The sequence below is a fragment of the Nocardioides faecalis genome, assembly GCF_018388425.1.
GTDB classification, from domain to species: domain Bacteria; phylum Actinomycetota; class Actinomycetes; order Propionibacteriales; family Nocardioidaceae; genus Nocardioides; species Nocardioides faecalis.
In genome coordinates this window covers 681757-739038 of the sequence record NZ_CP074406.1, presented here as the reverse complement: position 1 = coordinate 739038, position 57282 = coordinate 681757, and the positions used below count along the sequence as shown (strand labels likewise).

53 protein-coding genes (2 of these 53 cut by a window edge) are annotated in these 57282 nt (G+C 72.2%); 16 read left to right on the top strand and 37 right to left on the bottom strand.

Translation table 11 applies throughout. The features are described 5' to 3' along the window. Together KG111_RS03430 and KG111_RS03425 are read left to right on the top strand one after the other, a co-directional pair. Positions 1-423 carry the 3' portion of an ATP-dependent DNA ligase gene (locus tag KG111_RS03430; protein ID WP_205290750.1) on the top strand. 708 nt of this gene lie to the left of the window's left edge, so 423 of the gene's 1131 nt are visible here — the last part of the coding sequence; its start codon lies off the left edge, out of view; its stop codon occupies positions 421-423. 40 nt (positions 424-463) lie between these two features. After that, on the top strand, positions 464-1003 hold the full coding sequence (locus KG111_RS03425) for a hypothetical protein (protein WP_205290751.1): 540 nt from the start codon (positions 464-466) through the stop codon (positions 1001-1003). A 25-nt stretch (positions 1004-1028) separates the two neighbouring features. Here KG111_RS03425 and KG111_RS03420 read toward each other — a convergent pair whose 3' ends face one another. The 6 genes from KG111_RS03420 to KG111_RS03395 all read right to left on the bottom strand — a co-directional run bounded on the left by KG111_RS03420 (position 1029) and on the right by KG111_RS03395 (position 5815). Further along, entirely contained in the window at positions 1029-2120 is a 1092-nt protein-coding gene (locus tag KG111_RS03420) for a DNA polymerase domain-containing protein (RefSeq protein ID WP_205290752.1), read from the bottom strand. A 71-nt stretch (positions 2121-2191) separates the two neighbouring features. Further along, entirely contained in the window at positions 2192-2596 is a 405-nt protein-coding gene (gene msrB, locus KG111_RS03415; protein WP_205290753.1) for a peptide-methionine (R)-S-oxide reductase MsrB, read from the bottom strand. Positions 2597-2645: 49 nt separating this feature from the next. Beyond that, entirely contained in the window at positions 2646-3068 is a 423-nt protein-coding gene (locus KG111_RS03410; RefSeq protein ID WP_249666277.1) for a rhodanese-like domain-containing protein, read from the bottom strand. Then, positions 3065-3514, bottom strand: coding sequence for a cysteine dioxygenase (locus tag KG111_RS03405; protein ID WP_205290754.1), 450 nt, complete (start codon positions 3512-3514; stop codon positions 3065-3067). Before KG111_RS03405 ends, KG111_RS03410 begins: the two co-directional genes overlap by 4 nt. A gap of 178 nt (positions 3515-3692) precedes the next feature. Beyond that, a complete protein-coding gene (gene hemQ, locus KG111_RS03400; protein WP_205290755.1) occupies positions 3693-4418 on the bottom strand; it encodes a hydrogen peroxide-dependent heme synthase in 726 nt (241 codons plus the stop codon). A 59-nt stretch (positions 4419-4477) separates the two neighbouring features. Beyond that, entirely contained in the window at positions 4478-5815 is a 1338-nt protein-coding gene (locus KG111_RS03395; protein WP_205290756.1) for a protoporphyrinogen/coproporphyrinogen oxidase, read from the bottom strand. A 220-nt stretch (positions 5816-6035) separates the two neighbouring features. On the opposite strand from KG111_RS03395, the gene KG111_RS03390 reads away from it, so the two are divergent. The 3 genes from KG111_RS03390 (at position 6036) to KG111_RS03380 (ending at position 9249) form a co-directional block, all read left to right on the top strand. Further along, positions 6036-7016 carry a DUF4349 domain-containing protein gene (locus KG111_RS03390; RefSeq protein ID WP_205290757.1) on the top strand — a complete coding sequence of 327 codons (981 nt, stop codon included), beginning with the start codon at positions 6036-6038 and terminating at the stop codon, positions 7014-7016. A gap of 108 nt (positions 7017-7124) precedes the next feature. After that, positions 7125-8054, top strand: coding sequence for a LysR family transcriptional regulator (locus tag KG111_RS03385; RefSeq protein WP_205290758.1), 930 nt, complete (start codon positions 7125-7127; stop codon positions 8052-8054). Between the two features lie 46 nt (positions 8055-8100). Next, the gene (locus KG111_RS03380) at positions 8101-9249 is read left to right on the top strand and encodes an NYN domain-containing protein (RefSeq protein WP_205290759.1); all 1149 of its coding nucleotides are present in this window, start codon (positions 8101-8103) and stop codon (positions 9247-9249) included. Positions 9250-9306: 57 nt separating this feature from the next. Here KG111_RS03380 and hemE read toward each other — a convergent pair whose 3' ends face one another. After that, entirely contained in the window at positions 9307-10353 is a 1047-nt protein-coding gene (gene hemE / locus KG111_RS03375) for a uroporphyrinogen decarboxylase (protein WP_205290760.1), read from the bottom strand. A 69-nt stretch (positions 10354-10422) separates the two neighbouring features. Here hemE and KG111_RS03370 point away from each other — a divergent pair, with 69 nt between their 5' ends. Both KG111_RS03370 and KG111_RS03365 read left to right on the top strand, forming a co-directional pair. Continuing rightward, the gene (locus KG111_RS03370) at positions 10423-11037 is read left to right on the top strand and encodes a DUF3000 domain-containing protein (protein WP_205290761.1); all 615 of its coding nucleotides are present in this window, start codon (positions 10423-10425) and stop codon (positions 11035-11037) included. Next, a complete protein-coding gene (locus KG111_RS03365; RefSeq protein ID WP_205290762.1) occupies positions 11037-12332 on the top strand; it encodes a ribonuclease D in 1296 nt (431 codons plus the stop codon). Before KG111_RS03370 ends, KG111_RS03365 begins: the two co-directional genes overlap by 1 nt. Here the strand turns inward: KG111_RS03365 and KG111_RS03360 are convergent. From KG111_RS03360 to KG111_RS03335, 6 genes are all read right to left on the bottom strand, one after another. Further along, complete coding sequence (locus KG111_RS03360; protein ID WP_205290763.1) at positions 12317-13735, bottom strand: ABC transporter substrate-binding protein; 1419 nt, start codon at positions 13733-13735, stop codon at positions 12317-12319. The genes KG111_RS03365 and KG111_RS03360 overlap by 16 nt on opposite strands. 243 nt (positions 13736-13978) lie before the next feature. Next, positions 13979-14578, bottom strand: coding sequence for a hypothetical protein (locus KG111_RS03355; RefSeq protein ID WP_249666276.1), 600 nt, complete (start codon positions 14576-14578; stop codon positions 13979-13981). A gap of 9 nt (positions 14579-14587) precedes the next feature. After that, a complete protein-coding gene (gene hrpA / locus KG111_RS03350) occupies positions 14588-18451 on the bottom strand; it encodes an ATP-dependent RNA helicase HrpA (protein ID WP_205290764.1) in 3864 nt (1287 codons plus the stop codon). Positions 18452-18563: 112 nt separating this feature from the next. Continuing rightward, positions 18564-19010, bottom strand: a complete 447-nt coding sequence (locus KG111_RS03345) for an SRPBCC family protein (RefSeq protein WP_205290765.1) — start codon at positions 19008-19010, stop codon at positions 18564-18566. A 22-nt stretch (positions 19011-19032) separates the two neighbouring features. Next, positions 19033-19881, bottom strand: coding sequence for an SDR family NAD(P)-dependent oxidoreductase (locus KG111_RS03340; RefSeq protein WP_205290766.1), 849 nt, complete (start codon positions 19879-19881; stop codon positions 19033-19035). Further along, a complete protein-coding gene (locus KG111_RS03335; RefSeq protein WP_205290767.1) occupies positions 19878-21449 on the bottom strand; it encodes a flavin-containing monooxygenase in 1572 nt (523 codons plus the stop codon). The genes KG111_RS03340 and KG111_RS03335 overlap by 4 nt, the downstream gene beginning before the upstream one ends. 57 nt (positions 21450-21506) lie before the next feature. Between KG111_RS03335 and KG111_RS03330 the strand changes: the two genes are divergently transcribed. Then, positions 21507-22187 (top strand): TetR/AcrR family transcriptional regulator, encoded by a 681-nt coding sequence (locus tag KG111_RS03330; RefSeq protein ID WP_205290768.1) that lies wholly within the window; start codon positions 21507-21509, stop codon positions 22185-22187. Here the strand turns inward: KG111_RS03330 and KG111_RS03325 are convergent. Continuing rightward, positions 22096-23487: a threonine/serine exporter family protein gene (locus KG111_RS03325; protein WP_240195444.1), complete on the bottom strand. Its 1392-nt coding sequence runs from the start codon at positions 23485-23487 to the stop codon at positions 22096-22098. The two genes, KG111_RS03330 and KG111_RS03325, sit on opposite strands and share 92 nt — an antisense overlap. 87 nt (positions 23488-23574) lie before the next feature. Here KG111_RS03325 and KG111_RS03320 point away from each other — a divergent pair, with 87 nt between their 5' ends. Next, positions 23575-24714, top strand: coding sequence for a glutamate--cysteine ligase (locus KG111_RS03320; protein ID WP_205290770.1), 1140 nt, complete (start codon positions 23575-23577; stop codon positions 24712-24714). A gap of 54 nt (positions 24715-24768) precedes the next feature. Here KG111_RS03320 and KG111_RS03315 read toward each other — a convergent pair whose 3' ends face one another. After that, positions 24769-26385 (bottom strand): DUF2510 domain-containing protein, encoded by a 1617-nt coding sequence (locus tag KG111_RS03315; RefSeq protein WP_205290771.1) that lies wholly within the window; start codon positions 26383-26385, stop codon positions 24769-24771. Between the two features lie 124 nt (positions 26386-26509). On the opposite strand from KG111_RS03315, the gene KG111_RS03310 reads away from it, so the two are divergent. Beyond that, entirely contained in the window at positions 26510-27928 is a 1419-nt protein-coding gene (locus KG111_RS03310) for a WS/DGAT/MGAT family O-acyltransferase (protein WP_249666275.1), read from the top strand. A 15-nt stretch (positions 27929-27943) separates the two neighbouring features. Here the strand turns inward: KG111_RS03310 and KG111_RS03305 are convergent, their stop codons facing one another. Further along, positions 27944-29134, bottom strand: coding sequence for a site-specific DNA-methyltransferase (locus KG111_RS03305; protein WP_205290772.1), 1191 nt, complete (start codon positions 29132-29134; stop codon positions 27944-27946). Between the two features lie 95 nt (positions 29135-29229). On the opposite strand from KG111_RS03305, the gene KG111_RS03300 reads away from it, so the two are divergent. Then, positions 29230-29814, top strand: a complete 585-nt coding sequence (locus KG111_RS03300; protein WP_205290773.1) for a mismatch-specific DNA-glycosylase — start codon at positions 29230-29232, stop codon at positions 29812-29814. Between the two features lie 48 nt (positions 29815-29862). Here KG111_RS03300 and KG111_RS03295 read toward each other — a convergent pair whose 3' ends face one another. Next, on the bottom strand, positions 29863-30651 hold the full coding sequence (locus KG111_RS03295; RefSeq protein WP_205290774.1) for a hypothetical protein: 789 nt from the start codon (positions 30649-30651) through the stop codon (positions 29863-29865). Positions 30652-30822: 171 nt separating this feature from the next. On the opposite strand from KG111_RS03295, the gene KG111_RS03290 reads away from it, so the two are divergent. Further along, the gene (locus KG111_RS03290) at positions 30823-31497 is read left to right on the top strand and encodes a hypothetical protein (RefSeq protein WP_205290775.1); all 675 of its coding nucleotides are present in this window, start codon (positions 30823-30825) and stop codon (positions 31495-31497) included. 50 nt (positions 31498-31547) lie between these two features. Here the strand turns inward: KG111_RS03290 and ppnP are convergent, their stop codons facing one another. The 8 genes from ppnP to KG111_RS03250 all read right to left on the bottom strand — a co-directional run bounded on the left by ppnP (position 31548) and on the right by KG111_RS03250 (position 38152). Next, positions 31548-31868, bottom strand: coding sequence for a pyrimidine/purine nucleoside phosphorylase (gene ppnP, locus KG111_RS03285; protein WP_205290776.1), 321 nt, complete (start codon positions 31866-31868; stop codon positions 31548-31550). Positions 31869-31886: 18 nt separating this feature from the next. Further along, positions 31887-32507: a DNA-3-methyladenine glycosylase gene (locus KG111_RS03280; protein WP_205290777.1), complete on the bottom strand. Its 621-nt coding sequence runs from the start codon at positions 32505-32507 to the stop codon at positions 31887-31889. Positions 32508-32530: 23 nt separating this feature from the next. Next, complete coding sequence (locus KG111_RS03275; protein WP_205290778.1) at positions 32531-33490, bottom strand: alpha/beta fold hydrolase; 960 nt, start codon at positions 33488-33490, stop codon at positions 32531-32533. Between the two features lie 204 nt (positions 33491-33694). Continuing rightward, complete coding sequence (locus KG111_RS03270; RefSeq protein ID WP_205290779.1) at positions 33695-34048, bottom strand: hypothetical protein; 354 nt, start codon at positions 34046-34048, stop codon at positions 33695-33697. Positions 34049-34111: 63 nt separating this feature from the next. Further along, complete coding sequence (locus KG111_RS03265; protein WP_205290780.1) at positions 34112-34576, bottom strand: hypothetical protein; 465 nt, start codon at positions 34574-34576, stop codon at positions 34112-34114. A gap of 109 nt (positions 34577-34685) precedes the next feature. Beyond that, positions 34686-36347 carry a nuclease-related domain-containing DEAD/DEAH box helicase gene (locus tag KG111_RS03260; RefSeq protein ID WP_205290781.1) on the bottom strand — a complete coding sequence of 554 codons (1662 nt, stop codon included), beginning with the start codon at positions 36345-36347 and terminating at the stop codon, positions 34686-34688. 348 nt (positions 36348-36695) lie between these two features. Continuing rightward, complete coding sequence (locus KG111_RS03255; RefSeq protein ID WP_205290782.1) at positions 36696-37166, bottom strand: hypothetical protein; 471 nt, start codon at positions 37164-37166, stop codon at positions 36696-36698. Further along, positions 37163-38152 (bottom strand): caspase family protein, encoded by a 990-nt coding sequence (locus tag KG111_RS03250; protein ID WP_205290783.1) that lies wholly within the window; start codon positions 38150-38152, stop codon positions 37163-37165. The genes KG111_RS03255 and KG111_RS03250 overlap by 4 nt, the downstream gene beginning before the upstream one ends. Before the next feature lie 113 nt (positions 38153-38265). Between KG111_RS03250 and KG111_RS03245 the strand changes: the two genes are divergently transcribed. Further along, positions 38266-39597: an ISL3 family transposase gene (locus tag KG111_RS03245; RefSeq protein ID WP_205293123.1), complete on the top strand. Its 1332-nt coding sequence runs from the start codon at positions 38266-38268 to the stop codon at positions 39595-39597. Positions 39598-39607: 10 nt separating this feature from the next. Here the strand turns inward: KG111_RS03245 and KG111_RS03240 are convergent, their stop codons facing one another. The 4 genes from KG111_RS03240 to nrdR form a co-directional block, all read right to left on the bottom strand. Beyond that, positions 39608-40039, bottom strand: coding sequence for a TIR domain-containing protein (locus tag KG111_RS03240; RefSeq protein WP_205292732.1), 432 nt, complete (start codon positions 40037-40039; stop codon positions 39608-39610). A gap of 303 nt (positions 40040-40342) precedes the next feature. Further along, a complete protein-coding gene (locus tag KG111_RS03235; RefSeq protein ID WP_205292733.1) occupies positions 40343-40531 on the bottom strand; it encodes a hypothetical protein in 189 nt (62 codons plus the stop codon). Between the two features lie 698 nt (positions 40532-41229). After that, positions 41230-44136, bottom strand: coding sequence for a vitamin B12-dependent ribonucleotide reductase (locus tag KG111_RS03230; RefSeq protein ID WP_205292734.1), 2907 nt, complete (start codon positions 44134-44136; stop codon positions 41230-41232). A 139-nt stretch (positions 44137-44275) separates the two neighbouring features. Then, positions 44276-44761 carry a transcriptional regulator NrdR gene (nrdR, locus tag KG111_RS03225; RefSeq protein WP_205292735.1) on the bottom strand — a complete coding sequence of 162 codons (486 nt, stop codon included), beginning with the start codon at positions 44759-44761 and terminating at the stop codon, positions 44276-44278. Between the two features lie 351 nt (positions 44762-45112). Between nrdR and KG111_RS03220 the strand changes: the two genes are divergently transcribed. Further along, on the top strand, positions 45113-45454 hold the full coding sequence (locus tag KG111_RS03220) for a hypothetical protein (RefSeq protein WP_205292736.1): 342 nt from the start codon (positions 45113-45115) through the stop codon (positions 45452-45454). Positions 45455-45544: 90 nt separating this feature from the next. Here the strand turns inward: KG111_RS03220 and KG111_RS03215 are convergent, their stop codons facing one another. Next, on the bottom strand, positions 45545-45934 hold the full coding sequence (locus KG111_RS03215; RefSeq protein WP_205292737.1) for a LysM peptidoglycan-binding domain-containing protein: 390 nt from the start codon (positions 45932-45934) through the stop codon (positions 45545-45547). Positions 45935-46213: 279 nt separating this feature from the next. On the opposite strand from KG111_RS03215, the gene lexA reads away from it, so the two are divergent. Further along, positions 46214-46936 carry a transcriptional repressor LexA gene (gene lexA, locus KG111_RS03210; protein ID WP_205292738.1) on the top strand — a complete coding sequence of 241 codons (723 nt, stop codon included), beginning with the start codon at positions 46214-46216 and terminating at the stop codon, positions 46934-46936. Positions 46937-46998: 62 nt separating this feature from the next. Continuing rightward, entirely contained in the window at positions 46999-48609 is a 1611-nt protein-coding gene (locus tag KG111_RS03205) for an MXAN_6640 family putative metalloprotease (RefSeq protein WP_205292739.1), read from the top strand. Here the strand turns inward: KG111_RS03205 and KG111_RS03200 are convergent. The 7 genes from KG111_RS03200 to ggt form a co-directional block, all read right to left on the bottom strand. Next, entirely contained in the window at positions 48590-50608 is a 2019-nt protein-coding gene (locus KG111_RS03200; RefSeq protein WP_205292740.1) for an ATP-dependent DNA helicase, read from the bottom strand. The genes KG111_RS03205 and KG111_RS03200 overlap by 20 nt on opposite strands. Positions 50609-50714: 106 nt before the next feature. Then, entirely contained in the window at positions 50715-51416 is a 702-nt protein-coding gene (locus KG111_RS03195) for an SGNH/GDSL hydrolase family protein (RefSeq protein WP_205292741.1), read from the bottom strand. A gap of 107 nt (positions 51417-51523) precedes the next feature. Next, complete coding sequence (hflX, locus tag KG111_RS03190) at positions 51524-53056, bottom strand: GTPase HflX (RefSeq protein WP_372440179.1); 1533 nt, start codon at positions 53054-53056, stop codon at positions 51524-51526. Between the two features lie 172 nt (positions 53057-53228). Beyond that, entirely contained in the window at positions 53229-54005 is a 777-nt protein-coding gene (locus KG111_RS03185; protein ID WP_205292742.1) for an SDR family NAD(P)-dependent oxidoreductase, read from the bottom strand. Between the two features lie 51 nt (positions 54006-54056). Continuing rightward, positions 54057-54908 carry a diaminopimelate epimerase gene (dapF, locus tag KG111_RS03180; protein ID WP_205292743.1) on the bottom strand — a complete coding sequence of 284 codons (852 nt, stop codon included), beginning with the start codon at positions 54906-54908 and terminating at the stop codon, positions 54057-54059. After that, entirely contained in the window at positions 54895-55536 is a 642-nt protein-coding gene (locus tag KG111_RS03175; RefSeq protein ID WP_205292744.1) for a pyridoxamine 5'-phosphate oxidase family protein, read from the bottom strand. The genes dapF and KG111_RS03175 overlap by 14 nt, the downstream gene beginning before the upstream one ends. 3 nt (positions 55537-55539) lie before the next feature. Further along, positions 55540-57282, bottom strand: partial view of a gamma-glutamyltransferase gene (ggt, locus tag KG111_RS03170; protein ID WP_249666274.1) — the 3' portion only. The gene runs 180 nt beyond the window's last position; the window shows 1743 of its 1923 coding nt (coding positions 181-1923); its start codon lies off the right edge, out of view; its stop codon occupies positions 55540-55542.

Genomic DNA, 57282 nt, shown 5'->3' with positions numbered 1-57282 from the left:
GAGAACCCGTTGCTGGGCAGCCTGCTGCTGGGCCTGTACGACGACGCCGGCGAGCTGCAGCACATCGGCGTCTCCGCCAGCTTCACCGCCAAGCGCCGCGCCGAGCTGTGGCAGGAGCTGCAGCCGCTGGTGTGCCCGATCGCCGAGCACCCGTGGGGCAGGTGGCAGGAGCTCCTGGTCGCCAACCCCTCCCGGGTGCCGGGCACGCAGAGCCGGTGGAGCCAGGGCAAGGACCTCACCTTGACCCCGCTGCGTCCCGAGCGCGTCCTCGAGGTCAAGTACGACGCCATGGAGGGCACCCGGCTGCGCCACACCGCGCACTTCAAGCGCTGGCGGCCGGACCGGGAGCCGGCCTCGTGCGGCTACGACCAGCTCGAGGTGCCGGTGCGCTACGACCTCGCGGACGTGCTCGCCGACGTCTGATCCCTCGACCCGCGTGGGCACTGCCTGCAGGATGGGGGCCATGAGCACCGAAGCCAGGCCCCTGCCGGACCGCTACGCCGTCGTGCTGCTCGTGGAGCAGGCACTCTCCCCCGCGGACGCCGCACAGGTCCGCGCGCTGCACGAGGAGCTGGACTCCGAGCCCACCACGGACGTCACCTACCACGTCCTGCTGCCGATGGCCGACGCCGCCGCGGCGGTCGAGGCCTCACTCGGCGTCATGGGTGGCGCGGACCTGGTGACCCCGCCGATCACCCCGTCGAGCGAGGAGATCGAGACCCTGCGCGAGGAGTACCGCGAGCAGGCCGACCGCGACCTCGAGAAGTCCGTGCAGGCGCTCAGCGCGGCCGGCGGCACCGTCGTGGACCGCGACGTCGTCACCGACTCCCCGGTCGACGCGCTCATCGACAAGGTGCGCGAGGTCAACGGCCAGGAGGCGATCATCCTGACCCAGCCGCACCTGGTCGCGGAGTTCTTCCACGTCGACTGGACCTCGCGGGCCCGGCGCAAGCTGGGCGTGCCCGTGCTGCACCTGCTCGAGCACGAGCCCAGCCGGGACTGAGCCGGAGCCCCAGGGCCCGGCACCGTCAGTCCCGGCGGTTGCCGTCGTCGTCCCAGTGCTCGGCCACCTTCTTCGACGGCTGCACCCGCGGCGGCTCGCCCGGCATCTTCGGGTAGTCGGGCGGGAAGCTGAGCTCGCCCTCACCGGCGTCGACCTGGGCCTGCCACAGCTCCAGCAGCGGCTCCAGGGAGAACGCCTCCTCGTCCATCCCGGCCCACGCATGCGAGCCGTCGGCGACCCGCTCCGGCACGGTGAACAGGTTCAGCCCGCGCGGGTCGCTCAGGTCGGCCAGCTCCTGCCACGTCACCGGGGTGGAGACGGGCGCACCCGGCAGCGGGCGCAGCGAGTAGGCGGAGGCGATGGTGCGGTCGCGGTTGTTCTGGTTGTAGTCGACGAAGATCCGCTCACCGCGCTCCTCCTTCCACCACGCGGTGGTGACCTGGTCGTCGCGGCGAGCGAGCTCGCGGCCGAGACCGATGGCGGCGTGCCGCACGTCGGTGAACTCCCAGCGCGGCTCGATCCGCACGTAGACGTGCACCCCGCGGTTGCCCGACGTCTTGACGTAGCCGGTCATCCCGAGCTCGGCGAGCAGCTCGCGTACGACGCCCGCGACGCGGACGACGTCGGTGAAGGTGGTGCCGGGCTGTGGGTCGAGGTCGATGCGCAGCTCGTCGGGGTGGTCGACGGCCGCGCGTCGTACGGGCCAGGGGTGGAAGGTGAGCGTGCCCATCTGGGCGCACCACACGGGGACCGCGATCTCGGTCGGGCAGACCTCCTCGGCGGTGCGGCCCGAGGGGAAGGTGATCTCCACCGACTCCAGGTAGTCGGGCGCGCCCTTGGGCACGCGCTTCTGGTAGAACGCCTCGGCGTCGTTGTCACGCGGCCCCGTCGCGAGCCGGTAGCCCTCGCGGACCCCGGACGGCCACCGCTCCAGTGCGGTGGGCCGCTCGCCCAGGGCGCGCATCAACGGCTCGCCGACGGCGACGAAGTACTCGGCCACCATCAGCTTGGTGACCTCGGGCGTGGAGTCGGTCGCCTCGTAGATCACCCGGTCCGGGCTGGACACCCGGACCTCGCGGTCGCCGGCCGTCACCACGGCGGCGGGGGTCTTGGCCATGGCGGGAGCCTACGGCCTGCCCCGCCGCCCCCGCGGCGATCGCCACCGGCGACGGCGAGGTTCGTGCCGGCTCAGGCCTCCTCGACGGGCTCCAGCGTCAGGCTGATCGAGTTGATGCAGTACCGGTCGCCGGTCGGGGTGCCGTACCCGTCGGGGAAGACGTGGCCGAGGTGGGAGCCGCAGCTGGCGCAGCGCACCTCGGTGCGCACCATCCCGTGCGACTTGTCCTCGATGTACTCGATGGTGTCGCTGACCGGCTGGTAGAAGCTGGGCCAGCCGCAGCCGGAGTGGAACTTCGTGTCGGACTCGAAGAGGGTGGCCTGGCAGGCCTTGCACTTGTAGACACCCTTGGTCTCGGTGTCGGTGTACTCACCGGTGAAGGCGCGCTCGGTGCCCGCCTGGCGGAGCACCTGGTACTCCTCGGGAGTGAGCTCTGCGCGCCACTCCTCGTCCGTCTTGTCGACCTGGTAACCCATCTCTCCAGCGTACTCAGCGACCCCACGGGCCCACGTGGTCCCCACGCGGTCAGGCCACGGGCATCCCGGCGGCGCGCCAGGCCGCGAAGCCGCCGACGACGTCGGTGGCCCGACCGATGCCGAGCCGCTGCAGGGACTCCGCGGCCAGCGAGGAGGTGTAGCCCTCCTGGCACAGCACGATCACCCGGGTCCCGAAGCCGGCCTGCGGCAGCGCCGCGTCGCTGCGCGGGTCGAAGCGCCACTCCAGCACGTTGCGCTCCACCACCAGCACCGGCAGAGCGGGGTCCACCTCGCCGTCGGCGGCGCGCTGGGCGGCGGGACGGATGTCGACGAGGAGGCCGTCGGCGGCGATCAGCTCCTGGAAGGCGGCGCGGGCGCTGATCCGGTCCAGCCGGGCCCGGGCGTCGGCGAGCATCGCGTCGATGCCGTCGTACGACGCCGCCGGGCTCACGTCGACGGGCAGGGCGCTCACCACTCCTCCCCGGCCCGCTCGACGCCGAGCGGCTCGAGCCGGTCGCCGCGGAAGCGGAACCGGGTCATGGTGCTCAGCCGCGGCGAGTAGGCGTGCAGCGACAGCGCGGGCGCCTGGGTGGGGTTGCGCACGTCGTGGGCGTAGCCGGCGCTGAAGGCCTTGCCGTCGCCGGCGTGCACGTCGAACAGCCGCAGGCCGCCGTCGAAGGTGTGCTCGACCAGCGAGCCGGCGAGGACGGTGAACGCGCCGGCGGCGGATCCGTGGTCGTGCCAGTCGGTGCCGGAGCCGGGCGGCCAGGAGATCAGCCAGAGCTCGTAGGCCTCGGTGGTGAGCAGGCGCACCCAGGAGCGTTCGGGGGCGGTCGGGTCGAGCAGGTGGTGCAGGTCGGGGTCGGCGGCGTGCTCACGCACGACCTCGAGCAGCGGCAGCACGGCGAGCTGCGTCATGAGGGACGTCCTTGAGGTGTCGTTGTCGGTGCTGGATCAGAGGTCGATCAGCGACGACGACAGCGCAGCCGCGCACCACGCGAAGTGGCGTGGCGGGCGGCTGACGAGTCGGACATGCCTCGATTGTCGACTAAGTCGATGAACTTTGCAACCCGAACCTGCGGGCCAGGCGCGCGCCTCAGGGCAGCAGGTCCACCAGATCGCCGACGTCGATGCGGCGCCCGGTGTAGAAGGGCACCTCCTCGCGCACGTGGCGCCGCGTCTCCGAGCCGCGCAGGTGCCGCATCAGGTCGACGATGCGGGACAGGTCGTCGGCCTCGAAGGCCAGGATCCACTCGTAGTCGCCGAGCGCGAAGCTGGGCACCGTGTTGGCCCGCACGTCGGGGAAGCCGCGCGCCATCTGACCGTGCTCGGCGAGCAGGCGGCGCCGCTCGGCGTCCTCCAGCAGGTACCACTCGTACGAGCGGACGAACGGGTAGACGGCCACGTAGTCGTGGGTGCGCTCATCGGCGAGGAACGCCGGCAGGTGGCTGCGGTTGAACTCCGCGGGGCGGTGCAGCGCCATCTGCGACCACACCGGGGCGAGCCGGGAGCCGAACGCCGTGCGGCGCAGCCGGTGGTAGGCGCTCTGCAGCGCGTCGCTGGACTCGGCGTGCCACCAGACCATCAGGTCCGCGTCGGCACGCAGGCCGGCGACGTCATACACGCCGCGGACGACGACGTCGGCCTCGGCGAGCTCGGCGAACAGCGCGGCCACCTCGTCGGCCTCGGCCTTGCGCGCCACGTCGTCGGCCCCGAGCGGTCGCTCGAGCCTGAAGACCGACCACATCGTGTAGCGGATCTTCTCGTTCAGCTCGTTGATCTTCGCCGCGTTGGACTTGATGTGCGCCTGGGGATCCGACATGCCTCCATTGTGCCCACCGCGATCACCCCCGGCCGAACCCGGCCCCGTGGACCGGCCGCTCAGCCGAGGGCGGCGACCGCCCGGTGCGCGGAGGCGATGGTGGCGGGGATGCCGACCCCGTCGTACGCCGCGCCGCAGACGGCCAGGCCGCCCACGCCGGCCACGGCCGCCCGGATCCGCGCGACCCGCTCGAGGTGGCCGACCCACAGCTGCGGCAGGCCGGCGCCCCAGCGCTGCACGTGGGCGTCGAGGGGCGCCGCGCGCAGCCCGGTGGCCTCGGTCAGGTCGGTCAGGGAGGCCGCGACGAGCTCCGCGTCGGGCACCTGCAGGGTGGCCTCCTCGCCGAACCGGCCGATCGAGGTGCGCAGCACGAGCAGGTCGTCGGCCGCGCCGGCGGCGCGGACCCAGTCCCACTTGGCGAAGGAGAACGTCGCCGCCTTGATCCGCCGCCCGTCCACCGGCGGCACCAGCAGGCCCGAGGCGCCGATGTCCACGGCGGCGGCCTCGCCGGCCCGGAAGGCCAGCGTCACCACCGCGACGGAGGCGTAGCGGATCTCCGACAGCTCCGCGGCCGCGTCGGGGGCGACCTCGGCGAGCAGCCGGGCCGCAGGCGCGGCCGGTACGGCGAGCACCAGCTGCTCGGCGCGCTCGGCGCCGGCGGCGGTGTCGACGACGAACCCGGTGCCGTCGCGGCGCACGGCGGTGACCGGGGCGCCGTAGCGGACCTCGCTGCCTGCGCGGCCGGCGAGGTCGTCGGCGAGCGCGGCCGGCAGCTGCCACATGCCCCCGTCGACGGCCGCGAAGACGGGGGCGGCGGGCTCGGGGGCCGGTGGCAGCGTGAAGTCCGGGCGGGCGGCGAGGTCGAGCAGCTGCGGCGCGGCGCACAGCGTGGAGATCCGGCGCGCCTGGCCGGCGTACACCCCGCCGAGCAGCGGCTCCACCATCCGGTCGACGACCTCGTCGCCGAAGCGGGCGGCCACCAGGTCACCGACCGAGGCGTCGCCGTCGACGCTCACCGGCCGCTGGGCCCGGGCGCGGGCGAGCCCGGCGTCGGAGAGGATGCCGGTCTCGGCCAGGTCGTCGAGGTCGAGCGGGGCGCCCATCAGGGTGCGCGGCAGCCGGCGCAGCGCGCCCCGGGTCCAGATCCGGGTGGCCGCCTGCGTGGGGTGCACCAGCTGCAGGCCGGCGGCGTCGGCCAGCGCGGCGCCCTCCGGCCGGCGGTGCAGCATGGCCTCGGCGCCGACGTCGGCCACGACCCCGGCCACCCGCTCCCCGCGCAGCTTGCCCCCCGGACGGTCGGCGGCCTCCAGCACGAGGACCTCGTGGCCGTCCTCGGCCAGGCGCCGGGCAGCAGCGAGGCCGGCCACCCCGGCACCGACGACGATCGTGCGACTCATCCCCCCAGGTTGCCAGAGGGAACCGCAGCGGCTCCGGCCCCGTCACAGCCGCATGACCTCCTTCACCGACCGCTCCCCCGCCCCGTTCCCGCCGCCGGCCCCGGGCGTGCCCCCCGTGTCATCGGTGCCGCCACCCTCGGCCGCGCCCTCTCCACCATCGGCGCCGCGGCCGCCCCGGCCCGCCTCGGCTCGCCGGCGCCTGCTCGCCCTGGCGGGGGTCATGGCCGTCCTCCTCACCGCCGGGGTCGCCGCCTGCTCCGGCGGCTCCTCGGACTCCGCCGCGACCGAGGACGTCTCGATGACGCAGCGGGCCCCGGCCGACGACTCCGGGGCAGAGAGTGACGGTGGTGCGGCCGGCACCACCGAGGGGGAGGCCGGCGCGGCCGACGACAAGCCGGCGGGGCCGGCGAGCCCCGGACGGCAGGCCGACGAGCTGGACCTGGATGCTCCGGCGATCATCGCCACCGGCACCGTCAGCCTGCGCGCCGACGACGTGGCGGCGGCGAGGCTCGCGGTCCGCAAGGTGGTCGACGGCGTCGGCGGCCGGGTCGCCGAGCAGGAGGCGGCCACCGACGACGACGGCGACGTCAGCGACGCCCGGCTGGTGCTGCGGGTGCCGAGCAGGTCGTTCTCCGGGGTGATCGACGCACTGGAGGACGTCGCCGAGCTCACCGACTCCACGACCTCCGAGCGGGACGTGAGCGCCGAGGTCGTCGACGTGGAGGCCCGGTTGCGGGCGCAGCGCAAGAGCGTGGCGCGCATCGAGGCGCTGCTCGCCCGCGCCCAGAGCCTGGAGCAGATCGTGACCATCGAGAGCCAGCTGGCCACCCGGCAGGCCGACCTGGACGCCCTGCTCGCCCGCCAGGCGCAGCTGGCGGACCAGACCGGCGAGTCCACGATCAACGTCTACCTCTCCCGTGCCGGTGAGCGCGAGGAGCCCGAGCGCGAGGACGCCGACGGGTTCCTCGGCGGGCTCAAGCAGGGCTGGGACAGCTTCGTGGACGGCACCACCGCCGTGCTCACCGTGGTCGGGTTCGCCGTGCCGTGGCTGCTGTTGCTCGCCGTCCTCGCCGTGCCCGGCCGGATGCTGGTGCACCGAGTGCGCCGCCGGCTGCGCGCCCAGAGCGCGGTCGATGCAACGGGCGGCGGAGCGGGCGGCGCGGGTGGCGGGGCCGGCTCTCCCGGCCCGGCAGCCTCCTGACCGCCGGGAGGCCTGCTCGGCAGGGGGACCGTTGTCTTTCTATACAAACTTACTCTAGTTTGTGGTCGACGGTCCCCCGGGCAGCCCGCCCGCACCAGCAGGAGAACCATGCGCATCGAACAGCTCGAGTACCTGGCCGCCGTGACCGAGCACGGGTCGCTGCGGCGCGCCAGCGAGAAGCTGCACCTCTCCCAGCCGGCGCTGAGCGAGGCGCTGACGAAGCTGGAGCGCGAGCTCCGGGTGACGCTGCTGGACCGCCGGCGCTCGGGCGCACAGATCAGCCGGGAGGGACGTGAGCTGCTGCCCTACATGTCCGAGGTGCTGGCCGCGGTGGACCGGCTCCGTGTCGCCGCCGGCGACCGGCGGGACGAGACCCGCCCCGTCCGGGTGGGCACGGTGCACGCCGCCACCTCGACGCTGCTGGTGCCCGCGCTGGCGGCGTTCGCCCGGCACCACGACGGCAGCAGGGTCGAGGTGCTCACGCTGCCGCAGCCCCAGATCGACGAGGGCCTCGCGGCCGGCACCCTCGACCTCGGTCTGGTCGACGCGCTGGAGGGTGACGACGCACCCGCGGGCGTGGAGGCGACCGTCCTGCTGCACGGACGTCCGGTCGTGGTGCTGCCTGCCGCACACCCGCTCGGCACCCGGGCCCAGGTGGGCGTCGAGGAGCTGCGCCGTGAGCGCTTCGTGACGATGCGGACCGGGTCGGTGATGCACCGCTTCGTGCACCGCCTCTTCGGCGCCGACGTACCGGTCGCCGCGCACACCACCGACACCGCCGAGGTGGCCAAGGCACTCGTGGCGGAGGGCGTGGGCGTCACGGTGCTGCCCGACTACTCGGTGCACGGCGACCCGTTGCACCGGGCGGGCGTGGTCGAGGTGCGTCCGATCGCCGGCGACGACACGGTGCTCGCCCTCCAGGTCCGCGAACGCAGGACGGCCCAGCAGCGCCTGTCCGTGCACGAGCTCCGGGCCGCGCTGGTGGCCCGCGCCGCCGAGCACCGCGCTGCGGTGACCGCCGCCCGACCGGCCAGCTGAGGTGGTCCCTCCGCTCGCCCATCCGTGTCTCGGTCATGATGGCGCGGTGACCGACTACCGCATCGCCGTGCTCATCGACGCCGACAACGTCTCCCACACCTACGCCTCAGCGATCCTCGCCGAGCTCGCCAAGTTCGGGCGCACCACCGTCAAGCGCGCGTACGGCGACTGGACCGCCGACGCGTTGAAGGGCTGGAAGACCCGGCTGAACCGGCACGCGATCACCCCGGAGCAGACGTTCGCCTACACGACGGGCAAGAACTCCACCGACTCCGCGCTGATCATCGACGCGATGGACCTGCTCTACTCCGGCAACGTCGACGCCTTCGCCATCGTCTCCAGCGACAGCGACTTCACCCGGCTCGCCACCCGGCTCCGGGAGTCGGGCAAGACCGTGTACGCCGTGGGCCGCAGCCGGACCCCGATCGCGCTGCAGGAGGCCTGCGACCGGTTCATCCGGCTCGAGCTCCTCGACGACGCCCCCGATGAGCACGCCGCCAACACCGATGCCGCCGGGACGGAGCAGGAGGCCGACGCCGCACCTGTGCTGCCGAACCTGCAGAGCCTGCTCACCCGCGGCATCAACAACGCCTCGGACGAGGAGGGCTGGGTGTCGGTCAGCGCGCTGGGCAACTACCTGCGCACCGCGAACCCGTCCTTCGACCCGCGGCTCTACGGTCACCCGAAGCTGCTCGCCCTCGTCGAGGCCCAGCCGTACCTGGTCACCTCCGGCACCGGCAGCTCCGCGATGCTCGGGTTGAAGGGCAAGGTCCCCGCGAAGCGGACGACCGCGAGGAAGACGGCCGCGAAGAAGACGGCCGCGGAGAAGGCCGAGCCCAAGACGAGCGAGCCCAGGAAGGCCGTCGCGAGGAAGACCGCCGCGAAGAAGGCCGAGCCCACGACCAGCGAGCCCAAGGTGAACGAGCCTGAGAAGGTCGCGCCTGAGAAGGTCGAGGCCGAGAAGGTCGAGCCGAAGCGGGCGACCAAGCGGACCACGGCGCGGAAGAAGGCGGCGACGAAGCCGGCTGCCCAGTCGACACAGCCGGCACCGCAGGCACGGGTGGAGCAGCCCGGCACGAGTGCCCCGGAGCCGGCGGCGCCCGCCGAGCCGGCCGCACCGCCGCGCCCGGTGGTCACGACGACCGTCCGCAAGCGGACCACGCGCAAGAGCGCCGCGCCGCCGGCCGAGAGCTGAGCCCCTGAGCCCCGGGGCTCAGTCCCGGGGCTCAGTCCCAGGGCTCGGTCCCAGGGCTCAGTCCAGCGGGTAGCCCTGGACGAACGCGGTCAGCCGAGCGAGCTGGTCGGGGTCGGTGCTGGGGATGACTCCGTGGCCGAGGTTGAAGATGTGGCCCTTGGCGGCGCGGCCGGCCTCGATCACCTCGGCGGCGCGGGCGGTCATCACGTCGGTGGGCGCGAAGACGAGCGTCGGGTCCAGGTTGCCCTGCACCGCCCGGTCCCCCACGAGCGGGATCGCCCGCTCCAGCGGGGTGCGCCAGTCGACGCCGACCACGTCGGCGCCGGCCTCACCCATCTCGGCGAGCAGGTTCGCCGTACCGACGCCGAAGTGGATCCGCGGCACCCCGAGCTCGCCGATCCGGGCGAGCACGGCGGCCGAGTGCGGCTGCACGTGACGGACGTAGTCGGCGGGCGTGAGCGCACCGGCCCAGGAGTCGAAGAGCTGCACCGCGGAGGCGCCGGCGGCCACCTGCGTCTCCAGGAAGGCCGTGGCGATGCCGCCGATCTTGCGCATCAGCGCGTCCCACACCTCGGGGGCGGAGAACATCATCGCCTTGGTCTTGGCGTGCTCCTTCGAGGGCCCGCCCTCCACCAGGTACGACGCCACGGTGAACGGCGCCCCGGCGAACCCGATGAGCGGGGTGCCGCCGTTGATGCCGGCCAGCTCGGCGACCAGGCCCTGCACGGCGGCGGTGATGAACGGGATCTGCTCCGGGGTGAGGTCGGGGATCGCGGCGACGTCCTCGAGCGTGCGCACCGGGTTCGCCACGACGGGTCCGACGCCGGGGACGATGTCGAGGTCGACGCCGATCGCCTTCAGCGGCAGCACGATGTCGGAGAAGAAGATCGCGGCGTCCACGCCGTAGCGGCGCACCGGCTGCAGGGTGATCTCGACGATCATCTCGGGGTCCATGCAGGAGTCGAGCATCGTCACGCCCTCGCGCACCGCGAGGTACTCCGGGAGCGAGCGGCCGGCCTGCCGCATGAACCACACCGGGGTGTGGTCGGGCTGCTCGCCCCGGGCCGCGGTGAGGAACGCGCTGTCGTGGAGTGCGGTGGTCACCCGACCAGCGTCTCAGGTCGACGGCGTGGGACGCACATCGTTCGGCCCTCGTCGGCCTACCCTGGACCCATGGTGGCGCGTCAGGAGTCGAGCCAGGGGTCCGGCCCTGCCGGCACCCCTCGGGAGTTCACCGCTGCCGTCGACAGCCTGCGCGCTGCGGTGTTCCGGCCCGAGGTGCTGTGCGAGGAGATGCCGGCGCCGCAGCGGATCGCGCCGTACGCCACCGCGCTGTCGGCCGACGTGACCGTCGACGACGAGGAGGTCGCCACCGGCCGGCTCGTGGTGCTCCACGACCCCGCCGGGCACGACGCCTGGGAGGGCACCTTCCGCTGCGTGGCCTACTGCCGCGCCGAGATCGACGACGAGCTGGCCGCCGACCCGGTGCTGGCCGAGGTCGGGTGGACGTGGTTGGTCGAGGCGCTCGCGGCGCACGGCGCCGAGCACGTCGCCGCCTCCGGCACCGTCACCCGCGTCACCACCGAGAGCTTCGGTGCGATGGCCGACGAGACGGGCAGCGCTCAGCTGGAGATCCGTGCCTCGTGGACGCCGACCGATCCCGCCGACCTCGCCGCGCACGCCGAGGCGTGGGGCGAGCTGATGTGCACCGCGGGCGGGTTGCAGCCGGTCCCCGAGGGCGTCTCCGTCATGCCGTCGCGACGTGGCCAGCGGGGTGGCTCCGCCTGATGGCAACCGAGTCGACCCCGTCGACCGGGCCGGAGCAGACCCCGGACCAGGCCGACCAGGAGGCACCGCGCGTCGAGCTGCTCAGGCTGAGCGGCGGGCTGCCCCCGGTCATCGACACCCCTGCTGCGCTGGCCGAGTACTGCGCGGCCCTGGCCGCCGGCAGCGGACCGGTCGCGATCGACGCCGAGCGCGCGTCGGGCTACCGCTACTCCAACCGCGCCTACCTGATCCAGGTCAAGCGGGAGGGTGCAGGCATCGGCCTGATCGACCCCATCCCGTTCGGCACCCTCGAGCCGCTGGCCGAGGCGATCGGCGACGCCGAGTGGATCCTGCACGCCGCCACCCAGGACCTGCCGTGCCTGGCCGAGGTGGGCCTGCGCCCGGCCGCGCTCTTCGACACCGAGCTCGCCGGCCGGCTCCTCGACTACCCCCGCGTGGGTCTGGCCACCCTGGTGGAGTCGCTGCTCGGGCGGCAGCTGCTCAAGGAGCACTCGGCGGTGGACTGGTCGACCCGGCCGCTGCCCGAGGCCTGGCTGGAGTACGCCGCGCTGGACGTCGAGGTGCTCGTCGAGCTGCGTGACCTGCTGGCCGCTGAGCTCGAGGAGACCGGCAAGGCCGACTGGGCGCGTCAGGAGTTCGACCACCTGCTGTCCTTCCAGCCCGCCGTGCGGGTCGACGCCTGGCGTCGTACCTCGGGGCTGCACAAGGTGCGCGGACGCCGCACCCTGGCCGCCGTCCGTGCCCTGTGGGAGACCCGGGACCGGATCGCCACCGAGCGCGACGTCACCCCCGGGCGGCTGATCCCGGACAGCGCGATCGTGGCCGCGGCCACCGCGATGCCGACCAGCCGGGGCGCCCTGATGTCGACCCCCGGCTTCCATGGCCGCGGCGCCTCCCGGCACGCAGGCGACTGGCTGGCCGCGATCCGTTCCGCGGCCGAGCTGAGCGAGGACGAGCTGCCGACCCGCACGGCCGTGGGCGACGGCCCGCCGGCGCCTCGTGCCTGGGCGGACAAGGACCCGGTCGCGGCCCGGCGCCTGGAGCTGGCGCGCGCCGCGGTGGGCGCGCTGGCGTCCGAGCACCGGTTGCCGACCGAGAACCTGCTCACTCCCGACCACCTGCGCCGGGTGATGTGGTCGCCGCCGGCGACCCGGGAGCCCGCCGAGCTGCTGGAGGCGATCGTCGACCAGCTGCGCGAGCTCGGCGCCCGCAGCTGGCAGATCGGGCTCACCGCCTCCGCGCTGACCAGCGCGGTCCTGCAGGCCGACGCGCCGCAGCCTCAGTCCGCGGGCTGAGGCTCGCTGCTGCTCCCGCCCGGGGAGGCCGACGGGTCGTCGGCGGGCTCGTAGTCCGGGTCGAGCAGCGAGCGGGACTTCTCGTCGATCGAACGCAGCACCGCGTCCAGGTCGTCGGGAAGCACCGGGTCGATGAGCAGCGCGACGATGTCCGAGGCCACCAGGGCCCGCAGCTGGGCGCCGTCGGTGATCAGCGGGTCGAGCACGATGTTGCGCACCGAGTTGTTGAACACGATGGCGTGCTCCGGGGCGCGGCCGGGCTGCAGGAACGCCGGGGAGAAGGCGACCGTGAGCTTGGTCGGCTGGATGTAGCCCGTCTCGGTCACCCGCGCGATCGCCTCGTCGCTGACCAGGTAGGTGAGGAAGTTCGCCGCGGCGCTGACCCGGCCCGGCTTGCCCGGGGACAGGCAGATCCCGGAGAGCTCGCCGACGGTCAGGTTGCGGCCCAGCGACGGCATCGGCATCACGTCGAAGGAGAGGCCCTCGACGGCGCGCAGCTGCGGGGTGAGGTCGCGGTAGCCGGCGATCATGCCGAGCTTGCCGCGCTTGAACCACTCCAGCGCGGGCTGCCGGGCCAGCTGCTTGCTGCTCAGCGTCAGCCGAGGGTCGCGGAGCAGCTCGAGGGTCTGGCGCAGCGCACCGACGGCGTCGCCGTCACCGAGCGCGAGCCGGGTCGGGGCCACCTGGTTGTCGTACACCTGGCCGCCGCCGCTGTAGACGAACGGCGCCAGGCCGTCCAGCGACGGCTCGATGTAGACGCCGCGGGTGCGCTCGCGGGGACGGCTGGCGAACTCGGCGGCCGCCCGGAACTGGGTGAAGTTCCAGCTGACGCGCTCCTCGTTCGGCGTCGGCAGGCCGGCCTGCGCCATCGCGTCGAAGTCGACGAGCTCGGTGTTGTAGTACATGACCATCGGCGAGGTCGTGTACGGCATGCACTGCAGGTCGTCGGCCATCGAGAACGCGGAGACGGCGTCGCGGGAGAAGTCGTCGCCGATGGCGATCTCCCGCTCGTTGAGCAGGTCGAGCAGCGGCTGGTTGCGCTTCTGTGCGACGGTCTCGGCCAGGTCGCTGCGGGGCAGCAGGTACAGGTCGGGGTCGGCCTTGCCGGCGCGCACGTCGGTGAGCATCGCCTCCGCGCTCGGCCACGACCGGAGCGCGACCTCGGTGCCCTCGCTGCTGGCGTTGTAGTCGGCGACGACGCCGGCGTAGGCGTCGATCTCGGCCTTGCTCCCCCACACCGCGAACTCCAGCCGCAGGGGCTTGGCCGAGGTGCTGGCTGCCGGCGCGGCCGGCTGCTTGTCGTGGTCGCGCGCCGAGAGCACCAGCATCCCGACCAGGACCGTGATCGCGACGACGAGCACGGTCGCGCCCGTGCGCCACCCGAGCCGACCTGACTGCGTCATTGATGCCCCATCCCTGCTCGTGTCCCCAGATCGGGGACACCCTATCCAGGCTGGAGAGCACGCCGGGCCGGGAGCGCCTCACGGCGCGTGGCCGCTCGTAGCGGCTTATTTTTGGGACCCGGGGCTGCCGCGACCCGACGTGCTCGCCGCCGAGTCTACGGGCCGAGACTGCCTCGCCCCAGCCGACGGCGGACCGCACACCCCCGGTGTGACCAGGTCGTCAGCCGGAGCCCGGCTGGGGGCTCAGCCCAGGCGGCCGGCGAGCTCGAGGTGGCCGGCGGCCTCCAGCTGCTCGGCGGTGGCGAGCATCCGGCGGACCTCGCCGTCGGGCACGTCGGCAAGCGTCGCGCGGCCCGCGGCGACCACCCGGGAGAACGCCGCCGCGCGGAACAGCACGTCGGCGAAGTCGCCCTCGGCGATGCCGCGCAGCACCTGGTCGATCATCGCCCGCAGCGCATCGGGTCCGGGCGGGTCGGCCACGCCGGCGACGACGCGGGCGAGCTCGGCGCGGGAGCGTCCAGCCTCGAACTGGCGGGCGGCGGCGGCGGGGTCGGCGTAGACCCACGACCGCAGCAGGTAGAGGCGCCACAGGCAGCCCGAGAGCGTGTCCGCGGCCGCGTGCGCCCACAGTGCGGCGATCGTCTCGATGCCCTCGTCGTCGGCCAGGTGCACCAGCCGCTCCGTCACGGCGGCGTCCTCGCTGCCGCGGGCACCGCGCACCAGCAGGGCCGCGGCCCGCTCGGCCGCCTCCGTCACCAGGCTCGGGTCGGGTCCGTCCGACTGCTCGTCGAAGAACGCCGCCTGCTTGGGCACGGGGCGGTGGTGGGGACGCTGCTCAGGCACCACGCAAGCCTAGGTCGTACGACGTGACGGCGGCCGGTCCAGTGCGTCGAGGGCCTTGCGGATCCGCACGTCCGAGACCGGCCCGTCGGTGCCCAGCTTCTGGGCCCACAGCGAGACCCGGTACTCCTCGAGCATCCAGCCCACGGCGCGCAGCTCACGCCCCGGCGGACGCCCGGCCGGCAACGCCTGCATGCGGTCCAGCCATGCCTGCTGCAGCGGGCCGACCAGCTCCATCCGCTGCCGGTCCTTGACCAGGGCGGCCGGGCCGCCGGTCTCCAGCGCGGTGCGCCGTTCCTTCATCGCACCCAGCCAGGTCCGGTAGCGGCGCAGCCGGGCGGCGCCGGCCTCGCCGACGAAGCCGTCGTGGACGAGGCGGGCGAGCTGGGCCTTCAGGTCGGTGAGGGCGGGCAGCATGGACATCTCGGCGCGGCCGCTGAGCATCCGCTCGACCTCCCGCCAGGTCGCCAGCACCCGCTGCAGCTCGGCGAGCACGCCCCTCACGTCGGCGGCAGCGCTGGCGCGCAGCGTGGCGAGCAGGGCGTCGTGCTCCTCGCGGGTGCGGACGTCGCCGCGGGCGTCGACGGTGTCCAGCACCACCGCGCGCAGGCAGTCGGCCAGCAGCGCCGGCACCCCCGGGTACGGCGTCCCGGCGAGCCCGAGCTTCTCGGCGTTGGACAGGCCCTCGACGATCCCGGCGAGCGGTGCGATGCCGAGCTGGAGCAGCAGCAGCCGCACGACACCCTCGCGGTGCCGGGCGTCGCGCTCGGCGACGGAGCCGAAGACGCCGAGGCCGACGGTGTCGCCCTCGTCGACCAGCCCCGGGTAGGCCTCGACCTGGTGCCCGGCGCGGGTCCAGGTGGCAGCGGCGGGGATCTCGTCGAACACCCAGGTGCGTTCACCGGTGCGTGCCATCCCGGAGTCGCTGGCGACCTCCGACATCGCGCGCTCGAAGGTGGGCCGCAGCGGCGCCTTCAGCTCGGCGAGCGACTTGCCGCGGGCCTGCACCCGGCCGCGCTCGTCGAGGACCCGGAAGCCGGGGCGCAGGTGCGCGGGCAGCGCGTCGAGGTCCCAGGCCTCGTGCGGCACGTGCACGCCGGTCTTGGCCCGCAGGTAGCGCTCCAGGGCGTCCAGCAGCGGCTCGGTGCCCGGCGGCACGGCCGCCAGGAACTCCCGCGCGGTGTTGGGCGCCGGCACGAAGCTCACCCGCAGCGCCTTGGGCAGGCCGCGGATCAGCTCGGTCACCAGCTCGGTGCGCAGGCCGGGCACGAGCCAGGAGAAGTCCTCGTCGTCGACCTGGTTCAGCGTGGCCACCGGTACGTCGATGGTGAGGCCGTCGTCGGCGGCGCCGGGCTCGAAGTGGTAGCCGATCGGCAGGCTCAGCCCGCCCGGCAGCGACCACTCCTCGGGGTAGTCGACGGCGCTGACCTCCTCGGCGGCGTCGTGGGTGAGCATCGCCGGGTCGAAGGTGAGCAGCTCGGGCTGTGCGCGGCGGGCATCGCGCCACCAGCGGTCGAAGTGGGCGCCGCTGACGACGTCCTTGCCGACCCGGGCGTCGTAGAAGTCGAAGAGGGTGTGCTCGTCGACGACCAGGTCGCGGCGCCGGGCGCGGTGCTCGAGCTCCTCGGCCTGGGCCAGCAGCGTGCGGTTGTGGTGGAAGAACCGGTGCCGGGTGTCCCACTCCCCGTAGACCAGGGCGTGGCGGATGAACAGCTCGCGGGAGAGCTCGGGGTCGATCCTCCCGTAGGCCACGGTGCGGTCGGCGGCCAGCGGGACGCCGTACAGGGTGACCCGCTCCTTGGCCACCACCGAGGCCCGCTTGCGCGACCAGTGCGGCTCGGAGTAGCTGCGCTTGACCAGGTGCGCGCCGAGGCTCTCGGCCCACTCGGGCTTGATCTCGGCGTTCTGCCGGGCCCAGAGCCGGCCGGTCTCCACCAGCTCGCCGGCCATCACGAACTGCGGGTTCTTCCGGGCCAGGCCGGAGCCGGGGAAGATCGCGAACCGCGCGCCGCGGGCGCCCAGGTACTCCCGCGGGCCGGGCCGGCGACGCTCCTTGCGCCCGCCTGCCCGCGGGTCGGCCTTCTCCCGCTCCTCGAGCAGGCCGACGTGGGACAGCAGGCCGGACAGCAGCGCCTGATGGATGCCGTCGGCGTCGACGGTCTCACCCGGCGCCTCCAGCCGGATGCCCATCTCCTTGGTGACCTGGCGCAGCTGGGAGACGAGCTCCTGCCACTCCCGCACCCGCAGGTAGTTGAGGAACTCGCGCTTGCACATCCGCCGGAAGGCGCTCCCGGAGAGCTCCTTCTGCTGGGTGCGCAGGTGGTTCCACAGGTTGAGCAGGGTGAGGAAGTCGGAGCCCTCGGCCTTGAACCGGGCGTGCAGCTGGTCGGCCTGGGCGCGCTCCTTGGGCTCGTCGGCGCTGGGCCGCTCCCGGGGGTCCTGCAAGGAGAGGGCGGCGACGATGACCAGGACGTCGCGCACGCAGCCGAGCCGTTCGGCCTCGAGCAGCATCCGGCCCAGGCGGGGGTCGATCGGGAGCCGGGCCAGGCGCTTCCCGACCTTGGTCAGGTCGCCGCGGCCGGAGACCGCGCCGAGCTCGGTGAGCAGCTGCACGCCGGCCTGCACGTTGCGCCGATCCGGCGGCTCGACGAACGGGAAGCGGCTGATGTCGCCGCCGCGGCCGGCCAGCCCCAGCGACGACATCTGCAGGATGACCGAGGCGAGGTTGGTGCGCAGGATCTCGGGGTCGGTGAACGCCGGGCGGGCCTCGAAGTCCTCTTCGGAGTAGAGCCGGATGGCGATGCCGGCCGCGACCCGGCCACAACGGCCCGAGCGCTGGTTGGCCGAGGCCTGGCTGATCGGCTCGATCGGCAGCCGCTGGACCTTGGTGCGCGCGGAGTAGCGGGAGATGCGGGCGACGCCGGTGTCGACGACGTAGCGGATGCCGGGCACCGTCAGCGAGGTCTCCGCGACGTTGGTGGCCAGCACCACCCGGCGCCGCGACCCGGCCGCGGGCGCGAAGACCCGGTGCTGCTCGGCGGCCGAGAGCCGGGAGTACAGCGGCAGCACGTCGACGCCGCCGTACGCCGAGCGCCCGGAGCCGGCCAGGTCGGCCAGTGCCTCGGCGGTGTCACGGATCTCCCGCTCGCCGGGCAGGAAGACCAGCACGTCGCCGGGCCCCTCGGCGGAGAGCTCCTTGACGGCGTCCACGATCGCCTCGGTCTGGTCGCGGACGATCGGCTCGCCGTCCTCGTCGTCCTCGGGCAGGTCCAGCAGCGGGCGGTAGCGGATCTCGACGGGGTAGGTGCGCCCGGAGACCTCGATCACCGGCGCGTCGTCGAAGTGCTCGGCGAACCGCTGGGTGTCGATCGTCGCGGAGGTGATGACGAGCTTGAGGTCCGGGCGCTTGGGCAGCAGCTGCTTGAGGTAGCCGAGCAGGAAGTCGATGTTGAGGCTGCGCTCGTGGGCCTCGTCGATGATGATCGTGTCGTAGCGGCGCAGCATCCGGTCGCGCTGCAGCTCGGCGAGCAGGATGCCGTCGGTCATCAGCTTGACCCGGCTCTCCTTCGACGTCCGGTCGGTGAACCGGACCTGGTAGCCGACCAGCTCGCCCAGCTCGACGCCGAGCTCGGCGCTGATCCGCTCCGCCACCGCGCGCGCGGCGATCCGCCGGGGCTGGGTGTGCCCGATCATCCGGGGCCGGCCGTCCTCGCCGGGGGTGCCGCGGCCCAGCTCGAGGCAGATCTTGGGCAGCTGGGTGGTCTTCCCGGACCCGGTCTCCCCCGCGACGATCACGACCTGGTGGTCGCGGATGGCCTCGGCGATGTCGTCGCGGCGTGCGCTGACCGGCAGGTCGGGCGGGTAGGTGATGTCCACAGCACGGCGATTCTCCCCTGCGCGTCACAACCGGCCCAAACCCCGCGTCCCGGCGGCAGCGGACAGGGCGGGAACGAGCAGGGTGCTGGCGGACCGGCTGGGCGGACGGGCGCTAGCGGATGCGCTCCTCCACGTTGCGCACCAGCGCCTCGGCGGTGGAGCGCACGGCCACGCCGACCATCGGCTGGACGGCCCGGGCGATCACCCGGCCGGCGGGACCGCCGGGCAGCGTGTAGCGCAGCTCGGCGTGCACCCGGGTGCGGCCCGCGTCGATCGGGGTGAAGCGCCAGGTCTGCACGTTGGTGATGCCGCCGATCGAGGTCAGCTGCAGCAGCTCGTCCGGCACCCGCTCGGTGCACCGGATCCGGGCCTTGAGCGTGACGCCGATCCGCATCACGCCGTCGTACTCGGCGCCGACGCCGTCGCGCTGCTCGGTGACCGGCTCGATGCGCTTGAGGCCGTAGACCCAGTCCTTGGACGCCGAGAAGTCGTCGACGTAGTCGAAGACGGCGCTGACCGGGGCGTCGACCTCGACGGTGTGCTCCACCACGTTGACCATGCCCTGATCCTGCCGGGGCAGGTCAAGCCCCGGCCCGGCTCCGCTTCGCCGGCAGCACCCGCTTGGCGATGCGCGCCACGACGTCCTCATAGCGCGAGCCGAGCAGCTTCTGGAAGTGGTGCAGTGCGTGGGCGTCGAGCCCGACCAGCACCCGCGCCCGGTCGCGCTCGATGCCGCGCACGATGATCTGCGCGGCGCGCTCGGGCGTCATCGAGGCGAGCTTCTCGTCGAAGAACTTCGCCGTGGCGGCCTGGTCCTCCCTCGCCGAGACCCGCGCGTTGCGGGCGATCGCGGTCTTGATGCCGCCGGGGTGCACCACGGTGACGCCGACCGGGTGGCCGGCGACGAGCAGCTCCTCGCGCACGGCCTCGCTGAAGCCGCGCACCGCGAACTTGGTGGCGTTGTAGGCGCTCTGGCCCGGCATCGCGAGCAGCCCGAACAGCGACGAGAGGTTGACCAGGTGGCCGTCCCCGGAGGCGATCAGGTGCGGCAGGAACTCCTTCGTGCCGTGCACGACACCCCAGAAGTTGATCCCGACGATCCACTCCATGTCCTCGTACGTCAGGTCGAGGGCGTCACCGGCGAGCGCGACGCCGGCGTTGTTGACCACGACGTTGACCACGCCGAAGTGGGCGACGACCTCGGTGGCGTAGGAGCTGAACGCCTGGCGGTCGGCGACGTCGAGCCGTGCGGTGTGCACGTCGGGGGCGCCGGCGGCCAGCGCCGCGTCGAGGGTCGCGGTGAGCCCGTCCTCGTCGATGTCGGACAGCGCCAGCCGGGCGCCGCGCCTGGCGAGCTCCACGGCGAGCGCCCGGCCGATGCCGGACCCGGCGCCGGTGATCACCACGACCTTGTCGCGCAGCTGCTTCATGCGGTTGCCTCCTGGCGGGTGCTGGGCCTCGTGCGGCGGGGAGCGACGTCGTACGCCGCGGGGTCGAAGGCGGACAGGTGGCGGCGGAAGGTGAAGGTCTGCCCGGGCCACAGGGTGGTGTTGTTGCCGAACCGGTCGAGGTACCAGCTGGCGCAACCGCCGGTCTGCCACACGGTGGGACGCATCCGGCGCCGCACCGCGGCGGTCCACGACTCCTGCGCGGCCCGGGTCGGCTCGACGACCGCCAGCGCGTCGCGGCGCATCGCCGTCAGCGCGGAGACGATGTAGCGCACCTGCGACTCGATCACGTAGATCATGCTGGAGTGCCCGAGCGCGGTGTTGGGGCCGACGACCTGGAACAGGTTCGGGAACCCGTGGATGGTCGTGCCCTTGTAGGCCGCCATCCCGGCGCCGTCCCAGACCTGCGCGAGGGTGCGGCCCTCGCGGCCGGTGATGCGGGTGGCGATCGGCGGCTCGGTGACGTGGAAGCCGGTGGCCACCACCAGCACGTCGGCAGGCCGCTCGGTGCCGTCGGCGGTGACGACGCCGCTCGGGGTGAGCTTGGTGATCGCGTCGGTGACCAGCTCCACGTTGTCGGCGGCGAGCGCCGGATACCACCGGTTGGAGATCAGGATCCGCTTGCAGCCCGCGCGGTACGACGGCGTGACGGCCGCACGCAGGTCGGGGTCCTCGATCGCTGCGGCGATGCGGCGCTTGACCTGCGCCTCCACCACCCGCATCAGGGCGGGGAACCGGGTGAAGACCGGCACCCGCGCCTCGAGCTGGGCGTAGACCGCGCCGCGCACGGCGCGCTGCAGGCCGGGCACCGTGCGGAACAGCCGCTTCTCCAGCGCGGTGTAGGCGCGCTCGTTGCGCGGGATCACCCAGTTGGGGGTGCGCTGGTAGACGTCGAGGTGGCCGCCGCTCTCGGCCAGCAGCCGCTGCAGCTCGGGCACCAGCTGGATCGCGGAGGCGCCGGTGCCGATCACCGCGACCCGCTTGCCGGCCAGGTCGGCGTCGTGGTTCCAGCGCGCGGAGTGGAAGGTCTCGCCGGCGAAGTCGTCGATGCCGTCGATGTCGGGCAGCCGCGGCTCGGAGAGGCCGCCGGCACCGACGACGAGCGTGCGGGCGGCGTAGCACCCCGGGCCGTCGGGCCCCTCGGTCGTCACGATCCAGCGCTGCCGGTCCTCGTCCCAGGTGGCGTCGGTGACCTCGGTGCCGAACACGAAGCGGTCCAGGGTCCCCGACCGGGCGGCGACGTCGCGGATGTAGGCCTGGATCTCTGCCTGCGGCGAGTAGACCTTCGACCAGTCGGGGTTGAGCGCGAACGAGTACGAGTAGAGCTGGCTCGGCACGTCGCACTCGGCGCCGGGATAGGTGTTGACGTGCCAGGTGCCGCCGACGTCGCTGTCCTTGTCGAGGACGACGAAGTCGCGCTCGCCGGCCTCGTCGAGCTTGATCGCGGCGGCCAGGCCGGCGAAGCCGGCGCCCACGATCAGGTGGTCGACGACCCGGACGCCGCCCGTGGCACCTTCGGAAGCACCGTCGGGAACAGGGGTGGGGAGCATGCCTGGACGCTAGGCGCGCTATTGAACAGTTGTCAATAGTGGTCCTAGGGTGGTGGCGTGACCTCGTCCGCACCGGCGCCCGGCGACTCCCCCGCGCCCGAGGCGGGCCGTACCCGGCTGAGCCCGGAGCAGCGCCGCGCCCAGCTGCTCGACCTCGGCGTCGAGCTGCTCGCCACCCGCTCGTTGGAGGAGCTCTCCATCGACGTGCTCGCCGAGACCGCCGGCGTCTCCCGCGGCCTGCTCTACCACTACTTCGGCGGCAAGCAGGGCTTCTACGCCGCCGTCGTGCAACACGCCGCCGACGACCTCTACGCCCGCACCGCGCCGCCGGAGACCGGTCAGCCGGTGGAGCGGCTGCGGGCCTCGGTGCGCGCCTACGTCGACTACGTCGCGGACAGCCACACCGGCTACCGCTCCCTGGTGCGGGCCGCGGCCGGCGGCAACGAGGAGCTGCGCGCGATCTACGACGCGACCTTCGCCGCGCTCGCCGAGCGGTTCTTCACCGCCGATCCCCACGGCATCGCGTTCCCCGACACGCCGCCGGTGCGGCTGCTGGTCCGCGCCTGGCAGGCCATGGTCGAGGACCTGGTGCTGACCTGGTCCCAGGAGCCGGCCGGGATCAGCCGGGACGCGCTGCTCGACCTGGTCAGTGCTTCTCTGCCGGCGCTCCTGGACCTGCTTCCCCACGATCTTGGTGGTGGTGCTCCGGGTGCCTCCTCCGGCGCCGGACCCGGGTGACGCCGACCAGCCGCGGGCCGGCGAGCCGGGCCTCGACGCGACGCGCCTCGCGCATGACCGGCTGGGCGACGTACTCCCCCAGGATCACGCCGGCAGCCAGGGCCAGCGCGACCGAGGCGGCGGTGACCATCGCGAACAGCCCTTGCGCGACGTCCCCGCCGCCGTCCTCGGTGAGCAGGAACAGGCCGCGGTAGATGGTCAGGCCGGGCAGCAGGGGCACGATCGCCGAGACGACCACGACCAGCGGCGGCACCCGGAACCGGCGGCCGAGGGTGTAGGCGAACAGGCCGATCAGGAAGGCCGCGAGGCCGACCGCCCAGGGCCGGCCGAAGCCGGCCTCCTCCATGCCGACGGTGGCGAGCACCGCGGTCGCGGAGAGCGCCCAGATCGGCACCAGGATCCGCATCGGCGCGTAGCAGGCGAACGCGAACGCCGCCCCCGCGATCCCGCCGCCGACCACCGCTGCCGAGACCCCGACCAGGTCGAAGCGCGGCAGGGTCAGGTGCGGGATCTGCAGGCCGACCACCTGGCACAGGGTGAACCCGCCGGACACGCCGGCGATGATGCCCGCGGTGGCGAGCATCGCCTCCGCCACCCGGGCGCTGCCGGTGACGTAGAAGCCCGAGAGCCCGTCCTGCAGTGCCCCCATGAAGCCGATCCCGGCCAGCAGCATCACGATGTTGGCGGTGACGATCAGCGAGGTGTTCACCTCCTGCCAGGGCTCGGCCAGCCGGGCGCAGACCCCGGCCAGCACCGTGGCCACCACCCCGCCGGCGATCTGCTGGTAGAAGACCGGCAACCGGCGGCGCGTCATCCGCAGCTGCAACCGGTCGATGCAGACCGCCGCCAGGATCGCGACCGCCACCACCTCGATGCCGGCACCCAGCTGCAGCGCCACGCCGCCGCACATCAGCCCCCAGCCGGCGGTGGCCGCCCAGCGCGGCCGGGCGTGACCGGAGGAGACGATCCGGGCCAACGCGCTGCGCGCCTCTTCCAGGTCGACCCGGCCGGCCACGATGTCGCGCACCAGCTGGTCGGTGCGGGTCAGGTCCTCGTAGTCGATGTCGCGCTGGGTGACCGAGCGCAGCTGCACGACCGGCGGCTCGTCCGGACCGTGCTGCACGCTCATCGCCAGCGCGGTGAAGGTGATGTCGACCTGCACCTGGCGCACCCCGAGTGCCCGCGAGACCGCCCGCATGGTGGCGGTGACGTCCGCCGCGCCTGCTCCCGAGGACAGCAGGACCTCCCCCAGCCGCAGGCACAGGTCGAGGGTGCGATGGAGCGTCCGAGATCCGTCCATGATCGTCATCGTCGCACCGCTGCGCCGAACCCGGGGAGCCCGGGGAGCCCGGGTAGCCCGCCGCCGGGCGCACCCTAGGCTGAGCGCGTGCGCATCGACTTCCACGGTTCCCCCGAGCCCACATTGGGGGTGGAGTGGGAGTTCGGGCTGGTGGACCGACGCACCCGCGACCTCCGCAACGACGCCGCACACCTCTTCGCCCGGGCCAAGGCCCGGATGCCGGAGCCGGAGAAGCTGCACAAGGAGCTGCTGAAGAACACCGTCGAGGTGGTCACCGGCATCTGCCCGACCGTCGGCGACGCGCTCACCGACCTGCGCACCACCCTGCACCACGTCACCGCGGCCGCCGACGACCTCGGCCTCGACCTGTACGGCGCGGGCACCCACCCGTTCGCGTCATGGACCTCCCAGGAGCTCAGCGAGGGCCACCGCTACGAGGAGCTGATCAACCGCACCCAGTGGTGGGGACGCCAGATGCTCATCTGGGGCGTGCACGTGCACGTCGGGATGGCGGAGAAGAGCCGGGTGCTGCCGGTGCTCTCCGCCCTGCTCACCTACTACCCGCACCTGCAGGCGCTGTCTGCCTCGTCGCCGATCTGGGCCGGCGTGGACACCGGCTACGCCTCGAACCGGGCGCTGATGTTCCAGCAGCTGCCCACCGCCGGCCTGCCGTTCCAGTTCGAGACCTGGGCCGAGTTCGAGCACTTCGCGCACGACCAGGTGACCACCGGGGTGATCGACGACCTCAGCGAGATCCGCTGGGACGTACGGCCCGCAACTCGCCACGGCACGCTGGAGAACCGGATCTGCGACGGCGTCTCCACGCTGAGCGACATGGGCGCCCTCGTCGCGCTGATGCACTGCCTGGTGGTCTGGCTCGACGACCGCCTCGCCGCCGGCGAGAAGCTGCCCACCCTGCCGCCGTGGCACGTGCAGGAGAACAAGTGGCGCGCCGCCCGGTACGGCGTGGACGCCATCGTGATCCTCGACGCCGACTCCAACGAGCGGCTGGTCACCGACGACCTCGCGGACCTGCTGGTGCAGCTGGAGCCGACGGCGGAGCGGCTGGGCTGCGCCGCCGAGCTCGCCGCCGTACCGGACCTGCTGACCCGCGGGCCCTCCTACGTGCGTCAGCGCGAGGTCGCCGCGCGCACCGGCGGCGACCTCGTCGCGGTGGTCGACTCCGTGGCCACCGAGCTGCGCGACGAGCTCGACTCCGCGCCCTGACCCGAGCCGAGCCGGCGCCCCCGGGCCGGGGCTTGCGCCCCGACCCGGCAGGGATCAGTAGCGGCGGCTGCCCACGAACCTCACCCGGCAGGAGTCGTCCTTGCACGGCTCCAGGTCGGCCCACACCAGCGCGGGGTCGAAGACCGCCCCGGTGGAGCGCATCACCTGCAGCCCGGTGAACTTCGCCTCCTTGTACGCCTTGACGACGAACACCACGTCGGCCTTGCCGTCGCCGTCGACGTCGCTGAGGGTGGCGCCCTGCAGCGAGCGCTGGCCGATCTTGGAGGTTCCGGTGAAACCGGTGACCGGCTTGAGGGTGCCCGCGGAGACGTCGTACACGGTGACGGTGATCTGCTCGCGGTAGGAGTTGGTCTCGACGGCGACGATGTTCACGGTGCCGTCGCCGGTGACGTCGCCGGCCAGGAACTCCTCGGCGTAGATGGTCGACTTGTTCACCGCCCCCTGGGTGAACGCGTTGCCGCTGGAGGTGAGCAGGGCGAAGCCCCGGTCCCCGGAGTAGTACTCGGTGTAGCTCTCGTTCGTGAGCCGTTCCGCGGGCAGCTCGGCCCACAGGTCGGCGTCGCCGTCGCCGTCGAAGTCGCCGGCGGTGATCTGCACGACGTCGATCACGGCGTTCGGCAGGGACAGCCACAGCACCGGCTCGGCGAAGGTGCCCTTGCCGTCGTTGAGCAGCACAGAGACGTCGACCACCCGGTCGTTGGGGCCGGCGATGGCGAGGTCGAGGTCGCCGTCTCCGTCGAAGTCGCCGTGCACGAGCCGGATCTCGATGTCGCCGTACTTCTTCAGCGACGAGAGCGGCAGCGTGAAGGTCTGGTCACCGGGGAAGTCGGAGTCGTTGGAGGACAGGGTGATCTGCTTGCCCGAAGCGACGAAGCGCCACACGAGCTTCTCGTTGACTCCGTCGCCGTCCCAGTCCAGGTAGAGCTCTTGGGGCTCGGTGTAGGGGTCGGCGGCGACATGGGCGAGCTCGAAGCCGTTGCCGGTGCTCTTCGCGGTGACCTTCTTGATGTCGTCGTAGTTCTGGTACAGGTAGAACAGCGCGTCGCCCTTGTTGTCGCCGTCGATGTCGCCCTGGACGGCCGCCTTCTTGTCGCCGCCCTTGCCCCCCGGGCCCTTGTCGGGGCCGGCGGTCGAGTCGTCCTCGCCCTGCCAGGGCTTGAGCACCGCGACGGTGACCGCGATGCCCACGATCAGCAGCAGCGCCGCGGCGATCCCGAGCCAGACGCCGAGCCGGCTCTTCTTCGGTCCGCTCGACCCGCCCGGTCGGCCCGGTCCGGCGGGTCCGCCGGGTCCGTTCGTGCCCCGGCCGGGGTGCGGCGGGAAGCCGGCGGCCACGTTGCCGTAGCCCGGAGGCGGCGGAGGCGGCGCGTACGGCGACGGGCCCGCCGGCGGGAAGGGCGGCTGGGCCCCGAACGTGGGCCCGGCCGGGCTCTTCGGCGGGCCACCCGCCGGGTTGCCCGGCTGGTTGCCCGGCTGCTGCGGCAGCTGGGTGGGGGGCGGCCCCGGGGGCGTCGGGCCAGGGGGCGTCGGGCGCACCTGCGTGGGCTCGGCCATCCGGCGCCGGTCCTCGGTCCACCCCGTGCCGTCCCAGCGGCGCTCCCATCCGTCGCCGTCGGGGTACCAGCCTGCGGGGGTGGAGAACTCGTTCACGCCGCATTGTCTGCCCCGCGACCCGGTAAGTCGAAACCCCGACGGACGACGAACCTGGCGACCTGCCTTGTGACGGGCGTCACAACCCGTCAGGATTCGTGCACCTGCCATCGAAAGGGGCCCCGTGGCTTCTCTTGCCGGTCTGCGGCCGATCGACCCGACGGCCACCGCCTTCCTGCTCGCGGAGAGCCGGAAGATGCCCATCCACGTCGGCGCGCTGCACCTCTACGAACCGCCTCCGGACGCGGGCCCCGACTTCACCCGTGCCATGTACGAACACATGCGCGACAGCACGCACCCCTCGCCGCTGTTCCGCAAGCACCCGCACCGCTCGTGGCGCACCGCCGGCATCCCGATGTGGCGCACCGACGAGGAGTTCGACATCGAGCACCACCTGCGCCACAGCGCCCTGCCGGCGCCGGGGCGGGTGCGCGAGCTGTTCGAGCTGTGCGGCCGGCTGCACTCCAGCCGGCTGGGCTGGGACCGGCCGATGTGGGAGATGCACGTCATCGAGGGCCTGGCCGACGGTCGCGTGGCCACCTACACCAAGCTGCACCACGCGCTGCTCGACGGCGTGGCAGCGATGCGGCTGCTGGCCAGCGTGCTGTCCACCGATCCCGAGCGCCGCGGGATGCCGGCGCCGTTCGCCGACGGCGCCGCGCCGCCGCGGGACAAGCGACTCGCACCCGCCGGGGCGTCAGCCTTCCCCGGGGCGGACGTGCTGCGCTCCGCGCTCTCGCTCAGCGCGGAGGCCGCCGGGATGCCCTCCGCGCTGCTGCGCACCCTGGCCCGCGGGGTGCGCAACGAGACCTCCGCGGTCTCGCTGTCCGCGCCCCGCACCCTGCTCAACCGTCCCATCACGGGCTCGCGCCGGGTCGCCGCCCAGGACTGGCCGGTGCCCCGGCTGCGGGCGGTGGCCCGGGCCGGGGACGCCACCCTCAACGACGTGGTGCTGGCGATGTGCAGCGGCGCGATGCGGCGCTACCTGAACGAGCTGGACGCACTGCCCGAGGAGTCGATGGTGGCGATGGTGCCCATCGGCCTGAACGCCCGCCAGGTCGCGGTCGCCTCCGCCGAGGGCGGCAACGCGGTCGGGTCCGTGATGGTGCGTCTCGCCACCCACCGCCCCGACCCCGCCGACCGGCTGGCGACGATCAGCGCCTCGATGCGCGACGGCAAGCAGGCGCTGGCCACGATGACGCCCGCACAGATCGTGGCCATGAGCGCCCTCGGCATGGCCCCGGCGGTCGCGCTGCCGATGCTGGGGCTGCACCGGCTGGCGCCACCGCCGTTCAACCTGATCATCAGCAACGTGCCCGGCCCGAAGGTGCCGCACTACTGGAACGGCGCCCGGTTGGTCGGCAGCTACCCGCTGTCGATCCCGATCGACAACATGGCCCTGAACATCACCTGCACCTCCTACGACGACAAGATGGGGTTCGGGCTGACCGGGTGCCGTCGTACGGTGCCGCACCTGCAGCGGCTGCTGACCCACCTCGACGAGGAGCTGGTGGCGCTGGAGCGGGCGGTCGGCGCAAGCTGAGCCGTCTGAGCCGGCTCAGCTCTCGCGCTCCTCCAGCCCGCCGCCGAGCTGCTCGGCCACCGCCCGGAGCCGGGCGCGGGTGATGTCGGCGACGCAGGCGTAGCCCGCCCGGGCGGCGTTCGAGCCGGGGCGGGTGGGCTCGGCGGAGTTCACCGACAGGCAGGTACGACGCCCCCCGTCGGCCAGGTTCGCCAGCGCCACCGCGTGCCCCGTGGTGCCGCTGCCGGCGAAGCAGTCCAGCACCCGGGCGTCGTCCGGCATCGTGTCGAGCAGCCGGCGCAGCAGGCCGGTGGGCTTGGGCGACTCGAAGACGTGGCCGAGGATCTCCTTGAGCTCGGCCACCGCGGTGTCGGTCGAGCCGATCTCCTCGGCGAGCCAGATCGTGCGCAGCTTCTTGCGCCGCCCGCCGACGGGGTGGCGCCAGTCGCGCTGATAGACGTCGACGCGCTCGCCCCGGGCCCCGCGCACCAGCCGGCACTCCAGGTCGTCGGCCCGCTCGGCGACGCGTGGGCGCGACCACCGCCACACCGCCGGCGTGCCGTCCCCGAAGACCGGGACGACCGCCACGGCGCCGGGGAACGGCTCCAGCGCGACCCGGCCGCTCACCGGGTCGCCCCACAGCTCGAAGTGCAGCGTCGGCGCGGTCATCGGGTTGAACCGCTTGTTGGTGTTGCGCAGCGGCAGCCGGCGGTACCGCCGACCGTCCTCGGCGAGGAGCGGGAAGTCCGACTCCACGACCGTGCTGGCCGAGGAGGCGTCCAGGACACAGCGCTCGGCGTCACGCGCGTAGACGAGCAGGTACTCGTGCGACGTGGCGAACCCGCGACCGAGCTGGCGTCCCTTGGGGTTGAGATTCACCACCACCTGGGCGAGGAGGTTCTGCTCGCCGAAGACCCGGTCCATCGCCAGGCGCAGGTGCGCGACCTCGTGGTCGTCGATGCTGACCGCCACCGCACCGGTCGGCGCCAGGACACGTCGTACCGCCTCCAGCCGGGGCTCGATGAACGCGACCCAGGCGGCGTGGCGACCCTCGGCGCCGGCGCCGCGGGCACCGCGGAAGTCGTCGCGGTAGGCGAAGTCGTTGCCGGTGTTGTACGGCGGGTCCAGGTAGGCCAGGTCGAACGACTCCGGCGCGAGCGTGGCGAGGACGTCGAGATTGTCTCCCTCGACGAAGGCGTTCCACGCGGGGCGGGGCTCACCGGGCACGGCCCGATCCTGGCAGTGATCGTGCGCCCGTGCCGAGCGGGGCCGCCACCCGGTCCGGCCTGCGGCGAGGACCGGTGTGCTGGGAGGATCGGGGCGTGGCGCGCCGTACCTTCACCCGGGCCGAGCTGGAGTCCTTCCGCGACGCCCGCGTCCCCGACCTGCTGCCGACCTCGCCGGACCAGGTGCTCCGGCTGCTGTTCGTGGGGATCAACCCCGGGTTGTGGACGGCGGCGACCAGCACCCACTTCGCACACCCGGGCAACCGGTTCTACCCCGCGCTGCTCGCCGGCGGGGTGATCGAGCGGCCGATCGACCCGGCCGACGGGATGAGCGAGGACGACCGACAGATGATGCGCGAGCGCGGCATCGGGATCACCAACCTGGCGCCGCGGGCGACCGCGAAGGCCTCCGAGCTCAGCGCCGAGGAGCTGCGGGCCGGTGGCGCGGCGCTGCGCGAGCTGGTGGCGCGGCTGCGGCCGGCGGTGGTCGCGGTCGCCGGGATCACCGCCTACCGCACCGCCTTCGGGCTGCCGAAGGCCGTCGCCGGGCGCCAACCCGAGGACCTGGCCGGGGCCCAGCTGTGGGTGGTGCCCAACCCCAGCGGGCTGAACGCGCACGAGACCGTGGCCTCGCTGGCACGCGCCTACCGCGAGGTCGCCGAGGCGGCCGGGATCGTCTGACTCCCGCCTCCCGCCTCCCGCCGGCCGCCGGCCGGGTAGAGGTGCCGGTCAGGAGGTGCCGGGCACGAGGACCTTCGTCTGCTCGACGGCCTCGTCCGCGGACACGTCGGTCGTCATCGTGACCTCGCCACTCGTGCGGTCGGCCTCGATCCGCAGATCGAAGCTGTAGGGGTCCTCGGCCTTCTCGACCGCTCCCTCCACCGCCTCGATCATGGTCTCGGCCTCGACGACGGAGAGCTTGAACGGCCGGGGCATGTAGTCCTCGTAGTAGCTCTCGGAGACCTCGAGCCGGTAACCCTCGGAGTAGTCGTTGAACTCGACCGTGCTGATCTCGTCCTCGTTCGGGTCGAAGTACTCGATCCGCAGCGCGTACTCGGAGAGCCGCACCGAGATCACGTCCTCGCCCACGCGCCGCGCGGCGGTCTCCAGGCCACGGGTGAGCAGCGCGGCGTCGAGCATCTCGGTGTCGAGATCGGTGCGGTAGGGCTCATCGTCGCCGTTCGAGGCGATCGCGATGAGCGCGATGACGATCGTGATGGGCGCGATGACCCCCCAGAACACGGCCTTGCCCGACAGGACCTTGCCCGCGGCGCCGCTCTTCCCCGCGCCGTTCCCGCTCGTCCCGGTGGACTTCGACCTGCTCGAGCCGCTCGGCTTGCGCGAGGTTCCCGGCTTGCGCGAGGTGCGTGCCTTCGGCCCCTTCCCCGGCCCGGTGCGGCGGGAGGAGGCGGCGCCGCCGGTCGTGCTCGTCGTCGTACCGGAGCCGACGGGCCGACCGTGCTCGTCGCGGACCTCGGACGGAGCCTCGTAGCGGCGCCAGTCTCGCTTCTTCGCCATGGCGTGAGTGTAGGGAAGCAGAGCCCTCCCCAAACCTGCTGGTTCACCCTGTGTCCACCCGTGCCATCAAGGCGTCCCGGCATTGCGGCGGGACGTCCGTCACTGCCCGCGAGCCCTGCGCCGCCCCCGCCCGGCACCGACAGCCACGTCCCGACTACCGTCGGGGGTGCGATGGAGAGCAACGACCCGCAGGTGCCGCAGACCGACCAGGACCACGCCGAGCGGCCCGAGCGCCCGGATCCCCTGGCCCGGGTGATCGAGGCACTGACTGACCAGGAGTACGTCGTCGAGCAGCCGCTGCCCGGCGTGCTGCAGGTGACCGGCCGCTTCTCCAACCCGGAGCGGATCGCGCTGCGCGCCGCGGCCGACGCCGGGGACCGTGCGATCGCGGTGTGGGCGACCAGCCACCGCGACGACTGGGTGCTGGTCTGCTGGGACCGCCCCGACCTCGTGACGATCACACAGCGCGGCGGCGCGCCGCAGCGGTGGCGGCACCGCCGGCTGCCCGCCACGCTGACCCCGGCCGCGCAGACGTTCCTGGAGGGCGCGGCGTCGTCCTTCGACATCGTGACCCGGCCCAAGCACCAGCCCACCGAGGCCGCGCGCGAGGTGCTCGCCCGGTTCGGCATCACCGAGCCGGCGCCGCCCGGCTGGGTCGCGCCCGTCGTCGAGGTCCCCGAGCCCGTGCAGGAGGCGCTGCCCACCGCACGGCCCAAGACGGTCCGGGCCCCGCGCGCGAGCACGAAGGCCCCCGCCAAGCCGGTCGCCCCGGAGCCCGTGGTGAAGGTGTGCCCGAACTGCTTCATGGCGATCCCCGCCACGGGGGTCTGCGACAACTGCGGCTGAGGCCGCGAGCGGGCGGTGCCCACCGGACCTCGACGGCCCGGCGGGTCAGGTCAGCCGTAGTGGCAGACGTAGCCCAGGGTCTCGACGACCTCGATGTCGAACGAGGAGTCGCCGGGCACGCTGAAGGACTCCCCCGCGCCGTGCTCGGTCCACTCCTCGGCGCCGGCGAGCCGCACCCGGCAGCGCCCGGCGTTGAGCTCCATGACCTCGGGCGCGGCGGTGCCGAAGGTGAGGGTGGCCGGGAAGATCACGCCGGCGGACTTGCGGGTGCCGTCGGCGAGGTGGAACGTGTGGCTGACGCAGGCGCCGTCGAAGTACACGTTGGGCGTGGGGTCGAGGGTGACGTTCTCGTAGACGTTGGCTGCGCTCACGACCGGCAAGGCTAGTGCTCACCCACGCGGGCGCAGCACAGCGGTCCCGGGCAGGGCGCGGGGACTGCGCCGGTAGGCCGACACGCTCGGCTCGCCCGCCAGCCAGAACCGCCAGGGCACGTCGGCGGCCTTCGAGACCCCGACCCGGGGCCCGGCCTGGACCGGTCGGTCGTGCGACACCTCGGGCCCCAGCCTGATCGCACCGCCGGCGAGGACGTCGGTGCCGAGGTCGGCCAGCGTGATGCCGAGCGCCTGCGCCAGGTTGCCGGGACCGCGGGCCAGGCGCTCGTCGGGCACCGCGCCCGCTCCCCTGCCGGCGCCGCGGCGCTCGCGGGCCAGGTCGAGGCCGTCGACGACCTCGCCGGCGCGCAGCAGCACCGCGGCACCGATGTCGGTCGGGCCGGTGACGATGTTGGCGCAGTAGTGGATGCCGTAGGAGCGGTAGACGTAGAGCCGCCAGGGCGGGCCGTACATCACCTCCGAGCGGGGCGTGCGGGTGTAGGCGTGCGAGGCCGGGTCCTCGATGCCGCCGTACGCCTCGACCTCGGTGATCCGCACCGTCACCCCGTGCGCGGTGAGGTGGCGCCCGAGCAGGGAGCGGGCACGCCGTACGACGTCGGCGACGGGCTCAGTGGGCACGCCGCGACGCTAGCAACGCCGCCTCAGCGGATCGGGGCCGCCAGCGGGAGGCTGCGGTCCGCGAGGTCGCGGACCTTGCTGCCGCAGCTGGCGAGCACCTGGTCGTCGACGCAGTGGTAGGCCGCCGTCGTGGTGCCGGTGGCGAGGTCGCGGGCCCAGGTGGAGCCGAAGTCGCGCAGCCGCTGGGTCTGGGTGCTGCTGGGCGAGCACAGCGCGCCGGCGGTGCCGACGAGGTCGGTGTCCTCGCCCTCGACGTCGGTGTGGCAGCTGCCGCCGATCGGCGCGCCCAGGAAGTACGACGACCAGACCAGCTGGATGCCGACGAAGCCGCTGTCGAGGTCGTTGAGGGCGCCGAAGGAGTTGTTGGCCAGGTTCGTCACGCTCGGGCGCGCGGCGACCTGGAGCACGCGCCGGGCGCCGCCCGCGGAGATCGCCTGCAGGTTGGCGCTGAAGCCCTCGGCCGCGACGGCGTCGAAGAGCACGGCGCCCTTCAGCTGCGGGTAGCCGTTGGCGGCGAGCCGGGCGCCGACCGCGGAGGCGAAGTGGCCGCCGGCGGAGTGACCGCCCACGACGTAGGCGGTGGGCAGCGGCTTGCCGTTCGGCGGGGTGATCGCGCGGGCGGTCAGCCAGTCACCGACGGTGGCGGCGAGGGCGGGGTTGCCGGCGGTCATGTCGGCGTTGATGCACAGGACGGTGAGCCCCTTCTCCGCGATCGCCTTGCTGGTGCCGCGCAGGTGGCCACAGTTCCGGCTGAACCCGTGCTGCACCAGCATCAGCCCGTTCGAGGTGGCCTTGGGCTGGTACCAATCGACCGAGTACGACGTGCCGCCGATGACCGTCTGCGTGTTGGTGCAGGTGGTCGTGGACGAGGAGTACCCGGTGCAGGCCACGGCCGCGGCGCGGGCGGGTGCCGGCGCGCTCGCGATCAGGCCGGTGGCGACGAGGCAGACAGTGGCAAGGAACGTGCTGAGACGCCGGATCATGGAAGTCCTCCCGAGAATTTTGGAACCCTTGGAAGAAACCTAGGCGGCGTGTAGATCCTATATTCGGCTGTGCGGGCGATCTTCTCAGTCCCTGGACGACGACGTCCCGCCGGCGAGCTCGCGCTCGGGGCGGGACGGGGTCGGCTGACGTCACTCAGCCCGCGTCTGCGGCGCCGGGCCCAGGGCCCGGACGGGTCTTTCGGATCAGACGGCCTGACCGGCGTCGTAGATGCCGGCGGTGATCCGCTGGTGGGTCTTGGCACGCACGGCGGCGGCGTCGCCGACACCGGTGACGAAGTACTCCTCGTTGGGCTCACCGGTCTCGGGGTCCACGACCCACGCGGTGAGGAAGGGAGTCCACGACCAGGTGCCGCGGTGCTCGCGCAGCGCAGCGAGCGCCTTCGCGACCTGGCGGGCGGGAACGGTACGGGCGCCGTCGGCCTTGAGCCGCTCGGCGAGCTCGCCGTACGTGATCGGCTCGGCGCTCTCGCGGGCGACGTCGACGAGGATCTGCTCCGCCTTGCGGGCGAGCAGCTGGACTGCAGGAGTTGGTGCCACGACACCAGTCTGAGCGCTTGACAGCCCGGAACCCGCATCGGCGACGACTTTCCTGGGCGGAGCTCAGTAGATGATGCCGAACCACGTGGTGGCGCAGCCGTAGCAGACGTCGTGGTCGAAGCGGCCCTCCGGCGCGGTGTGGACGCGGCAATAGCGGCAGTAGCGGAACGTGCGCCGGCGCGAGGTATGCAGGCGCTTGACGACCTCCCTCGCCTGCTCGAGCTCGTAGGCGGCGACGTACTGCTGGCGCTCCGGGCGGTACGCCACCCGGTGGTCGATGGACCGGCCGTGCGGGGACGCCAGGAACACGCCGTGGGCGAACACCCGGATCATCAGCTGCGCCGGGTCGCCGGCGACGTGCCACGGCGTGGCCGGGCAACCCTCGCCGCCGGAGGGGTCGGCGTCGTAGTCGTGCCACGGCCCGGGCTCCTCCACCCGCCAGCCGGCACCGAAGAGCTCGGCGAACTCCTCGATCTCGAGGCCGATGATCGCCGCCAGCTCGCCGGTGAGGTCGGGCTTCTCCTCCACGCACATGGCATCCTCCGTTCCGCCCGCACGTCCGGCCGGCGTGAGAACAGGTTCCACCCGGCATCCGACGCAACTCAGCGCCGTGGCCGTGCTCGAGGGGACGCGGCGCTCAGATGCCCAGCCTGCGCGCGACGGACGGGCCGCCGACCTGCCGGACCCACTCAGGGTCGCCGACCACGACGAGCTGGTCGGTCGCCCGCGACATGCCGACGTACAGCCGCTCGCGGGCACGGTCGGTGACCGACTCCTCGTTGAGGCACAGCACGACCGCGGCACGCTCGAGGCCCTTGCAGCCGAGGACGTGGCCGTAGAAGACCTCCTCGGCGTCCCAGAACGTCTCCCAGTACTCCTCCTGGGTGCTGCTCTCGACCTGCATCCGGTGTGAGGTGTGCCGGTGGCCGGTGGTGATGAGCGCGACCCGGCCGGGCTCCCAGCCCTCCTCGTCGAGCAGCCGCACGACCTCGTCGTCGGCGGCCTCCTCGGCGTCGGCGGCCGAGGACGGCACGAACCGGACCTCCGGGCCGGAGCCGCCACGGGCATACATGCGCGAGGGCGCCAGCGGGGCGAACGCCTCGTGGATCTCACGGGTGTTGCGCAGGCAGTGGTCCAGCACGAGCGGGACCAGCGCCACCGGCGGGACGCCGAAGCGGCCGAAGATGCGCTGGTTCTCGTCCGAGAAGACGTAGAGCCCGCCGCGCTCCTCGTCGCGCAACGCCTTCAGCACCGGGGTCCACCACGACTCGGCGAAGTCCTGCGCCTCGTCGACCACCACCGCGTCGTACCGCTGGCCGTCCGGCAGGTCGTCCGCCAGCTCGCTCATCAGACGGGGCAGCTCCTCCTCCCAGAAGGCGCTGTCGGCGCGGTCGCCGTCGGGCGCCTCCCACTGCTTGCCGAACTCGTGGAAGGTGCCCACGAAGCTCGGCTGCTGGCGTCGGGGCCAGGAGGCGACCTGCCGCTTGAGGTACGTCGCCAGGCCGATCGAGTAGCAGATCAGCGCGACCCGCTGGGCCGGTCGCTCGTGCTTGGCGGAGCCGCGGGTGAGCTCCTTGGCCTGCTGCAGGGCCAGCACGGTCTTGCCGGAGCCGGCGCCGCCGCGGACCTCGACCCGGTTGATCAGTCGGGTGACCGAGAGGATCTGCATCTGCTGCTCGGTGAGCCGGTCCGCCTCGGCCGCCCGCTCCGCCGCCTCCGCGTTGACGTCGTAGTAGGAGGTGTTGAACCGGGCCGTCAGTGCGTCGGCGATCGCCGCGACGTCGTCGCCGTCCGGCGCGCGCTGGCTGTCTCCCTGGGACGCGTTGGCCCGCAGCCGGGTGACGAGGTGCGCGAGGTCGCCCTTGTCGTGCAGCGCCCACCGCGGCAGCTCGGGCACGGAGAAGTCGTCGCCGAAGACCGAGTACGGCGTCACCACCCCGTGCGCCCACCGGATCCGGGTGCGACTCCCCCACACCGCCTGGTTCTCGACGTAGGTGCGGATCGCGTACTTCGCGTCCCGCGCCTGCGCCACCGGCGCGATCCAGTGCGCCTCGTCCGCGGCACCCTTCTGGATCCAGCCCTGGTCGTACCAGACCGAGCCTCCCTTGATCTCCAGCACCAGCGCGCCGAAGTCCGGCATCAGCACCACGAGGTCCGCCTCGTGGTCCTTGTCCTCGTTCGTCAGCCGGACGTTCGCCAGCAGCACGTCGTCCGGGCCGAGCTGGTCGCGAAGGAGGTCCCAGACCTCGCGCTCGGCGCCCGTCGTGAACGTGGGGTTCTCGGGGATGCAGGTCGGCACCGGGACATGGTCACACCGCGTGTCGCGTCGGTGTGTCGATTCGTCGAAGTACCCCGCGAGCGCGTCGGCTCAGCGGAAGCCAATGTGCCGTCGCCGCGCAGCTTCTGGGCCGCCCAGCGCCTGCAGAGCCTCCGTGACCCAGCCCAGTAGATCGTCCGTGCTCGCCACGAGGCCGTAGCCGCTGGAGCGCGGCAGCAAGAGGCATGGCAGAAGGCTCCTCCTACCCGCTAACGCCGACGGCCCGGCCCTCCCGAAAGAGGACCGGGCCGTCGTACGACTCAGCGGATCAGCTGTCGAATCTCATCCGAACGTCACTCCTAATTTCACGAGAGCCATTGGTGCCGCCACTCAGCGGACGACGCCCTCGGGCCAGAGCACCTCGACCCGAGTGCCCTTGCTTCGCGCGTAAGCCACCACGTCGCCAGTGCCACCGAGTCCGGCAGCGGGCTGTCCGTCCCAAACCGCAATGAGTACGTCAGACTCGTCTGCAACCTGTCGTCCGGCTGCGAAGAAGGCTGTCTCGGACGGGGCGCCATAGGAGAGGGTGACGACCGATGACGCCCGTTGGAGTAGCTCGTGGTACCTCGCGAGCCCCTCGCCGTCGAAGGTGACGTCGTACGACTGGCTCGGGATGATGACCCGAAGCGGGACTCCTTGATCCACGGCGATCGCCGCACACACCTGGTCGGCACCTTGGGCGAGGCTACCCACCATCTCGGATACGGATAGGTCCCGCAGGATGACCGGCAGGCGCTCTTCCAGGAGGGCAACGGTCTCGACTGGCAGACCCTGATGTCCGGTGATACCGAGGACGGTCACACGCTCCCCCTCTTGGCCAAGGTCCACAGCATGCGCCCGGCGGGCGTGAGGTAGACCTCGTGCCCATTGAGTGTGGCGAAGTAGAAGTCCTCGTCGTTCTCAGTGGTTGCGAGACCCACGTTCCGCAGACGCTTGAGGTAGTCGAGTTCCTGCTGTTCAGCCGTCCCGGGAGCGGAGAGTGGTCGTCCTTCCCCTTCGTGTTCGAGGGTGAGGGTGATCCGGTCGGCTTCGGATGCGAAGTGTTGCGGAAGACGACGCACGTCTTCCACTGAGATCCAACTGGGGCCTTGGCGGAGCACGACTGCGTCGGCGAGATTGGCCTTGAACACGGGGGTCTGCTCCCATGCGTCGAAGGCGCGAGAGGCATGAGCGTAGAGGGAGAGGGCGGTGATGTTGCCCAGATGATCCGTGGCCGCACCGTCCAATCCGTCGAGGAGCAGTCTCGTGAACTGACCGTGGCCACGGCTCTCCATCGAAACCTCGGTCGATTTCGATGCGGCCAGGACAGTCACTCCAGATGAGACGACCGCGATTTCCTTGCGGAAGTCCGGCGCAACCTGCATGGATTGGAGCCCTGGGGTGTTACCAACGTCTCCGCTGAAACAGCAGTCGAGGATGATGGTTACGGTCCGCGCGGCACTGCCGTTCGCCAAGGTCATGAGTTCACTGACCGGCACGCCATCAAGTTCAGAGGTGACGAGTTCGGCCCCTCGGTCGTCCTGCCGTCCGTGTCCAGAGAAGTAGAACACTAAGTCCATGCCCGAGACATTGGTGAAGAAGTCCTTGATGCGCTGTCGGAGGAGCGGTCGCTCGATTGGCAGTTCCCCGTGGTCGGAGATTCGCGTCTCGACGGCGAAGTTGGGGGAGCCGTCATCATTCGTCCTCAGACGATCCGCGATCTCAACCGCGTCCGGAACGCAACCGTTGAGTGGTGCGCGAACGTAGTTGTTGACGCCAACCACTAGTGCTCTACGGGTGCGACTCAAAGTGGCTCATCACAGTTGAGGGTGTAGCGCGGGTTGGCGTGGCGGTCCCGGGATAGGCGTCGAGGTCTCCCGAAGATGAAGGCTCCTACACGCTCATCTCGAAAGACCTCGACGTGCCCGACGCTACCGTCGGCGACCGCTCGCATGCGTTCGCCCACCCCGATCTGTCCACCTTCTGCCGACTCGATGAGCTCGGCCTCGTCGTCACCGGCCAGCGCCTCGAACCCGGTCGCGCGGTCCTCGCATGCCGGGTCCTTGAGCCCGACCAGTGGTGCCGCCGCTGCGGCTGCGAAGGGGCACCGCGCGACACCGTGACCCGACAGTTGGCCCACGAACCGCTCGGGTGGCGGCCCACGACGCTGATCGTCACGATCCGTCGCTACCGGTGCAGCGGCTGCGGTCACGTGTGGCGCCAAGACACCAGCCGTGCGGCTGAGCCGCGCGCGAAGCTGTCGCGCCGTGGGCTGCGGTGGGCACTCGAAGGAGTGGTGGTCGCCCACCTCACCGTCGCCCGGGTCGCCGAGGCACTCGGGGTCGCCTGGGGCACCGCGAACGACGCAGTCCTGGCCGAGGGCAAGCGGGCCCTGATCGACGACCCGGCCCGCTTCAACGGCGTGAAGGTTGTCGGCGTCGATGAGCACGTCTGGCGTCACACCAAGAAGGGCGACAAGTACGTCACCGTGATCATCGATCTCACCCCGGTCCGCGACGGCACCGGACCCGCGCGGCTGCTGGACATGGTCGAGGGCCGCTCGAAGCAGGCCTTCAAGACCTGGCTCGCCGCCCGCCCCGACGCCTGGCGCCAGGGCGTGGAGGTCGTCGCGATGGACGGGTTCAGCGGGTTCAAGACCGCCACCACCGAGGAACTCCCCGACGCGGTCGCGGTCATGGATCCCTTCCACGTGGTGCGCCTGGCCGGCGACGCGCTGGATCGGTGCCGACGCCGGGTCCAGCAGGCCATCCACGGCCACCGCGGACACAAGGGCGACCCGCTCTACGGGGCCCGGCGCACCCTGCACACCGGCGCCGGGCTGCTCACCGACAAGCAGACCGCCCGACTCGCCGCGCTCTTCGCCGTCGATGCGCATGTTGAGGTCGAGGCAACCTGGGGCATCTACCAGCAGATGATCGCCGCCTACCGCGACGAGGACCGCGGCCGTGGCCGGGCACAGATGGTCAAGCTCATCGAGGCGGTCAGCGCAGGCGTCCCCAAGGCCCTCAGCGAGGTCGTCACCCTCGGTCGGACGCTGAAGAAGCGTGCCGACGACGTGCTGGCCTACTTCGACCGACCGGGCACCAGCAACGGGCCAACGGAGGCGATCAACGGCAGGCTCGAGCACCTCCGCGGATCCGCGCTCGGGTTCCGCAACCTCACCAACTACATCGCCAGGAGCCTGCTGGAGACCGGTGGCTTCAGGCCGCGCCTACACCCTGGATTCGGATGAGCCCTCAAAGTCACGCCCATCCCGCGTAGCGACCGTTCTTGCCCGCCCTGGCGCACTTGTCGACCATCGCGGCGACGGTTTCCCACTTCCACGCGACGACGTTGTTGCGAGCGAGCCCGGTGGGCAGGGTGGAGGTGGTGCCTGCCCCGTTGACGTAGACGCCGAAGCACGGGACGTCTCGCGCCTTGGCCATCTCGATTTCCTTCACGACCCCGGTGGCGGTACCCATGTGCTTGCCCACGAGAACAATCAGCATGTGGCAACTGTTGATCTTCTCCTTGATCAACTTCTCCCACTCGGCCTGGGGCAGGTGCTTCTTGGAGGACCAGTCCTCCACCGCGAAGGGCGTCGGCGACTTGTCCTTGGCCTGGCCCGCGAACAGGATCTTGGGCGTCTGGTCGTGGTCGAAGTCGAAACTCAGAAATGCTCGTGGCAGGGCCATCTCAATTGCTCCTTAGGATCATGGCGTCGTAGCGAACGTAGGTGGTGCCACCGACAGTCGCAGGAAGTATCGGCATGTTGCCGCCGTCGCGATTCGCCCTGTCTCCGTCCGACTGCCGCAGCCGATCGCTAACGTGCGGTGCACCGCCGGTATGGCGGGCTCCGGGTGCTCCGGGAATTCGGGTCCCCCTGTCTCGTGGCGGGGGAAGGCACCAGCGTGTGGCGACATGGACGTGTCGCTACTTCTTCTCTACGCGAACGCAGCCCCGAATGTGGGAGGCGCGCCACATACATACTGGCAACTTCAGTAGCCGCTGAACATGCGGCTGACGACTTGGTGAACGCTGATGTCGCCTGGGACGCCGACCGGCGTCACCGAGACCCCCGCCGCGCCGTTCCAGCCCGTGTGGGGGTCGTCGGCTTTGGAGAGTTCCTTGATGATGCTGTCAGGTGGCACAGCATAGGCACCGTCGTCTCCGGTCAGGCGCGTCACACGACGGGTTTATCTCCGTGAAGCACGACGATGGCTTCCCCGAATGGGCTGTCCGGATGCCACCTGTGCGTCCACCGGTGCCACCGCGATGGATGGCGAGGACTGTCACCAACCTGGCCGAGGCATTGGGCCGACCTGGCCAGAACACGCGGTCGGGCAAATCCCTGGGACTCCCGGTATCCGAGGTAGTCGCACTTCGCGAGGCCGGGACACTCCTCGGACTACCCACAAGCGGGCGGTGGGAGTACCCCGCTTGCCAGTTCCACCGCCGCAGCGAGACCGGTCGAGATCATGCATGACCTGGGCCCGTTCTTCCGTGCCCTGCGTGACTTCGCCCCATGGGCAGTCGCAATCATGCTGCGTACCTCTGCGGACGAACTGGCCGGAACCACACCCCTTGCTTGGGTCCTTGAAGGCAACTATCCGGCGGCAATCGAACGACTCGGCGACATCATCGCGCGAGAGTGGGCGGCAGGCTCCGCCCCGCCCCTAACCCGACAGGCACTCAGAGGGCTGGCCGGGAGGCAACCCGACGCGAGACAAATAGAAGTAGGAGGAGGGGCTGGACCCGATGGATCCAGCCCCTCCTCCTATTTGCCTGTCTCTACGAGTCGCAGTTTCGTGAGAATCTGTCGCACTCTGATGCGAATCTGTCGCGTTCTAGTGCGAATCCTGTCGCGATCTCGTGAGAACCGTCATCAACTGCAGCCCGAGGTGCTGCCGCAGCCCTCGCAGACGTAGCAGGAGCCGGCGGGACGCATCTTGGTGCCGCAGGTCATGCACAGCGGGCTGTCGACGGCGGTGCCGGTGAGCTTCTCGAGCAGCTCGGCGGTGGTCTTGGCGACCTTGGCCTCGGGCTCGACCGACGGGGCACCGGCCAGCAGGTCGGCGTCCTCGGCCTCGACCAGCTCGACCTCGGCGTCGGCCGCCTTGGCGACCGGGACGGTCTCGAGCAGCTCGGAGGCGTTGCCGGTCTCCTCGACGGGCTCGTACGAGCCGGTCTCGAGGTGACGCTGACGCTCCTCGGCCGAGTAGATGCCGAGCGCCGAGCGCTCGTCGAAGGACAGGTAGTCCAGCGCGAGGCGACGGAACACGTAGTCCATGATCGACTGCGCCATCCGCACGTCCGGGTCGTCGGTGAGGCCGGCGGGCTCGAAGCGCAGGTTGGTGAACTTCGAGACGTAGGTCTCCAGCGGGACGCCGTACTGCAGGCCGATCGAGACCGCGATCGAGAACGCGTCCATCACGCCGGCCAGGGTCGAGCCCTGCTTGCCGAGCTTGAGGAAGATCTCGCCCAGGGTGTTGTCGTCGTGGGCACCGGAGGTCATGTAGCCCTCGGCGCCGGCGACGGTGAACGACGTGGTCCGGGCCTGGCGCGACTTCGGCAGGCGCTTGCGGGTCGGCGCGTAGACGACCTTCTCCACGACCTTCTCCACGACCTTGGTCGCGGCCGCGGCGGCCTCCGCGGCGTCGGCCGCGTCCTTCTTGGCCTTGCCGCCACCGTCGGCCAGCGGCTGGCCGACCTTGCAGTTGTCGCGGTAGATCGCGGTGGCCTTGAGGCCGAGCCTCCACGACTCCAGGTAGATCTGCTCGATCTCCTCGACCGTCGCCGACTCCGGCAGGTTCACGGTCTTCGAGATGGCGCCGGAGAGGAACGGCTGGCAGGCGGCCATCATCTTGACGTGGCCCATGGGCTTGAGCGAGCGCTCGCCCATCGCGGTGTCGAAGACCTCGTAGTGCTCCGGCTTGAGGCCGGGCGCGTCCACGACGTGGCCGTGCTCGCCGATGTAGTCGACGATCGCCTCGATCTTCTCGGCGTCGTAGCCGAGCTTCTTCAGCGCCCGCGGCACCGTCTGGTTGACGATCTGCATCGAGCCGCCGCCGACGAGCTTCTTGAACTTCACCAGGGAGAAGTCGGGCTCGATGCCGGTGGTGTCGCAGTCCATCATGAAGCCGATGGTTCCGGTGGGCGCGAGCACCGAGGCCTGCGCGTTGCGGAAGCCGTTGGTCTTGCCCAGCTCGACGACCTTCGCCCACTCGTCGGTGGCCGCCTTGTGCACGGCGGTGTCGTTGAGGTGCAGCGGACGGACCGCGTCGTTGGCGGCCTGGTGCTTGCGCATGACCCGCTGGTGCGCCTCGGCGTTGCGGGCGTAGCCGGCGTACGGGCCGACGACGTCGGCCAACTCCGCCGAGCGGCGGTACGACGTGCCGGTCATCAGCGAGGTGATGGTGGCCGCCATTGCGCGACCGCCCTCGGAGTCGTAGCCCAGGCCCATCGCCATCAGCAGCGCGCCGAGGTTGGCGTAGCCGATGCCGAGCTGGCGGTAGTCGCGGGTGGTCGCACCGATCGGCTCGGTCGGGAAGTCGGCGAAGCAGATGGAGATGTCCATCGCGGTGATGATCAGCTCGACGGCGCGGGTGAACAGCGCGGCGTCGAAGGTGTCGTCCTCGCGCAGGAACTTCATCAGGTTCAGCGACGCCAGGTTGCACGAGGAGTTGTCCAGCGACATGTACTCCGAGCACGGGTTGGACGCGGTGATCCGGCCGGTCTCGGGGTTGGTGTGCCAGTCGTTGATCGTGTCGTCGTACTGCAGGCCGGGGTCGGCGCAGGCCCAGGCGGCCTCGCTGATCTTGCGGAACAGCGAGCGGGCGTCGACGGTCTCGATGACCGAGCCGTCCTTGCGCGAGCGCAGGCCGAACTCGCGACCCTCCTCGACCGCGCGCATGAACTCGTCGTTGACGCGCACCGAGTTGTTGGCGTTCTGGTACTGCACGGACGTGATGTCCTTGCCGCCCAGGTCCATGTCGAAGCCGGCGTCACGCAGGGCGCGGATCTTGTCCTCCTCGCGCCACTTCGTCTCGACGAACTCCTCGATGTCGGGGTGGTCGACGTCGAGGACGACCATCTTCGCCGCGCGCCGCGTGGCGCCACCGGACTTGATGGTGCCCGCGGAGGCGTCGGCGCCGCGCATGAACGAGACCGGGCCCGAGGCGGTGCCGCCGGAGGAGAGCAGCTCCTTGGAGGAGCGGATGCGGGAGAGGTTCAGGCCGGCGCCGGAGCCGCCCTTGAAGATGAAGCCCTCCTCCTTGTACCAGTTCAGGATCGAGTCCATCGAGTCGTCGACCGAGAGGATGAAGCACGCCGAGACCTGCTGCGGGGAGGCGGTGCCGACGTTGAACCACACCGGGGAGTTGAACGAGAAGTACTGGTGCACCAGAAGCCAGGTCAGCTCGTGCTCGAAGACCTCGGCGTCCGCCGCGGACGCGAAGTAGCCGTTCTCGATGCCGGCCTTGGTGTAGGTCTTCACGACCCGGTCCACCAGCTGGCGCAGCCCGGTCTCGCGCTCCGGGGAGCCGACGGCGCCGCGGAAGTACTTCGTGGTGACGATGGTGGAGGCGTTGAGCGACCAGAAGTCGGGGAACTCCACACCCAGCTGCTCGAAGACGGTCTCGCCGGTCTTCCAGTTGGTCTGGACGACGTCGCGCCGCTCCCAGTTGATCTCGTCGTAGGGGTGCACGCCCTCGGTGCTGAACACCCGCTCGATCTTCAGGCCCTTGCCGGCGCCGCGGCGCGTCTCGGTGGGGTTGCTGGCCGTCTCGGTCATCGCTGTGTGTTCTCCCTGGTGTCCGTGCATGTGTGGTGCGGCGAGTGGTGGTGCTGTGTCGTGCTGAGCGGTGTCGTGCTCTTGCTGCAACGTGGTGCCCCGGCAGGCGGCTTCCCCACCACCTGCCGGGAGTCTGTGGTCAGCCCGCGGGGGCCGGGTGAGCGGATTCGGACTGCAGCTGGCGCTCGGCGCGCAGCATGGCGATCTCGTTCTCGAAGTCGGCGGCGGAGTCGAAGCCGCGGTAGACGGAGGCGAAGCGCAGGTAGGCGACCTCGTCGAGGCGCCGCAACGGCGCCAGGATGGCCAGGCCGACCTCGTGGGCGGCGATCTCGGGGCTGCCGCCCAGCCGGAGCTGGTCCTCGACGTCCTGGCCGAGCCGGGCGAGGTCGTCCTCGTCGACCGGGCGGCCCTTGCACGCCTTGCGGACGCCGGCGATGGCTTTGGAGCGGGTGAACGGCTCCGTGGCGCCGGAGCGCTTGAGCACGGTCAGCTGCATCGCCTCGACCGTGGTGAACCGCTTCTCGCAGTCCTGGCACATCCGGCGGCGGCGGATCGAGCAGCCGTCGTCGGCGACGCGCGAGTCGAGGACCTTCGTGTCGGTGTGCTTGCAGAATGGGCAGTGCATAAGGTCCTCCTCCCCGGGGGTGCACCTGTGGACGGCAGCGGGACCGCCTGTGCAGAACGCGTCAAATCCTGTGGACTCCACGATCCATCCTGTGGACTAGATGTGGAGAACTACATCCTTGTAACTACTAGATGTTGTGGTAACCGTACGCCGTGTGCGCCACGGCGTGCAAGTGCTCAGCCGCCTCTGCGGCGCAGTTTTTACCCGCCGCCACGTTTACGCAGGTCACAGGCCGCGCGGCATCCACCGACGGGCCAAAGGCCCGGCTCACAGCGGCCTCGCGGACGGCCCGCGGCACGGGCTCGGCGGGTTGGCCGGCCCCGGGGCCGCCGATCGGACACAATGGCGGGCGTGGCTGGGGGGAAGCGGGCAGGCAAGCGGGCGGGCAGCCGCGAGCGGGCGCAGTTCCGCCCGGACCTGGCCCTGATGGCCGTCGCCATCACCGCTGCGGTGGTCGGCTGGGGATTCCTCGTGTTCACCGCCATCGGCTTCGGCGCCGACGCCCGCCAGGACGGCAGGGCCAGCTCCTGGCTGCTGCTCATCGCGTGCGCCCTTGCCGCCATGGCCTGCCTCTTCCTCGCCTTCATGCTCGCCGCGCGGCTCGCGCGCGCGCTCGGCATCGCCAGCGCCCCCGAGTCCAAGCCCAAGCGGGACCCGAACGCACCCAAGGGCGGCAAGCGCGCCGCTCGGTGAGCGCGAAGGGCGGGACCCGGCAACGGGTCCCGCCCTTCGTCTTCCCCTGCTCCGCCGGGGTCGAGGCGGCGGAGAGTCTGTGCGGCCCGCTCAACGGGTCGGGATGCGGAGCTCCTGGCCGGCGTAGACCACGCTCGACGACAGCGTGTTGAGCTGCTGGATGTCCTGCATCGCGGAGCGGACGTCGGTGCCGGTCTCGGCCGCCACGTCGCTGGCGATCGCCCACAGGGTCTCCCCCGGCGCGACCGTGACGACCTCGACGGCGGCGGGGTCGCCCTGCGCCCAGGTGGCCACCGAACCGGCGGCGACGAGCACCGCGACGAATCCGATCACCACCAGCGCCAGCGCCAGGACGACGACCCGCCCTCGGCGCGTCAGCCGGACAGTCGAGCCGGTGCGGACCTGGCCGGCGCGGGCCTGGCGAACCGCGGGCAGCACGCGGGTCTCGGTGTGGAACGGGGCAATGGTGGCAGTGCTCATCTGGACCTCCGGGGGAAGTGGGCGAGCCTCAGTTCTAGGAGGACCGTCCGACGGAAGTGTTCGATCAGAGGTTCGATCGAACATGTGTACGAGACTAGATCACATGTTCGAACAAGTCCAGGGTTTGTTCGACAAGATGTTCGAACACCCCGCGCTCGTGCCGCCGACACGCCTGTTCGAACAGATGTTTGATGCGGGGCGCCCGGTTCCGTTAGCGTCGGTGCCACCACGCCGGGCTCCCCGGCAGCGACACCGCCGCGCGAACTGGAGGCCGATCCCATGGCACAGAGCAAGGACCGCACCGTCACGGAGCTGCCGGACGGCCCGCCCGACTCCTCGGGACTCACGCCGCGCCAGCTGCGGGTCCTGGCCCACATCAAGGACAGCATCGAGAAGCGCGGCTACCCGCCGAGCATGCGGGAGATCGGCCAGGCCGTGGGCCTGACCAGCACGTCCAGCGTCGCCCACCAGCTGCGCTCCCTGGAGGAGAAGGGCTACCTCAAGCGGGACCCGAACCGGCCCCGCGCGCTCGAGGTTTTCCTGCCCGAGGTGCTCAAGGCCCGCCGCGCGATGGGTGCCGCCGAGGAGACGTCGTACGACGAGACGGGCATCGGCGACGCCGCGCCCGCCCCCCGCAACGTGCCGGTCGTGGGCCGGATCGCCGCCGGCGGCCCGATCCTGGCCGAGGAGCGGGTGGAGGACGTCTTCCCGCTGCCGCGCCAGCTGGTCGGCGACGGACAGCTCTTCCTGCTCGAGGTCAGCGGGGAGTCGATGATCGAGGCCGCGATCTGCGACGGCGACTACGTGGTGATCCGCCAGCAGCCGTCCGCGGAGAACGGCGAGATCGTCGCCGCGATGATCGACGGCGAGGCCACCGTCAAGACGTTCCAGCGCAAGGACGGCCAGGTCTGGCTGCTGCCGCACAACCCGGCGTTCGAGCCGATCGACGGCACCAACGCCACGATCCTCGGCAAGGTGACCGCGGTCCTGCGTCGGGTCTGAGATCCGGCGGTGGTGCCGTAGGGTCGAGGGGTCATCGTCCCCCACCGAAGGCACCACTCCTGATGCTCCTGCGCGGCCGTTCGCCCTTCTCGGGGCTGGTCCTCTCCATCCTCACCTCGCTGGTCGCGGCACTGCTGGTCGTCACCGCCCTGGGCGTCAGCGCCCAGGCCGACCCGGTGAGCCCGGGCACGCCGGCCGACGGCTCGGCGCCCGCGGGCGGAGCCTCCGCCGCCGGCGCCGACCCGGGCGACCCCGAGCAGGTCGCCGAGCAGGCCCTGGAGACGGTCGAGGAGCTGATCGCCGACCCCGCGGCGAGCCTGACGGCGACGGGCGGTGAGAAGCCGGACCTGACCAACGCGCTCACCGACCTCGCCGAGGTGGCCGACGACCTGCGCGACGACCGCGCGGCCGAGGCGAAGAACATCATGGCCCGGCCCACGGACCCCACGAAGACCTGCGCGACCATCGACCTGGTCTGCTACGGCCCGGTCACCGACCAGCGCGTGTGCGCCGGTGGGGTCTGCGTGCACTACGTGACCAGCGGTCCGAACGCGGTCGCGCCCGAGAACGACGGTCCCGGTGGCCTGTACCCCGGCACGGCCGGCGGACGCCCCGACTACGTCGAGACCGTGCTCGACACGGTGCGCCACGTCCGCGACCGGTACCGGGCGGCCGGCTACCGCGCCGTGCTGCCCGACGGCACCGCGGGCGGGACCGCGAACGACTTCGACGTCTACCTGGGCCAGATGCCGAGCGGCTACTACGGCTACTGCGTCTCCTCGCCCAGCCCCAGCGCCGCCGCGCGCACCGCGTCGAGCTACTGCGTGCTCGACAACGACTACCGCGAGTACGCCAAGCACACCCCCCTGCAGAACCTGCAGGTCACGGTGGCGCACGAGTACTTCCACGCCGTGCAGGTCGCCTACGACGCCACGGAGGCCGTCTGGTTCCGCGAGGCGACCGCCACCTGGGCCGAGGACGAGGTGTACGACGGCATCAACGACAACCGTCAGTTCCTCCGCGACGGCCCGCTCGGCAAGCCCGGTCAGCCGCTGAACGCCTCGGCTGCCCGCTACGGCTCGTGGATCTTCTTCCGCTACCTCAGTGAGCGCTACCCGGCAGCGACCGGCGGCATGGCCAACATCGTGCGCCAGATCTGGGAGCGCTCCGCGCACAGCGGCCCCGGTGCGGCCGGCCAGACCAACCTGAGCGCCCTCTCCTCGGTGCTGGCCGCCCGGGGCTCCTCGTTCCGGGTCACCTTCGGCAAGTTCGCCGCGGCCAACCGCTACCCCGCCACCTCCTACTCCGAAGGCGCCGCCTACCGGCTCGCGCCGACGCTGCGCGGCTACCGGATCAAGCCCGGCAAGCGGGTCGCGCTGAGCACCAAGCTCTCCCGGCGGGCCTCGGGCACGGTCCGGTTCAAGTCGATGACCGGCGGCAAGCGCACCCTGAAGGTGCACGTCACCATCCCCAAGGCCACGGCCGGCGGTTACGCCATGGTCACGATCAAGCGGGCCGGCAAGAAGCCGGTCACCAAGCGGCTCCACACCAACAAGGCCGGCCGGGTGAAGAAGAGCTACTCCTTCGGCAAGGGTGTGGACTGGGTCGAGCTCACGCTGGCGAACGCCAGCTCGAAGCGGCGCCCGATCCAGGTCAACGCTCGGGTGCGCTGACCAGGCGCGCGAGCGCCTTGCGGACCAGCTGCGGGTCCGTGGTCGGCCACATCGGCGGCAGGCTCGACTTCAAGAACCCGCCGTAGCGGGCGGTGGCCAGTCGCGGGTCCAGCACCGCCACCACGCCGCGGTCGGTGGTGGTGCGGATCAACCGGCCCGCCCCCTGGGCCAGCAGCAGCGCCGCGTGCGTGGCCGAGACCTGCATGAACCCGTTGCCGCCGGCCTTGTCCGCCGCCTTCGACCGGGCGCTCATCAGCGGGTCGTCCGGGCGGGGGAACGGGATCCGGTCGATGATCACCAGCTGGCAGGTGTCCCCGGGTACGTCGAGGCCCTGCCACAGCCCGAGGGTGCCGAACAGGCAGGTGTGCGGGTCCTCGACGAACTGGCGGGCCAGCTCGGGCAGCTGCGCCTCGCCCTGGGCGAGGGTGGTCAGGTGCGGCAGCACCGTGCGGACGTGCTCGGCGGCCGCCTCCGCGGCCCGGCGGCTGGAGAACAGGCCCAGGGTCCGGCCCTCGGCGGCGTCGACCAGCTCGGCGATCTCGTCCAGCTGGGCCGGCCCGAGTCCGTCGCGTCCGGGCGGCGGCAGGTGGCGGGCGACGTACAGGATGCCCTGGCGGGGGTAGTCGAACGGGCTGCCGACGTCGATGCCGCGCCACGGCTGGGCGCCTTCGCCCTTCGCGACGGCCGGCAGCCGCTCCGAGGGCTTCAGCCCGACGGAGGTGGCGATGGAGTCGAAGTCGCCGCCGAGCATCAGGGTGGCCGAGGTCAGCACCACCGTGTTGTCGGCCAGCAGCTTGTCGCGCATCGGCCCCCACACCTGCAGCGGCGCCACGCACAGCGTCGGCGGCATCCGGTCGCCGCCCTCGGTGCGCCACAGCACGTCGGCCTCGGAGCAGGCGGCCATCCGCTCGGAGGTGGCGAACACCTCCTGCACCATCGCCTTGGCCTGGGTCAGGCCCGGGTCGGGCTCGCTGCCGGACTCCTGCTTGGGGAAGGCGGTCACGCACGCCCGCGCGGCGTCGCGCACCAGCACGAGGGCGTCGGCGAGGTCCTCAGGCAGCTGCTCGAACCGGCCCGGTCGCGCCTCGGCGACGGCGGCGCGCAGCGCGTCCGCGGCGTCGGCGAGGTCGTCGGCGGGGTTCGAGCCGCTGCGGTTGGCGGCGTCCACGTGCCGGGCGGCGCGGCGCGCGGCGCGCTCCACCTCGGCAGCCCACAGCTCGTCGGTGGCGGCCTGGGTGACCCGGGCGGCGAGCTCGTGCGCCTCGTCGATCACCACGGCGTCGTACTCGGGGATCATCGGGATGCCCTCGATGGCGTCGATCGCCAGCAGGGAGTGGTTGGTGATGATCAGGTGCGACTTGTGCGCCTTCTCCTTGGCCCGCTCGGCGAAGCACTCCTCGCCGTAGGCGCACTTCGCAGCACCCAGGCACTCGCGTGCCGAGACGCTGACCTGGCGCCACTCCCGCTCGGTGTGCCGCGGTGCCTCGTCCCGCTCCCCGCTCTCCTTGCGCTCGCTGGCCTTCTCGGCCCATGCCCGCAGCTCGAGCACCTTGGCACCCATCGAGCCCTCGGGCAGCTGCACGAGCTCGCCCTGCTCGTCGGGGGCGCCCTCGCGGATCCGGTGCAGGCAGGCGTAGTTGGAGCGGCCCTTGAGCACCGCGTACGACGTGTCCAGGCCGGGTCGCTTGCCGACGGCCTGCACCAGCCGCGGCAGGTCGCGCTCGACCAGCTGGTGCTGCAGCGCGAGGGTGGCGGTGGCGACCACGACCCGCTTGTCGTGCATCAGCGCGGGCACCAGGTAGCCCAGCGACTTCCCGGTGCCGGTGCCGGCCTGCACCAGCAGGTGCTCCTTGGCTGCGAGCGCCTCGCCGACGGCCTCGGCCATCGCGACCTGGCCGTCGCGCTGCTGGCCGCCGAGCGCGGTGACGGCGGCGCCGAGCAGCTCGCGCACCGCCGAGGCGGTCCCGGGACTCGCAGCGGCACTGGCGTCGGTGGTCACCGAGCAACCCTAAGTGGTGGGCGGGATGCCCCGGCACGGCCCTCCACAGCCCGACCCACTTCTGAGGCGGCCCGCACAACGCCAGCCGCCTCGCTCAGCCGGCGCCTCAGTTGGCGAGCAGCGTGCGGACCCGCTCGGCGACCCGGTCGCCGAAGATCCGGTGGCCCTCGGGGTCCGGGTGCAGGCGGTCGTCGAGGTAGCCGAGCTCGACGTCGAGCATGGACAGGTAGTCCATCCCGTGCGCCGCCGCCAGGCGCATGAGCTCGGCGTCGACGGCCGCCACCGCCTCGGCCGGGCGGGCCGGGGCGGGTGCGGGGCCGACGACCAGCACCTCGGCGCCGGCCAGGCGCCGGGCGAGCCGCTCGAAGCCGGTCACCAGGTCGGCCACCGGCTGGTCGGTGTCGTTGAGCCCGCCCTCGACCACGACGAGGTCCGTGGCCCGGGCCTCCCGTCGGGTGCCGGCATCATCGGTGACCCGGGTCGCGTACGAGCGGTCGCCGCACGGGCTGGCACCGGCGCTGAAGCCGCTGCCGGAGAACCCGTCGACCACGACCCGACCGGGCAGCCGCACCGGCCACGACTCGGTGGGCGCCACCCCGGCGCCGACCGAGTAGGAGTCCCCGATCACCAGCACGCGGGCGCCTTCGCCGGTGACCAGCGCCCCGCGCGCCGCGGCACGCTCGGCGGTCACGCCGCAGCGGTCCGGCCCGGCGCCGGCTCGGGCCAGCGCCACGGTGCTCACGCCGACGACGAGCAGGGCAGCGAGGGTGCCCACGAGCAGGCGCGCGCGAGTGAGGTGCCGAGTCACGTGGAGATCCTCCGCTGTCCGGAGCGATTCCGCTGCTTTTTCGCCGTCCTCGCAGCGGATCGACCACCGGCGGTGCTTGGGTGGGGACCGCCGGTGGTCGTCATGGCTCAGACTGCGTACTCGGCGAGCTCGCTGGCCAAGGCCTCCGAGGCCCGGCCCACGACCCGTGTGCCCTCGCCGGTGTGCTCCAAGGTGGAGATCTCACCGTCCTTGTGGATCCGGTCGATGAGGTCGCCGCGTGCGTACGGCACGAGTGCGGTGAACTCGACCTGCGGTCGGGGCAGGTCGGCCTCGATCGCGGCGATCGCCTCGGCGATGCCCTCCCCGGTGCGGGCGGAGACCGCCACGGCGTGCGGCTCGCGGCGCAGCACCCGGTCCACCACCAGCGGGTCGGCGGCGTCGATCTTGTTGATCACCACGAGCTCGGGGATGTCCCCGGCGTCGATGTCGGCCAGCACCTCGCGAACCGCGTTCAGCTGGCCCTCGGGGTCGGGGTGGGAGCCGTCGACGACGTGCACGATGAGGTCGGAGTCGGCGACCTCCTCCAGCGTGGATCGGAACGCCTCGACCAGCTGGTGCGGCAGGTGCCGCACGAACCCGACGGTGTCGCTCATCGTGTAGACGCGGCCGTCGGCGGTCTGGGTACGACGCGTGGTGGGGTCCAGGGTCGCGAACAGCGCGTCCTCGACCAGCACCCCGGCGCCGGTGAGCCGGTTGAGCAGCGAGGACTTGCCGGCGTTGGTGTAGCCGGCGATGGCCACGGATGGGATCTCGCGGCGACGGCGCTCCTGGCGCTTGGTGTCGCGGGTCCCCTTCATCACCTTCAGCTCGCGGCGCAGCTTGGCGATCCGGTCGTTGATGCGGCGCCGGTCGGTCTCGATCTTGGTCTCACCGGGGCCACGACCACCGATGCCGCCACCGTCGGCGCCGACGCGGCCACCGGCCTGGCGGGACAGGTTGCCACCCCAGCCGCGCAGCCGCTGCTTCATGTAGCTCAGCTGGGCCAGCTCGACCTGGGCCTGGCCCTCCTTGGCCTTCGCGTGCTGGGCGAAGATGTCGAGGATCAGCGCGGTCCGGTCGACCACCTTGACCTTGACCCGGTCCTCCAGGTTGCGCAGCTGCGAGGGCGCGAGCTCGCCGTCGCAGATCACCGTGTCCGCGCCGGTGGCCTGCACGATCTCGCGCAGCCCCTCGACCTTGCCGCGGCCGATGTAGGTGGCGGGGTCCGGGGAGGAGCGGCGCTGGTAGATGGCGTCGAGCACCTCCGAGCCGGCGGTCTCGGCGAGCAGGGCGAGCTCGGCCATCGCGTTCTCCACGTCGGCGACCGATCCCTCGGTCCACACCCCGACCAGGACCACGCGCTCGAGGCGGAGCTGGCGGTACTCGACCTCGGTGATGTCCTCGAGCTCGGTGCGCAGCCCGGCCACGCGGCGCAGCTCGTGGCGCGCCGCGAGGTCCATGTCCCCGGTCGTGGGGTCCACCGAGCGCACGGGGCCCTCGTCGGCGTACCCCGACTCGAACCTGTCGGGCCCCTCGGGGGCGTCCAGGTCGTCGAGCTCGTCGAGTTCGTCGGTCTCGTCCCAGCCCTCGGTGGCGCGCAGCGCGGACGCGAGGGTGAAGTCTTCAGCATTGTTCGTCATAGGCGTTGTCCAGCGTAACCACGAGACGGTGCGGAGGCTTCCCAATATCCGCCGCTCATCTGACGCGGCTTCGCGGAAACCGCCCGGAGACCTCGTGGCGGCCTCACCGAAAACGACTGCGGGCGCCCGCCGGGACCGGTCTCACCGGCCCCGCGGACGCCCGCAGATCAGCTCACTTCGGGGGCATCCGGATGCCGCCGTCGACCCGGATCACCTCTCCGTTCATGTAGGAGTTGGTCAGGCACTCCAGCACCATCGAGGCGAGCTCGTCGCCGGTGCCCAGACGCTTGGGGAACAGCACGTTCTTGCCGAGGTTGGCCTTGAACGCGTCCGCCGCCTCGCCCTCGCCGTAGATCGGGGTGTCGATCAGGCCGGGGGCGACCGTGTTGAGCCGGATGCCGGCGGCGGAGAGGTCGCGGGCGACCGGGAGGGTCATGCCGACGACGCCGCCCTTGGAGGCCGAGTACGACGCCTGGCCGATCTGGCCGTCGAAGGCGGCCACGCTGGCGAGGTTGACGATGGCGCCGCGGCAGCCGTCCTCGTCGGGCTCGTTGAGGCTCATCGCGGTCGCGGCCTGGCGGACCATGTCGAAGGTGCCGACCAGGTTGATGGCGATGACCTTCTTGAAGGCGTCGAGGTCGTGGGCGGACTCCACGTTGCCGTCGCGGCCGATGGTGCGCTGCGCCCAGCCGATGCCGGCGGAATTCACGACCGCACGCAGCGGGGCGATGTCGGCAGCGGCCTTGACGGCCGCGGCGATCTGCTCGGTGCTGGTGACGTCGACCTGGGCGAAGACGCCGTTGATCTCGGCGGCCAGCGCCTCCCCCTTGTCGGCCTGCAGGTCGGCGACCACGACGGTCGCGCCCTTCGCGGCGAGCTGGCGGGCGGCGGCGGCGCCGATGCCGGACGCGCCTCCGGTGACGATGGCAGAGGATCCGTTGAGTTCCATGCGCGGAGCATAGAGGCCCAGATCACATCGTGACAGCGATGGTGCCAGGAGTCAGAGACGGGTGACGCCCTCCGCGACGACGAGCGCCGGGCCGCTCATCAGGACCCGGTCGCCGGCGGTCCAGGTGATCCGCAGCGTGCCCCCGGGCAGGTCGACCCGGTACTCGGTGTCGCGGGGCGCGCCGTCGGCCAGCGCGGTGGCCACCATGACCGCGCAGGCGCCGGTGCCGCACGAGCGGGTCTCCCCCGAGCCACGCTCGTGCACCCGCATCGCGACGTGGGCCTCCCCGCGTCGTACGACGAGCTCGACGTTGACGCCGTCGGGGTAGACGGCCGGGTCGTGCGTCGGCGGAGCGAGCACCTCGCCCAGGTCGCCCAGCTCCGCGCCGTCGTGCAGGAAGGCGACGGCGTGCGGGTTGCCCATGTCGACGTGCAGCGCGGGCCAGGTGTGCCCGGCCAGCGACACCTCGGTGGTCTCGAGCACCTTCGGGGTGCCCATGTCGACGGTGATCTCGCCGTCCGCGGCGCCGCCGGCGAAGGTGAGCACCTTGACGCCGGCGCGGGTGGCGACGGGCACCGGGCCGCTCGGGTCGACCATTCCGGAGAGCGCGAGGTGGCGGCCGAAGACCCGCACGCCGTTGCCGCACATCTCCGAGACCGAGCCGTCGGCGTTGCGGTAGTCCATGAACCACTCGGCGTCCTGGCCGCGGCCGTCGGTGACCGCGGCGGTGCGCACCACCCGGAGCACGCCGTCGCCGCCGATGCCGGCGCGGCGGTCGCACAGCGCCCGGACCCGCGCGGGGTCCAGGTCGCCGTGCACGGTGCCGTCGGGGTCGGGGAGCAGCACGAAGTCGTTCTCGGTGCCGTGGCCCTTGAGGAACGGGTAGGGGTCAGGGCTGGACATAGAGGTTCTCCTCGTAGCGCGGGCCGTAGTACTCGTCGAGCTGGTCCAGGGGCGTGCCGGCGCGCTCCATCCGCTGGGCGACGACGGCGCGGCGCGGCACGACGGCCTCCGGCGCCCAGGTCTCCGGCTTCCACAGCCCGGCGCGCAGGAACGCCTTGGCGCAGTGGAAGAACACGGTCTCGACGTCGACGACCAGCGCCAACACGGGTCGGTGGCCCTTCACCTCGAGGTCGTCGAAGAAGGGCGCGTCACTCACCAGCCGGGCGCGGCCGTTGACGCGCAGCGTGTCGCCGCGGCCGGGGATGAGGAACTCCAGCCCGACGTGCGGGTTGGCGAGCACGTTGCGGTAGCTGTCGGCGCGCCGGTTCCCCGGCCGCTCGGCGATCGCGATCGTGTGCTCGTCGAGCACGTGCACCAGGCTGCCGGCCGGGTCGCCCTTCGTGGAGACGTCGCAGCGGCCCTCGGCGTCGGCGGTGCCGATGACGCAGAACGGGGAGGCGGCCAGCCAGTCACGGTCGATCGCGGTCAGCGCGCTGCGCTCCTTCGCGAGCGCCGCCGGCGTGGGCTCACCGAGCAACGCGGCCAGCGCCGCCTCGTCGGTGATCTCGCTCCAGTCCTGGCTCCTCACCGCTCAAGGATAGGAGTGCCCGCGCCGCGGGTGCACGACCAGCGCCGATCCGCCGCCGCGCCGCGACGGCTCGGCGACCGCGGTGAGCCGTCCGCGCTCCCCGATCCGGATCGCGGCCACCGCGCCGATCTCGGCGGCGCTGGTGCCGGGCGCGCCGGGTGGGGCGAAGGTGTGGCCGTAGCCGCCCAGCGCGGGTCCGTAGGCGTCGATGAACGCCTGCTCGGCCGAGACGCCTGCGGTGTTGCGCTGCGAGGCCCGCGGCGCGGCGACCGCCTGGGGCAGGCTCATGTCGAGGTCGATCATGTTGAGCAGCACCTGCGCCACCGTGGTGATGATCGTGGCCCCACCCGGGGAGCCCAGCGCGAGCACCGGCTTGCCGTCGCGCAGCACGATCGTGGGCGCCATCGAGGAGCGCGGCCGCTTGCCGGGCTCGATGCGGTTCGGGTCCTCGGCGTCGTAGGCCAGCGAGAAGTCGGTGAGCTCGTTGTTGAGCAGGAACCCGCGGCCGGGCACCACGATGCCCGAGCCGCCGGTCTGCTCGATGGTCAGCGTGTAGGAGACCACGTTGCCCCACCGGTCGGCGGTGCTCAGGTGGGTGGTGGAGATGTTCTCGGTGTCCTGCTCGGCACCCACGCCCGCCTGCTCGCCACCGCACACGCCGTCGTACGACGTCACGTCCCCGGCCTCGGTCCACGGCTTGGGCGCCGCGGTGTCGGGATCGATCAGGCAGGCCCGCTCCTTGGCGAAGACGTCGTCGAGCAGCACCTCGGTGGGCACGTCGACGTAGGCGGGGTCACCGACCTGCTCGGCGCGGTCGGCGAACGCCAGCGCGGTGGCCTCCAGGTAGTGGTGCAGCACCTGGGTCGGCGTCATGGCGGAGGTGTCGATCTGCTCGAGGATGTTGAGCGTCTCCCCCACCGTGGTGCCACCGGAGGACGACGGCGCCATGGAGTAGACGTCGTGGCCGCGGTAGCCGACCTTCGTCGGCGCCTGCTGCAGCGCGCGGTAGCGGCGCAGGTCGGCGCGAGTCATCTCCCCGCCCGGGGCGGGCAGGTCGGAGGTGCCGCTGACCGGAGGCTGCTGCACGGTGTCCACGACCTCGGCCCCGAGGCCGCCGCGGTAGAGCCAGTCGGTGCCACGCTGGCCGAGCAGCCGGTAGGTGCGAGCGAGGTCGGGGTTGCGGAACCGACTGCCGGTCTTCGGCACGCCGTTGCGCAGGAACAGCGCGGCGGTCGGGGTGAAGGCGGCGAACCGCTCGGCGTTCTCCTTCGTCTGCAGCGCGAAGGTGTCGTCGACGACGAAGCCGCGCTCAGCGAGCCGCGTGGCGGGGGCCAGCGCCTGCTTCAGCGAGACCGAGCCCCAGGCGTCCAGGGCCTTCTCCCAGGTGGCCGGGGTGCCGGGCACCCCCACCGAGCGGCCACTGGAGACCAGGTCGGCGAACGCGTAGGGCTGGCCGGTGGCGGGGTCGACGAACGTGTCGGGCCCGGCCGCGGCGGGCGCCGTCTCCCGGCCGTCGAGGGTGCTGACCTTGCCGGTGCGGGCGTCGTAGTGCACCAGGTAGCCGCCCCCGCCGATGCCGGCGCTGTAGGGCTCGGTCACCCCCAGCGCCGCCGCCGTGGCGACGGCGGCGTCGACCGCGTTGCCGCCGCGGCGCAGCACCTCCAGGCCGGCGGCCGAGGCGTCCGCGTCCACCGAGCTGACGGCGCCGCCGTACCCGGTGGCCACCGGGGTCTTGGCCCCCGGGCG

Bases quoted from the DNA above. Each gene is read 5' to 3' on its own strand.
- KG111_RS03425 (WP_205290751.1), top strand. From the start codon at position 464: ATGAGCACCGAAGCCAGGCCCCTGCCGGACCGCTACGCCGTCGTGCTG.
- KG111_RS03420 (WP_205290752.1), bottom strand. From the start codon at position 2,120: ATGGCCAAGACCCCCGCCGCCGTGGTGACGGCCGGCGACCGCGAGGTC.
- msrB (WP_205290753.1), bottom strand. From the start codon at position 2,596: ATGGGTTACCAGGTCGACAAGACGGACGAGGAGTGGCGCGCAGAGCTC.
- KG111_RS03405 (WP_205290754.1), bottom strand. From the start codon at position 3,514: ATGACGCAGCTCGCCGTGCTGCCGCTGCTCGAGGTCGTGCGTGAGCAC.
- hemQ (WP_205290755.1), bottom strand. From the start codon at position 4,418: ATGTCGGATCCCCAGGCGCACATCAAGTCCAACGCGGCGAAGATCAAC.
- KG111_RS03395 (WP_205290756.1), bottom strand. From the start codon at position 5,815: ATGAGTCGCACGATCGTCGTCGGTGCCGGGGTGGCCGGCCTCGCTGCT.
- KG111_RS03390 (WP_205290757.1), top strand. From the start codon at position 6,036: ATGGCCGTCCTCCTCACCGCCGGGGTCGCCGCCTGCTCCGGCGGCTCC.
- KG111_RS03385 (WP_205290758.1), top strand. From the start codon at position 7,125: ATGCGCATCGAACAGCTCGAGTACCTGGCCGCCGTGACCGAGCACGGG.
- KG111_RS03370 (WP_205290761.1), top strand. From the start codon at position 10,423: ATGGTGGCGCGTCAGGAGTCGAGCCAGGGGTCCGGCCCTGCCGGCACC.
- KG111_RS03365 (WP_205290762.1), top strand. From the start codon at position 11,037: ATGGCAACCGAGTCGACCCCGTCGACCGGGCCGGAGCAGACCCCGGAC.
- KG111_RS03360 (WP_205290763.1), bottom strand. From the start codon at position 13,735: ATGACGCAGTCAGGTCGGCTCGGGTGGCGCACGGGCGCGACCGTGCTC.
- KG111_RS03345 (WP_205290765.1), bottom strand. From the start codon at position 19,010: ATGGTCAACGTGGTGGAGCACACCGTCGAGGTCGACGCCCCGGTCAGC.
- KG111_RS03340 (WP_205290766.1), bottom strand. From the start codon at position 19,881: ATGAAGCAGCTGCGCGACAAGGTCGTGGTGATCACCGGCGCCGGGTCC.
- KG111_RS03335 (WP_205290767.1), bottom strand. From the start codon at position 21,449: ATGCTCCCCACCCCTGTTCCCGACGGTGCTTCCGAAGGTGCCACGGGC.
- KG111_RS03325 (WP_240195444.1), bottom strand. From the start codon at position 23,487: ATGGACGGATCTCGGACGCTCCATCGCACCCTCGACCTGTGCCTGCGG.
- KG111_RS03295 (WP_205290774.1), bottom strand. From the start codon at position 30,651: ATGGCGAAGAAGCGAGACTGGCGCCGCTACGAGGCTCCGTCCGAGGTC.
- KG111_RS03290 (WP_205290775.1), top strand. From the start codon at position 30,823: ATGGAGAGCAACGACCCGCAGGTGCCGCAGACCGACCAGGACCACGCC.
- KG111_RS03275 (WP_205290778.1), bottom strand. From the start codon at position 33,490: ATGATCCGGCGTCTCAGCACGTTCCTTGCCACTGTCTGCCTCGTCGCC.
- KG111_RS03240 (WP_205292732.1), bottom strand. From the start codon at position 40,039: ATGGCCCTGCCACGAGCATTTCTGAGTTTCGACTTCGACCACGACCAG.
- KG111_RS03230 (WP_205292734.1), bottom strand. From the start codon at position 44,136: ATGACCGAGACGGCCAGCAACCCCACCGAGACGCGCCGCGGCGCCGGC.
- nrdR (WP_205292735.1), bottom strand. From the start codon at position 44,761: ATGCACTGCCCATTCTGCAAGCACACCGACACGAAGGTCCTCGACTCG.
- KG111_RS03215 (WP_205292737.1), bottom strand. From the start codon at position 45,934: ATGAGCACTGCCACCATTGCCCCGTTCCACACCGAGACCCGCGTGCTG.
- lexA (WP_205292738.1), top strand. From the start codon at position 46,214: ATGGCACAGAGCAAGGACCGCACCGTCACGGAGCTGCCGGACGGCCCG.
- KG111_RS03205 (WP_205292739.1), top strand. From the start codon at position 46,999: ATGCTCCTGCGCGGCCGTTCGCCCTTCTCGGGGCTGGTCCTCTCCATC.
- hflX (WP_372440179.1), bottom strand. From the start codon at position 53,056: ATGACGAACAATGCTGAAGACTTCACCCTCGCGTCCGCGCTGCGCGCC.
- KG111_RS03185 (WP_205292742.1), bottom strand. From the start codon at position 54,005: ATGGAACTCAACGGATCCTCTGCCATCGTCACCGGAGGCGCGTCCGGC.
- dapF (WP_205292743.1), bottom strand. From the start codon at position 54,908: ATGTCCAGCCCTGACCCCTACCCGTTCCTCAAGGGCCACGGCACCGAG.